Here is a 44,439-nt window from a genome sequence, read left to right as displayed (position 1 = left end):
ATTGCGCCATGATCCATTTCACTGTGATCCATCTTGCTGTGATCCATCTGACTATGATCCATCTTGCTGTGATCCATTTGACTATGATCCATCGCACTGTGGTCCATCTTACTGTGACCCATTTGACTATGATCCATCGCACTATGGTCCATCTTACTGTGACCCATTTGACTATGATCCATCGCACTATGGTCCATCTTGCTGTGGTCCATTCCACTATGATCCATCGCGCTGTGGTCCATCTTACTGTGATCTATTGGTTTATTCGAACCTTTACGTTGCTTAGTACTCATCATTCGCTCCTCCTCAATCTTTTACAAAACAGAAACGGGCCTCTATTTTTATCCATACTTGTTAAATAAGAAGGATCAAAACCGAAGCCCATAAATCGAAACATGCTAGTCTTTTAGACTATGTACTAGCTACACTACCCAACTACTGAATATTTCGTATCTTCCAAAACAGCCATAAAGGCTGTCTTATCAACAACTGACTGACTATTCACAGTAACTTTTTTACTCTCTTGATCTACGGAAACCGATTCTACTCCCTCTATGGATTCAAATCTTGTTTTAACCGTGTTAACACATCCTTGGCACTTCATACCTTCCACAAATACTTCTTGTTGCATAACTTGTTCCCTCTTCTCTCTATTATTTGTTTCTCTACTCTAACCTATCAGAAATACATAACATTTGGAATTATTCTATTCTAAAACCGAATATTTTGTGTTTACTAATGCAGAATCAAGGACTGCAGGATCGATAACGGAACGGGTATCCAAGGTGACTTTCTTACTTGGCAAATCCACTGAAGCCGATTCTACTCCCTTTACGGACTCGAACTTCTCTATTACTGTATTGGCACATCCTTCGCATTTCATACCTTCTACGAATACTTCTTGTTGCATAAAAAACTCCTCTTTTCTGTATTTTTTTATTTAAGTTCTTCCTCTCCATTTTGGAGGGGAAGGTTTAAACCGTGATTCAAATCCTATTGAAAACTAAAATGGAGTTGGGAACAACAGTGACAGTTCTCAGAATCATTGATTTCCCTTAAAAGGTAGGGAGTATCGGACAGAGCTTCTAGAAATCCATCTTTTCCCATTCTCTTTTTTCCCTGAACCAGAGCAACTCTCTTGCTGCTATCAATGGACACACTCTCCACTACAGGGATAACCTTCATTTTTTCTGCTATCAAGTTTAAGCAGTCTAAACAAAATAGCCCTCCTATGGTTAGCTGCATTTTCACATTAACATCCCCATTTTTACTTCATGACAGAAGGTTTGAACCGTTTTAAACGCAATGCGTTCAATAAAACAGAAGTAGAACTAAAGGTCATTGCCGCTGCTGCAATAACAGGGCTGAGCAAGGGGCCGCCAAAGGCATAGACTACACCCATTGCGAAAGGAATTCCTAAGATATTGTAGGCAAATGCCCAGAACAGGTTTTCCTTAATGTTTCGGATGGTGGATTTGCTTAATTCAACAGCGGTCGGTACATCCATCAAGTCGCTCCGCATCAGGACGATATCCGCTGATTCCATCGCCACATCCGTACCAGAACCGATGGCAATTCCGACGTCGGCTTGGGCAAGCGCTGGAGCATCATTGATTCCGTCGCCAACCATCCCAACTTTTTTACCTTCAGCCTGCAGCTTCTTCACTTCGTTAGCTTTGTCTTCGGGCAAGACTTCACTCAATACCCTATCTATACCCACTTGCTTGGCTATCGCCTCTGCGGTCCGTTTGTTGTCTCCAGTGATCATGGCCACTTCCACGCCCATTCTGTGCAGCTTCTCAATGGCCTTTATGCTGCTCTCCTTCACGGTATCAGCAACCGCAATGATTCCGAGGATTTCATTGTCTCTGGCAATGTACATGGGGGTTTTTCCTTGACTGGCCAAGTCATCGGACATCGTTGCCATCTTGCCCAGTTGGACATGTCGCTCGTCCATCAGTTTGCGGTTCCCCAAAGAAAGGGTAGCTCCGTCAATCATTACCTCGATTCCGTGACCCGGGATTGCCTCAAAAGCTTCGGTTTTCTTGAAGGGCAGTCCCTTTTCTTCTGCGTCTCGGACAATGGCTTCCCCAAGGGGGTGTTCGGAACCTTTCTCTCCGGAAGCTGCCAGAATCAACAGCTCCTCTTTTGAGATACCTTCTGCAGTAACGATATCTGTTACTTTCGGTTTTCCTTCTGTGATCGTTCCCGTTTTGTCGAACACAATGGTTTTCAGTTTATGGGTGGTTTCCAATGCTGTCCCACTCTTGATTAACACGCCATGTTCGGCGCCTTTTCCTGTCCCAATCATGATGGCTGTAGGGGTAGCCAACCCGAGTGCACACGGGCACGCAATCACCAATACCGAAATGGCTATGGTTAAAGCAAACACCCCTGTCTGACCGGCAAAGTACCAGGAAACGGCGGAAAGGATAGCAATCGCAATGACGATGGGCACAAAGTAACCGGAAATGATATCTGCCATCTTGGCAATCGGCGCTTTGGAACCTTGCGCATCTTCTACTAGCTTAATAATCTGGGACAGTGCGGTATCTTTCCCAACTTTTGTGGCGCGATAGTGAATCGTCCCGTTCTTGTTGATGCTGGCACCGATAATCGTGTCTCCCACCGATTTTTCCACGGGGATACTCTCGCCTGTCAGCATGGATTCGTCTACCGACGTCAACCCTTCCGTCACGACGCCGTCCACTGGCATTTTCCCGCCTGGTCGCACCACGACAATGTCACCTACTACTACTTCATCAATGGAAATCTCTGTTTCTTTTCCGCCTCGTACTACCAAGGCGGTTTTGGGTGCCAAGCCCATCAGCTTCTTGATGGCTTCAGAAGTTTTTCCTTTGGTCAGGGTTTCGAGGTACTTACCTAGAACAATCAGGGCTAGGATAACGGCTGCCGTCTCGTAATACAATTCGTTAGCAAAAGCTGTTTCTCCCAAGAAAATCATCACGGTTGCAAACACGCCATAAAGGAAGGCGGCACTCGTCCCCAGCGCAATCAGGGAATCCATGTTGGGGTGCCCTTTGAATAATGCCTTGAATCCAGTCTTATAAATCTTTGTATTGACCAAGACAACCGGAATCGTCAGCACGAGTTGAACAATCGCGAAAGCCTCCGGGTTCATCATCGGGTCTATGAAGGCGGGTAGAGGCGCATTGACCAAATGGCCCATCGCAATATAGAGCAAGGGAGTGGTAAAGATAGCAGAAATCACAAATCTCTTCCAAAGGCTCTTGATTTCCCTCTGCTTCTTTTCTTGGTTCAGGTCTACGGTGTCCGCAGTTGCTACCTCTTCATGAGCTTCATACCCAGAATCTGCAACGGCCTTTGTGATGTCCGAAAGGTTCAACATACTCGGATCGTACTCCACAACCATCTTCTCAGTGGCCAAATTGACAGAGGCAAGATTGATTCCCGTCAGTTTCTGGGTCGCCTTTTCGACTGTCTGGGCGCAAGAGGCACAGGTCATGCCCTCAATATTGAAGGTCTTTTTTACTGTATTGGATAGGGCAGTATACCCTACCGCTGAGACTGCTTTTTGGATATCCGCTTCTGATACGGCCCCCTCATCAAACTGGATGTTCATCTTCTCGGTGGCAAGATTCACATTTGCAACCTTCACCCCTGGCAATTTCTGAGCTGCCTTCTCTACTGTCTGGGCACAAGACGCACAAGTCATCCCCTCTATTGCGAACGTTTTATTCTCCATCGTTGTTTTCTCTCCTTATTCTTCCATGGTGGTTTACATTGCATTGACATTGTCCTGGTACGCATCGACAGCTTACCTCTTCCACAGCAGTAGCCTTTTTCTTTTCCAATATTTCTTCCAAATAGCGGATATCGTCGAAACTTAATTCATGAGCCTTTACCATGCCGCCAATGACATGACCTACATCCTTGTTGCAAATGCGGCTGAAGATATCACTTGTGTAGTCACGAACCGTATCGTCCTCTTCCATGGCAGCCGTGTAGATAAATCGTTTCCCATCTCGTTCAGTATCTAAGGCCCCTTTCTCTACCAAACGGCCTAGCAAAGTCTTGATCGTGGGTGCCTTCCAGTTCATCTTATCTTCTAGGATCGAAATAACCTCTTTGCTTGTCACTTGACCATTCGCCCACACTACTCGCATGACTTCCCATTCAGCTTCTGTGATATGGGGGCTTAAAATTTCCATAGCCATTTTTCATCCTCCTTGTTTACAACTGTAAATGTTTCTCTATTACTAATTTACACTTGTAATCGGTATTTGTCAACACTTTTTTACCGGATTATAAAAAATATCAGGAAAATCAAAAAATACTTCGAAAATGGCTCTATCTGTATCTCTGATCAAAAAATTAAAGGAGTAAACCTGAATGGCTCACTCCCCATCCCAACGAATCATCCTGGAAGCCGGATGTCACGAGGATTGCTAGATTAGATGTAAAGGATAGGAAAGATAGGAGAGTAATCCGGTTCTACCTGGTTTATGTCCCCTTAAGAAAAGGAGTTTGAATCTTCCTGTTTCGTTTATCAAAAAAAGAAACGAGCTAGAACAACGACTCCAGTGATAATCGCTGTCCAGTTTATGCCTTTCTTTCGTGAGAATAGGCCAATCACCCCAAGACCGAGTGCGGCTCCTCCCAGCCATACAGGTTGCCAGGAGAAACCCATAACGCCTTAAATAACACCAATCCATCCCAACCATCTTCCTGCAGGATCACTCAATCCATTTTTTATTTTAATTTTTTCCCCTCTTATGGTATGTATCTTTGTTTGTAGCTTCTCTCTTTAAACATGCAGGTTAAGGCTATTCATCTACTCCTTTTTGAGCAATTTCAGAGAAATATTCTACTAGACGAACTAAGTTTGAGGCAAAGCCATACTCACTGTCATACCAAGCCACGGTTTTCACCAATTGATTGCCGTCGTGTTCCATTATCTCTGTCTGTGTGGCATCAAAGATAGAGCCTGCAGAGGTTCCGACCACATCAGAAGAAACAATCGGATCTTCTATATATTCAAAAGAAGCGTTTGAGGCTTCCAACATCGCGTTGTTAACTTGTTCCACAGTAACCTTTTTATCTAGGTTCGTATAAAACTCCACGAGAGCACCACCTAGCAGGGGAACCCTAACCGCTGTTCCATCAATCCTGCCATTCAGTTCTGGAATGACTTTTCCAACAGCTCTCGCTGCACCGGTTGTTGTGGGAACCGCATTCATAGCTCCCGCGCGGCCTCTTCTGAAATCATTGTTTGGACCATCATGGAGCTTTTGGGAAGGAGTATAGGCTTTAATCGTTGACATCATTCCGGTGACAATACCAAAATTATCATGCAACGCCTTAGCAAGGGGGGCTAAGCAATTTGTGGTGCATGAAGCAGCGGAGATAATTTTATCATCTCCAGCCACAATGTCTTCATTGACTCCAAAAACAATCGTTTTTGTGCTGCTGTCGTTTGCCGGTGCTGTAATAATCACTTTATCCGCACCTGCATCAAGGTGGGCTTGAGCTTTTTCTGTCGATGTATAAATACCGGTAGATTCAATGACAATATCCACATCTAAGTCAGACCATGGAAGATTTTTTGCATCTTTCTCATGGAACACTTTGATAGAATAGTTGTTTATGGTAAGAATATCATCTTTGACTTCCACTGTATAAGGCGCTCGTCCATATGCTGTGTCATACTTATATAAATACGCTAAATTGTCTATCTCTGCCAAATCGTTAATGGCCACTACCTCTAAACTTGATTGCGAGTCTATCAGTCTTCTTAAGGCTGTTCTTCCAACACGACCAAATCCGTTAATTGCTATTTTCGTAGTCATTGTACATTCCTCCATTTTTTATGGTAATTGTTAAAAAGTGATTATTTTTTCCTCGGTTACAGCATGGTTATCAATAAGAAGTTTTCTTACCTGCAAGAAGAGTTGTTTTTATCATGTAGGTGTTTTAAATCGTATTTTATCTTTTTCCCATCCTCATTGTGAAGCCATCAAATGGGGCGGCCCTGTTCGTGTGGCCACTTTGACCTCCTTTCTGTTTACAAAGGTAAACGATTGTATATTAACAGTCTACACTTGTGGACAATTCCTGTCAAATGATTCTTCACAATATTTAAAAAGCCGTTGAACAGAATTTATGACATACTCCCTCACTATAAGAAAACGATTTAATTCGGTTCCTATACGGGACAGAAAGATCAAATGAAACATTCTAGTGGTCTGTCTGGGAGGATTCAAGAAAACTGGGCATGTCGCAATCAGTAACCCGGAGGTAGATAACACTTTATGAAGCGTCCATAAAAAACAAGGCAACTGCCCATTTGTTGTTCCATAGTGAGTGACCAAAGATTTCAATTTACAAACATTGCTGTGCGTATTTAAAAGAGCCGGTATGACACAAAACCTATCTCGCATTGCTTTGTGAGTGAAGCGGTTGTGCTTCGCTCGTGAAACATGAGGGAATGCTAAGCGGAAAGGCAGCAAGCTTCGATACGCAAAAAACTGCCCCCACATGATGAGAGCAGTCTGTCTAACTGTTTAAATATTTTACTGTCATATTGACGGATAGCTTACCAGTCCAAGTCGCTCTTCCGCTCATACTACCTTTAAACCTATTCAGCTGAAAGTTCTGAATCTGTTACCCATTTATGATTCTTAACCGTCTCGCCACCAGTGGTAGGTTGGTAGTCAATCATGTATACCGTCGTTTCTTCTGCGGCTTCGATAACAGCAATCGCCCCTTCCATCCCTGCCATATGGTTCGCTTCAACCGTCACTTCGGCTCCTGGTTCTAATACTTCCTCGCCGACATTGCTAATCTCCTCTTGGATCACCCACTTATGGTTCTCTTCGCGCGGTCCGCCATCGGTAGGATCGTAAGATATTTCATAAGCAATCGTATCAAAGGCACCTATAATTTTAGCTTCTGCTCCTTCCATGCCTTCCATGTGCCCTTCCGTAATTGTTACGGTGTCGCCTACTTGATAGGTTGGATTATTCGCTTCTTGCAGACCTGCTGGAATGTCGCCAGAATCATCATGAGCCATGCCGCTCATGTCTTCCATGCTGCTCATGGAAGAGCCATCCTCAACAATAGAACTATCAGAAATGTCATTCGAACCTTGGTTCTCACTTCCCGTTGAACAAGCTGACAAGAATGTAACGGCAGCAAGGCTCATCGCACCTAAAAGCATAGTCTTTTTTTTCATCTAAACATCATCCCCTCATACACTTTTTGTTTACGTTTGTAGATAAACATGAATCTATTCTACAAGAACTAATAAATAAAAATCAATAAATACGCTTCTCACCTTCTGTATTCATGATAGCGGTGCTGACTCATTTAGGGATTTCCTTGGAATCTTTTTCTTGACAGGGCGTAGAATAAAGACAGATTGCAAATGTAAACCATTATAGACTATGAGGAGGAAACTATTTTGAAGCACAATCACAATAAAGATGAGCATGTGCACCATGATCATAAGGGACATGTCGACCATCAAAACCATAATAGTAACCGACACGTCGGCCATGCTTACCATGAAGAGCAGGTAGAGGAGGGCGTGCATGAACACCACAATCACGGAAACTATAAGGAACTCTTCTTAAAGTCCTTGCCATTGGGAATCATTGTCCTGTTGTTATCCCCCATGTTCGGTCTCGAACTTCCGTTCCAGTTTACTTTCCCTTATTCGAATATTAGTCGCGATAGATTCAGCCGATGTAATCTTGACGCAATCTGACCCAGGCGACATTGAATCCTTCATCGAATTAGCACATAAAACAATTCGTAAAATGAAATAAAATCTCATTTGGGGAGCTAGGTATAACTTTTTTGCAATGCCGATCGCAGCTGGTATATTGGCTCCTATTGGTACCACCACAACTCCGGCAATCGCGGCGTCGATGTCAACAGTCGTAGTTGCAATCAATGCTATGTTCCTGAGATTAGATTCTAAGTAAACGAACAATTCGTATCAAAAAAACGGTAGAGAAATTCACTCTCTACCGTTTTTTTCCTTTTTAGTGCTAGCCATGGAAATAAGTAGGCTATTATAGCTACCCCGATGCGAGCTGCACTAACTTTTTATCCATAACAAAAAAATAAATATTGCTAGAAGGAATCCAAACCGTTGAATCAAATCCCCACTCTTTTATTTGATACGCAACAATCAAGGAAATAAGCTTGTTCAGAGCTTGTTTCTTCCATGCACGTAGATAGAAGGACAGCTATTTTGCTGCCCTTCTATCTTTTTATTTAGAGTAGCCCGATTTCTTTGAATGATAACCACTTTGTTGCGGATACGATAAAATGGTCCAGGAGTTCTATTCCTAGGACTTCCCCCGCTTCCATCATCCGTTGAGTGAAAACAAGGTCTGCTTCGGATGGGGTGAGGTCTGAACTGGGGTGGTTATGATAGAGAATGATACGCGCCCCATTGTTTAGAATGGCACTTCTGAAAATTTCTCTCGGGTGGGCGACACTCGCATTTAAGCTGCCGGTGAAAACCCGGTGAATGGCATTGATTTGGTTTTTTGTATTGAGAATCAGGATAAGAACGACTTCCTGCGCTTCGTCACCGATTTCATTCATTCCTAAGCGTCCCGCTCTTTCTGTTGACGTTATACCTTCGGCATAGGCAACAGGCCTTTCCATCACAACTTGCTTGACTCTGACAATTTCCGTAATTGTTTCTTGTTCGGTTAACAGATTTAATTGTTCTAACATGTTACATCCCTCTTCCTCGATTTAGTCCTTCATATATAGACACGTAAAATTTCTCGAAAAGCTTTTTTATTATCCAAAACGGTCATTCAACTTTTAGTCGTTGTCACAAAAATTTCACAAATTCGTATGCTTCCAATCCTTTTATGTCGCTTTGCATGTCATCTATTGTTTGGGCCTCATAATATAACGTATGCGGAAAGCGTCTATCGATATACGTCACCTTGTATATGTTCGGAATCAAGTCATCGCCCTCTTCGTTGTATACATGTATAAAATCATTCACTGCTACTACTGCTTTTTGTTTATTCATTTTTCTCGCTCCTTTTTTGTTTTGAGTCGCATACGCGTGAGCTATAAGCTGAATTTTTTCCGTTTTGTTGGCTAGCCAGTCATCATGAGGAACAAAAGGGAATCAAGAAAAAAGAGCCCCTTGCTGCTTCAGCAGGTAGGGACTCTTTAGACAAAAAGTTTATTTAGACTGACGTGAAATACCATGAAATAAAAGGAGAAAAAAAGTTTTTGCGGTTCTTGATTTTCTTTTCTGTTCTCGGATAAATCCGTGTGGGACCGAAGGGAAGGGCTCCCGCATGGAGATTGCCGCTAAGAACATCCTGAAATGATAAAGCCCTGATCCGGCCCTTTCGGATCGTCCAGGGCGCTTGGCGACACAAAACGAAAAAATGACTTTAATATAGGAGCTCTTATCAAGAGCCTTCCATGCCTTATAATTTCAATTCTTTATTACCTGGACTTTTTTTTCATCTTTTCCTTAAGACCTCGATTTATAAAAAGTCCTTTTATCATTATAATCTTGGCATCTTTAAGGCATACTAGCTTTACAAAGGGGAACATAAGTTCTAAAATAAGGATACAAGAAAGACAGATGAGCGAAGGTCAGAAGAAAGGTGAGATTATCATGACATACTTAAATAACCAGTACCATGATCGTGGCATGAAAAAGTGGGCGGGGTTTTTCTTATCTGAACACACAGCTGCACAGGAAAAAATTCAAAAAGGATTGGCTCACATCAATTCTCCAAAACCCCAAATGTCCGAACAAGAGATTGGCGAGGTCCTTCAGATTGCCAGAATTAAAAATAAGTCTGTCGCTATTCAAATTGAAGCAATTGATAATGAAGGGAACTATTATGATGATGTCATTGGTAAATTAAAGGGAGCCGACTCACTGGGGATTTATGTGGGGAATGAAAAAGTGCACTATGATGAGATTAGAAATGTCGAACCGGTAGATCATGTTAAATGGAGCCAATGATAAAAACTAAATGGTGCCTTATCTTTAATCATACTAAAAGTATACTGCTACGCTATAATAGGGTGTGGTAATAATTATGTATGAAAAAAGGAGAACCTTCAATGTTAAAAAAAGCAATAGCAGAATTAATTGGTACATTCACCCTCGTTCTAATCGGAACAGGTTCTGTCGTCCTAGGTGATGGAAAATCAGGGTTATTAGGAATTGGAATCGCCTTTGGCATGGCCGTAGTAGCGATGGCATACAGTGTGGGAACGATTTCCGGTGCTCACATGAACCCAGCGGTCAGCTTAGCCATGTATATAAACAAGCGTATCAGTTTGCAAGTGCTGTTTATGTATGTGGCAGTTCAGTTAACCGGTGCTTTAGCTGGTTCAATGGTGCTGCGTTTCTTTCTCTCTCAATCTGGCGGTGATACGGCAAACCTCGGGGCTACGGTATTGGCTGCAGGGGTGACCATTCTTGGCGGGTTTATGATTGAACTTGTTTTGACCTTTATCTTTGTCTTGGTTATTCTGGTAACGACTGGAAAAAAAGGCGATTCACATTTAGCAGGACTCATTATCGGTTTGACCTTAGTTGCTCTTATCGTAATGGGTGGAACAACAACGGGTGTATCGTTAAATCCGGCCCGCAGCTTCGGTCCAGCTGTCCTCATGGGAGGAGCCGCCTTATCCCAGCTTTGGTTGTAAATACTATCGACGCTTTTGGGAGGAGCACTGGCTGCTTTGGTGGCCAGGTATGTCCTAGATACTGAAGCCGGTTCCCCAGAAGTGGAGCAGGAGAAAGCGGAACGCATAGCTTAAATGAAAAAATAATTTGCAGCTTCCTCAACGGGATTCTATAAAGTGAGGTGTAAGACCTCCTTTATAGGGTCTTTTTTTCTGGTCTTAAACTTGTATAAGCGAAAAATGAAAGTGTATACTTGACCATGTACCAAGGTACGTGGTTTATAATAATAAAGAGGTGGTTCGCATGAGTTATCGGATTAGTCGCTTCGCTGAAAAATGTGCTGTCAATAAAGAAACGATTCGGTATTACGAACGAAAAAAACTACTGCAAGAGCCGGTCCGGACAACAGGTGGCTATCGGACTTACTCCGAAGAGGATGTAAAGCGGGTCAAGTTCATCAAACGCGCGCAGGAACTGGGCTTTTCGTTAAGTGAAATTTATAAGCTGCTTGGCGTGGTCGACAAAGATCAGACCCGGTGTGAGGACATGTTTGACTTCGTATCCCAAAAAGAAAGAGAAGTTCAGAAACAGATTAAGGATTTGAAGAAAATGGAAAGCATGCTGAAGGATTTGCGAGAAAGGTGCCCTAATGAAAGAGATTTGCATGCATGCCCCATCATTGAGGTATTGAATGGAGAATAGGCCGATACGTTGGCCATAATAGGAGGAACAGGATGGATAAATATAGATTGCCGATCCAGGGAATGACTTGTGCGGGTTGCGAAGAACATGTAGAGGAGGCACTTCAAAGTATTGGGGCTACTAATATCCAGGCCGATTATCGCCGCAGCGAAGCAACTTTTGAGTTTGCAGGCGACCTAGAGGCAGAGGGAACGTTAATCGCCCTGAAAGGTACCAACTACAAACCTGGGAAAATAGAGAAACTATCGGAGCATAGGCGGCTGATAGCAGAGGACAAACGGGATTACGATTTCCTTATCATCGGTTCTGGCAGTGCTGCTTTTTCAGCGGCCATTAAGGCGGTTGAACATGGGGCTAAGGTGGGCATGATTGAGCGGGGGACCGTGGGCGGAACCTGTGTGAATACCGGTTGCGTCCCCTCCAAAACGTTGTTGAGGGCCGGAGAAATCAACCGGATGGCTCACACGAATCCCTTTATCGGGCTCCAAACCACTACCGGAGAAGTCGCGTTGGCTCCTCTCATGGAGCAAAAAAATGAGCTGGTCCGCACGCTGCGGAACCAAAAGTATATCAATCTGATTCAGGAGTATGGCTTTGATTTGATTCAGGGAGAAGCAAGGTTTGTGGACGGAAGCACCGTGGCAGTGAACGGGGAGACCTTTTCCGCCCGGCGCTTTCTGATTGCAACGGGAGCCTCGCCCCTCCTGCCTGCCATCCCAGGGTTGGAAGAAGTCGACTACTTGACCAGCACCTCCCTCCTGGAGCTGGAGGAGGTGCCGAAGCGGCTGACCGTGATCGGATCTGGTTATATTGGCAGGGAGCTGGGACAATTGTTCCATAACTTGGGAACGGAAGTCACCCTGATCCAGAGGAGCGAACGTCTCCTGAAAGAATATGACCAGGAGATATCGGAAGCGATGGAGAAGTCGCTGACCAAGCAGGGCATTCATTTCATCCCAGGCGTGACGTATGAGCGGGTGGAGCAAGACGGGGATGTAATAAAGGTCCACCTCATTGTAGACGGCGAGAAAAGAATCATTGAGTCCGAGCAGTTGCTGGTGAGTGCCGGCAGGAACCCCAATACCGAAAGCTTGAACTTAGGCGCCGCAGGAGTCCTGGTTGGCCCCCGTCACGAAGTCAAAATCAATGAATTTGCGCAGACCAGCAATGAGAGGATTTATGCGGCGGGAGACGTCACCTTGGGACCCCAATTCGTCTATGTGGCCTCCTATGAAGGAGGAATCGCCGCTGATAATGCCCTTGGTGGATTACAGAGAAGGATCGATCTAACAGCGGTTCCCGGAGTCACATTCACCAATCCGGCGTTTGCGACAGTTGGTTTGACCGAGAAGCAAGCAGATGAAAAAGGGTACGAAGTAATGTCCTCGGTCCTACCTCTAGAGGCTGTCCCGCGGGCCCTCGCCAACCATGAAACAACCGGAGTAATCAAACTGGTGGCGGACAGAAACAACCGGAAGATTCTCGGTGTCCATGTGGTGGCGGAACAGGCAGGAGAAGTCATTTATGCGGCAACCTTAGCCGTGAAATTCGGATTGACCGTAGACGACTTGAAAGAAACCCTCGCCCCCTACCTGACCATGGCAGAAGGCCTCAAGCTCGCAGCCTTAGCGTTTGATAAGGATATAGCCAAACTGTCCTGCTGTGCAGGGTAATCAAGGGGAAGCTTACTGAACCACCAAAAAATTAGAAATTACGCTTAATTGTACAGAGAAGAGCCACCAATCATCGATTGGTGGCTCTAGCTTTTCATGAACTACTATCTTGACCTACAATGTATTTCCTCTTTCTAGTGTTACCTCTATTTCTTTCTTTACCATCTCTAGCAAGTTAAATTCTGCTCGGTTAGCAAGCTCGAATCGCCACAATTCGAGACTCTCCCAATCTCCATAGGTATCTTCATCACCGTGGTAAATGGTTAGGACGGCGTCATTCCTCTCTACCTCTACTTGGAGGATAGTCGGAGTGTATACCTCCTTAAAAAGAAGCGCACAATCTGTTAAAGAAAAGACGTCTATCCCTTGGTAGTAATTCTCTTTCTCTACTCCGTTCAAAAAGTTTTGAATGGCCATCGTAGCCATGTAACGCTTTTCGGGATCAATTTTGTCTTCCAGAAAGAGAAGGAGGTGCCCCATCTCTTCCCGATTCACCTTCACTTTTTCCATTCAAAACTCCTTTCCAATGAAGCTTCTTCTTTTCTACGTGTATTTCGCTATTTCTCAATTCAAGATTGGCTTTTCGACAAAAAGATAACGCTTTCTATAGGAAAAGGCGAAAAAAACACCATTGGACTGATTATACTACCTTCTAAAGGATTGGTCGTAAAAAACAAAATAATGCCGTCTACCCGCATTATTGCTTGTCGATTTTTCATGAATTCAAAAAAATACTGCTATGTGAAGTTGGAAGCATCATTTCTATTTCGGAAGGTTGGCTTGCCAAAAAAAGCATGAAAAAATACGAGCCCAAGAGATTTTTCTCAGGCTCGTATCGGCTTCATTAAGAATTCCGATTTGCTGGGGATTTATATAAAGAAACAAAAAGTTCACTATGATGAGATACGAAACATCCAATTTTACACTTAAAAACTGGTTTTATAGCTTGAATAGCGTTCCATTCAAGCGAATACCAGGAGGGTTTATTTCGGATTGGGAAAATCAAAGGCTAGTTTATTATTAACCAACTTCAATTTGGCGTTGAAAGGGGTGCCTTTTTTACTCTTAAATCCTTTTATGAGGCTGGTTTCTTGTTTGAACAACAAATCCTTTATATTCTTCTTCGTGAGGGTCTTCCCACTCCATTTTTTAGGCAGTGTAAAGGTACACCCCTCACGGTAACCCATGCAACCATAGAATTTCCCTTTATCTAGCACATTCTTCTGGCATTGCGGACACACACCTATGACTGTGTCTGTCTCGCTTTTTTCAACATATACCTTTACGCCACTGTTTTCAAATGTCTCAGGGACTTTTTGAATTAAGTGGTGAATAAAGTTTGTAATACTATTCAAGAACGCTTCTTGCGTGCCTTCATGGTTGCGTATTTTTTTAAGGTACTTTTCCCATTTGGCGGTCATAGCGGCATTGGCTATCTCATCGTTTTGAATGACTTCACAAAGCGTTTCGCCTTTGGGCGTAACCAGAATGTCATTTTTCTGAAGCGTGATATAGTCTTGCTTTTTTAAGGTTTCAATCACACTTGCACGTGTCGCTTCCGTCCCAATACCTTCTGTTTCTTTTAAGATGACTTTATTCTCTTCATCTTCGGCGTCGCGCCCCACATTTTTCATAGCTGTAATCAGTGTTCCTTCTGTGTAGTACTTAGGTGGCTGGGTCTTTCCTTCCTGGGCGTAAAAGTGACTCACCACCGAGTCACCTTCTCTTACAGTAGGTAGTGTTTGATTTTCTTCTTTCGTCTTTTTCATTTTTTTCTCGGTTTTGTAAAACTTCCGCCATCCCATCACTTTTTCTACTTTACCTGTCGTCTTGAACAAAACGGCATTGACGGTGGTTTCAATGATTGTTTCATTATATACATAAGGTTTTTCAAATATACTCAACGTACGATACAGGATCAATTCATATATATTTCGTTCTTTTTGAGATAAAGCTTGGAAGTTTGGCAACGTTCGCGTCGGAATAATGGCATAATGTTCTTGGACGTTTGCGCCATTGACATAGCGCTTGTTTTCTTTTAGCTGCGGTTCGTCAATGGTTTCGTTTACCAGATTCAAATAGCTTGGAAGAGCGTTTTTTAAATAGTCAAACTCCGGACTACCAATATAATTCGTATCGGTACGGGGGTAAGAGACCATCTTTTTCTCGTACAGACCTTGCACGATTTTTAGAGTTTCAGAAGCGCCATAATGAAACCGTTTATTCGCTGTTGCTTGTAAATCTGAAAGACTAAAAAGTTTTGGTGCATACTGCTTCTTTTCTTCCGTTTTGACTGATTTAATCTGTCCAGGAGCCGAATCACTTAGCGTATGCTTCTCTTTAAAGGTTTCTAAATCGGCTACACTGTCAAAACGCTCCGCATATTTTCCTTGATAGACCCCTTTTTCGTGACTAAATCTGCCATATAATTCATAAAAAGGTTTGCTGACGAAGGCCGCAATTTCTTTATTCCGCTGGTAAATCAGATACAACGTCGGTGTTTGGACGCGTCCAATGCTAAAAACACCTTTCATCCCGTTTTTTTGCATATAGAGCGTGTAAAGGCGGGAAAGGTTCATGCCCACTAGCCAATCAGCGATTTGCCTGGTTTCGGCTTCTTTATAGCTGGAATAGAAGGCTTCTCCATCACGTAAGTTTCGGAATCCCTTTTTTATTTCTTCTTTTTCCAATGAATTAATCCAGAGGCGTTTGAGTGGCTTATGGTCGTTTCCTGAAAGATTAATGATTAAACGTGCAATCGCTTCGCCCTCTCGATCGCCATCAGTGGCGATAATAATCGTTTCTGCTTCATCTAAATGCTTTTTAACGATGGTGTATTGCTTTTTCTTTCCGTCACTGACTTTAAACTGGTATTCCGTTGGTAAGAGAGGTAGTGTCTGCAGACTCCATTTTTTCCATTCTTTCGTGTAATCTTCTGGAGAAAAAAGAGAAACGAGATGACCAAATCCATACGTGATGACGGCATTCGCAAATTCTTTGTCCGATACCACAAAGTGGCCGTCTTTACGCTCGGAATGGTCAAAAGCGTCTGCATAAGCGGACGCCTGACTGGGTTTTTCGGCTAAAATAACGGTTTTACTCATTCGCTCACTTCTTTCTTTGTTTTCTTGACAATATATCAAGTTTGATATATTGTTTAATTATACAGAACGTGATCGGAGTTTCTATGAAAAAATACGAAATAGAAATTTATGAAGATAAAAAAGGGAAAAGTCAAATCATGGATTGGATCAAAGAATTAGATAGTAATCCAACAAAAGAAAACAAGTCAACTTTAAAAAAGCTCTACTACCAAATGGAACGCCTTGAATATGATGGCACATTTGTAGGAGAACCGCTAGTAAAACAAATTGACGGGAAACTGTGGGAACTACGCCCCATCCCTAATCGGGTCTTTTTCGCAACGCTAGAAGATAATCAGTTGCTTTTATTGCACCAATTTAGAAAAAAAACACAAAAGACGCCCAAAAATGAAATCGAACAAGCGAAACGTGAACTAGCTGATTGGCTAGAACGTAAGAAAGGATAATTAATATGAAATGGACCGATGTAAAGAAAGATATTAGCAGCATTTCGCAAGAAGATAAAAATCTAATTGAATTGACCGCTCTATTAGCTAGCTTGCGTAAAGAAAAAAAAATGACGCAAAAAGAATTAGCTGAAAAGGTGCATGTTTCCCAGGCTCAAATCGCTCGAGTAGAAAATTTTTCTTATACTCCCTCGTTAAAAACCATTACCAAAATTGCAGACGGTTTGAACTTAGAACTGACATTCAGAGACAAAACGACCAAAGAATTGGTGAAAAATTAAATGATGCATTACAGTCTCTCGTTCTAAAATTAAAAGCAGCACTCTCAACACTCTTATTGGGGGGTTGAGAGTGTTGCTTTTAATACCTCTTGAGTAAATAAAAAAGTTCCTAAAACGAAAAATAATCATTTAAGCGACTCAAAACATTTATCTTCTCCGAATCGCAGCATTCGCCAACATCTTAGCACCTGAAATTGTGCTTCTTCCACTCCCAGTCGTGAACCACATGGATTTTGCTACACTCGGACCTTTGATAATGACAAACCCCATCCCAATTAATCCGGCTAGCTTCACCCAATTGAATTCATCTGACATGAGAATCTGCGTAAACAATAACATTGACACGATTTCCAGTAATAAGGTCACAATCTGACTCAAAAATTCTCGCCACCAAATCCCCATATAGTTGTATTCATCATTGATAATGGTTACTGCCGCAAAAACGCTCGTAAGTTCCAAGATCAAGAGTTCCGCATGGACAATGCAGACCTTCACTAAAAACACACCTATGACTACCATAATAAGAATACTAGCTACTAATGTACTAAAGGTAGTATTGAATATCTGTACGAAATTATCACTGGCTTGAAGACTTTCTAAATCCTCAATGGTTAAACCACCTACAGAATTAAACATATAGTCACCTATTGGCTGGACGAATTGATTCATAATGAAGAATAATAAGGCTGGCAAGACGATAACCATGGAGGATGATTTCAATACATTTATAATAATCGACCAAATATCAGCCTCAGCAGATCCTTCCGCTTCACTTAGTTGATAGATTAGAATCTTTACTAGAACCATTACTACTAATAGAATGCCACCAAAAAATACAAATACACCATATAGGTTTGTCGCAAAGCCATTAAGACCATCATATCCAAATATAAACTCTGATAAGATGTTAAAGAGTGTTGTGGTACCATCTTGGACCCACTCCTGGAACATTTCTAATATTCTATTCCCCATCTATGACACCCCTAATCGTCAACGCTAAGGATTTTCCAATTGCCACCTTCTTGAGTCATAGTGATTGATACAGATGAGGAATTAATGCCAAACTCTTTGCTTTCTACAAAAAATTCAACTTGCTCATCTTCAGAATTGATTTCATAATCATTGATCTTGTATTCAACCCACCTAACTTCACTTTCTAACTTACTTAAGAAGTCTAATTCATTAGGGAATGGGTCGAGATGAGTATTTTCAAAAGGAATCTGTTCCACCAATTCTGGAATTTCTTCTTTGAAGTTATCACTAAAGTATTGTGAAATGTCGCCTTCCAAAAAGGCTGTGACGCTTTCTGTCGTATAATCTGCTACGACTTCATCATCTTCATAGCTAGTAAAGAAGGCAGTGAGTTGATCTCTGCTCTCATTCAATGCTGTTTCAGGTTCAAAGCCGCCGCAGGCAGTCAGTAATAAGGTAATCCCTGTTAAAACACTGATTCCTAGTCTCTTCATAGCCAACCATCCCTTCTATTCCGCGAAAAATTCGAGTAACTCTTGCTCCTCTTGCGCTGCTGCTTGTTCTTGTTTCAGGCGTTTCTCTGTTTTGATTGCTTCCCGTTTTTCTTCCTCCACTACAACCGCGGCTTTCCGTTGGTCGGCATACGCTTTCTTTTTCAATTCAAAGTTCAATAGCTGCTCCTCGGTCGGCTTCGAGCGGTAGTGGGTTTGGTTCAACAATTCCTCCGGTTGCGGAAAAATCTTGAACTGGATTGCTTTTTTTACCTTTAAGGGGGGCTTGTTCAAGAATAGGAGTAGCCCCGTGTCATCGGGCAGCTGCTTCACTTCACTCACAGTCATGAGATCCCGGCTCGTATAACTTTCATTGGCACTGACACTGTTCGACGTATTTTCCTTGCCGTGTTGGGTGCTCTCCCCTTCGGTTTCCACCCGGACCGTTGCTTTGCCCAGTTCCTTGACGATATATTCGGCGGTCGTGTTGTTAGACGCGTTGAGGCAATACTTGACAGCACAGTTCCCTAGGATACTTTCTGCTTTTTCTTTGCCGTATTTGTCTTGGAGTTGCGAAATGGTTTGAATAATGGTCGAAACGCCAATCCCATACCCCCGGCAGGTGGCCAGAAACTCTTCATAGCCCTCAATCTTTCCCAGGTTCACAAACTCGTCCAGAATGAAGGTAATCGGTTGTGGCACCTTGGCGTGGTTTTCCTTCCCCAGGGCATACAGCTGCCCAAACAGCTGCGTGAAGAACAAGGCAGTTAAGCCTTCAAACTCATTGTCCATCACCGGCAAGATGAGATAGAGAATCAGCTTCTTTTTGCCAATGTCTTGGAGATTGAAATCCGAAAATCGGGTAAACTGGTTTACTTCCTCGTCCACATAATTCCCCAGTGTCGTGAGGAGCGACATGATAATGCTGCCTTGCATTTCCCCGCGCGCATGCTTGTATCCCAGTTCGTAGGCACGCCGCGCCGGGTGCTTGAAGTCCAGTACCGCGAAGAGATCGTCCAATCCTTTGTCCCCTGCTTCCCCCTCGGAAGGGTTGTAGGCCTGCAAAAGATCCAGAATGCCGCCGATATTCCGTTCATCAGGCGGTAATTCATGGACCGCATAGAGAACCAATGCGGTTAACAAGCGAATCTGGGAGTAGTACCAGACATCTTTTTTCCCGTCCTTGTTGTTCCCGTCCACGATTTTCGTGGCGACCGTGGTCGCTTCCCCGTCCTTGGACACATAATCAAGCGGGTTATAGCGATCACTGGCCACCATGTTGGCGAAGTTCAGGACGCGAACATCATACCCTTGGCGCATCTTCACAGCGGCTGTGTATTCATAGACCTCGCCTTTGGGGTCAGTGACGACCATGCTGTTTTCTGTTTCATTAAAGATATTGGTGATCACATAACTTTGCGTTTTATAGGAACCCGGTCCGCCCAACACCAAGACATTCCGGTTGGGCTTGGATTCGGTCGGCTGGACGACAAATTTATTCTTGTAAATGCCTAATATCGTGCCACTCATAGGAGCCCTCCTCTCTCAATCTTTCAATGATTCCGAAAATGCACTCAAAATCTCGGCCTGACTCTTGGCCACAAAGTTCTGCCCGTCAAAGATTTCCTTCGGCCGTGCCCAACGGGCGGAACCATGGTATTGGTTCTGCTCGTCCACTTCCCACCCCTCTTTCTTCCCACGATAAAAGCGGATCTGCACGTAAATCCCGTAAAGAAGGATCACCACACTTCCCATCAGGAAAAGCGGATTGCGGTCCGCAATCAGTTGCTGCGCGGTTTGAATGGGGTGAAACGCCGTTTCCTGCACGACGCGCCCTAAGTCATCCGTCGTGAAATCAAACTTCAAAGCGGAAAAGGTGACCAACAGCTGCGTCAGGATCAGGAGACAAAGTAAAGATATTAAGACGGTGACGGCATACCACACGAGCCGCTTTCCTATTTTTTTCATACATACCTTCCTTTCCAGCTACTCCCTATCAAAGGGCGCGATACCACCCAGGGAGTCAATGCGGTTGATTCGGTAAGAAGCCCCTTCCTCTTCCAGGGTGGTTTGATAGACCTGCGTGTAGGTTGAATCCACACCCTCACCCACCTGGAGGGAAACCGTCGCAATGACCAAAAATTGGTTCTTGTTGGTCCCATTTGTGTAGACTTCTAAATCATGCAAGGTGTTTTGAACGGGAATAGCGGGATCAATCGTCGCCACCATTCCTTTTAACGCTGCCAGCACCTCGTCCGTCACTTTTCCCTCTACTTCCTCAAAGCGAGAGAGGTAGGTTTTCTCGTTATAAGGCAGAAAGCGTTGAAAGACGCCTGCCACAAAAAGGGCTTTCCCGCTGACAGTTGTTTGTGCCGCTTCTTCTCCAACAGGAGGGAGTCCCTCTTCTTGTACTGCTTCATGGGTCACGTCTTGTGTTTCCGCAACAGCTTTTTTGAGCGCTTGGTTTTCAAGGGTAGTATAAACGAGCGAGCCGCCCATCAGGAGGAAAAGGATTCCCAACAAGACGCCTAACCAGATCCGGTTCAAATTCATAACGATTCGACGCCTCCTTCCTGGTTCAGATACGGGGTTGGATCAACCCGGTTGCCATCGAGCCAGATTTCAAAATGCAGGTGAACGCCGGTTGATTTCCCGGTCGTCCCCATTTGGCCCAGTATATCGCCCGTTTCCACCCGGTCCCCCACGGAAACGTCCAACCGGGACAAATGCGCGTACAACGTTTGAACGCCTTCCCCGTGGTCAATCTTGACATAATTGCCGTAAGAAAAATCAAAGCGTGCTTCGACAATAGTGCCGGCTTTCGTGGCATAAATGGGTGGCGTTCCTCCATTTCTCGGGGCAAAATCAATGCCGTTATGGTGCCGGATTTCCCCGGTTACCGGATCGATCCGCATCCCATAGGCAGAGGTGATCACCAGATCCGCGACCGGATAGGCAACCATCCCCGCATCAACCGCAGACGTCAGGAAGCTAAAAACCAGATCGGCATAATAGAAATTACCACCATTTTTATAGAGGTATTCGCCTCGGTCTTTCGCCAAAGGGTGGGGGTACGGATACGTTTCCCCCTTGGTATTTCCCAAACTTGGCGCGACAACCGTTCTGGAATAGGCTTCTGCCAGCGGCAGGGTATGCTTCCCGCCGTTCTCAGCGACGTGATCCATGTAGGCAGCGCCAAAGTTATAGCTCTGAAGGACGGTTTGGATATCCACGTCCTTTTCGTTCATCTCGTTAACCAGGGACGAAAAGTAGGCCACGCCCACTTCAATGGAATACAAGGGATCGGCAATGGTATTGGGTGGCAACCCTTGGCTCTCGCTGGCCTGCATGATATCGCCGCCGACCCCACCGCTTTCGACCGTAATCAGGGCTAAAATAAGATCGGTATATCCCTCTAATTCGTATGCCTCCAGTTCGGCTTCCACCACCTCCCGGTATGTCCAAACCGTGGCCGGAATCCGGTTGGATAAGCCTGTTGGCACACTAGGAAGGGAGAAGAAGGAGAAGACAATGCTAATAAACAGCAACAGCCCTAAAACAAGCCAGATAATAGTCCTCCAAAACTTGGCTTTCACGCGGTAAACAGCTAGCTGGGCCATGGCGCCTCACCTCTATCCATCCCGATCGCCCACCTTCTTTTCTTGCTTCAATTGGGTCAGCAACGCTTCTTTTCGATTGGTGAGTTCGGTAATCGTGTGCTCTTGGACTTTTTTCTTTTCTTCTTTCTGCTTATCATCGTCTTTTACTTCCGAAAGGGCCTGTTCAGCCTGCGCTAAGTCGGCTTCGGTTTGGCGAATCGCTAGTTCTAATTTCAAGGTAGTAATCGAAAACTTCTCCAGTACCTTCTCCACGCCAGGCAGGTGATTATTCGCCAAAAATGCTTCCCCCATCCGTGTGGCGGTTGCTTCGCTTTCTAAAAACGGCAAAGCGTTCAAGAGGGCCTCCGTGTTGTAGGCTACAATGTGTTTTTCTAACTGCAACAATGCCTGTAAGTCAGCTGCTTCTTCTGGCAGGGTCAAATCGATAACACGGCTTTGTTCGCCGTTGGCATAAAGTGTCTGAATGACAGGTTCCAAGTAGGCAGGGTCCAGATCCAGCGCTTCTTGGTAGAGACCGTTTTGGAAGTACAGGTCGGCCAGAAAAGCTGCTTCTTTTCCGGCTTCTTGATAGAGCTGCACCGCCTGCGAAAAGTCTCCCTTTAATAAATGGTTCTGTGCCTGAATTTCGTTTTCTTGTTGCACGAGGTGGGACTCAATAGCGGCCACAACTTCATTTCGCTCCTGATCAGCCAGGTATTTCGTCACGCCGACCGCGGTCAGGACAAGAACGGCACTCGTCAACATGCCATAAATCGTTTTCTTCTTGAATCCCGTCGTGAAATTGGTCCGGTTTTGAATATAGGCATAGACGACAAAGTTATAGGCATCGTCAATAATTTCGGTCAACTCCAACGGTGTCTGCGCTTCAGCAATGGATTGAATCAAGGCATTGCCTTTGCGACTGACACTCACCGTGTCGGTCAAACAAATCTCGTAACTGACACTTGTCAAAATGGACAGGATCAAGGCTTTATAGCGTTGGACCGTCACCCACTTCCCTTCCCGGGGCATAACCGCATTGGCGCGGTAGGTGTAGCGAACGGTTTGCATCGGGTAGTAAAAGACGGTAGACGGGTGAATACTCACATAGTCGTTCGTTTTTTCTAGGATATTGTCACGCATAACTTGTTGGCAAATCGCTAATTTGACGGCATATTCCTCTTTCTGCAAAGCCCGCATCGGCTTCAAATGTTCCGTCAGTTGATACGTCAAGGTGACATGCGTGTCGTCTTCTTGAACGCCCATCAAATCTAGAAACAGAGGTTGGGATTGTTGAACCTCTGCCAACTCGCTGCTTTTATGATAAGAAAATTGGTCCTTCGAGAGTTCTAAAACCAGTTGATCCGCCTCAAGTTGGCTGCTGCCAAACTCAAAGTTGGAAATTTGAAACGCCTTCTTTTTCAGCACCTCTCATCCCTCCTTTACTCGTATGAGAAGTTGTGGACTTCCGCCAGCTCACTTGGGGTCATGCGGATCCGTTCTTCATAGGCTGGAATTTCGTGTGGGTCCGTTTGGTAACGTTCGGCGTACTGATCGGAATCGATTAAACGTAACTCTTCTTCTGTTAAGGCGACTTTCATGAAGGCACGTTGGGAGCCATGGATCATGAGCGCTTCCCCTTGTTTCCGGCGTGCCAGCAACTTCTTTTCCTTCTCGGAGAAGTTCATCCGCAATTTTTCGGTGATATCTTCCACCCCTTTATCATCGAGGCCAAAGAACACTTTCGTGTAGCTGTTGCCAATAATGGCTTCCCCGACGTTGCGACCGTCGGTCATGGTCCCGTCCAACACATCTTGGATCTGCTGGGTACCGGCAATCGCCCCGGCGTTATACTTCCGGAAACGCTTAAAGGCTTGGTAAAAAAATTGCGCAGCATCCGGGTTCAGGGTCAGAAAATGGAACTCGTCCACGAATAGTTTGATATTTTCGTGCCGGTTCTTGGTGATTTCATCCCACAAAAAGCTGAACGTATTCAAATAGGCAGCGGCTTGGACGTCCGCTTCGCTTTGCAAGGCCTTTAAATCAAAGGAAACCAAATCTGCCGTGATATCGATATTGGTATGCCCATTGAACAAGGTCGTCGAACCGTGGACGTAGCTTTCCAGGATATAGTAAAAATCGCGGACAATACGAAAGCGGTCCGCATCTTCCTGTTTCAAGCGCTCCAGTTGCTGGTAAACGTCCGCTAAAACGGGATAATCCGTTGACGTCAGTTCGTGGGTACTAGGAGCGTCAAACAGCCCAGCCGCTTCATACGTGCGCCTTAACACGGTATCAATGACGGCCTTTTCCACTTGCGTGAGATCCGGTTTCAACACTTGGAAGAAGCCTTTCACGCGCTGGATTTTATCTTTTAAGAGCAATTCCATCGTGACGGGAATATCGTCGTCCATATCGGCAATGTCTTCCGAAAAAATCTCCAACGGATTGATTTTCGTTTGCGCATTGGACGACAAATGGACGACCGTGCCGCCGAGCAGGGAGACAATCGCTGAATATTCATTTTCAGGGTCGACGATAAAGACTTTCACGCCTTTCGCCACATACCGCAGGATCTTTTGGATCATGTAGGTTGTTTTACCGACCCCACTGGTTCCAATGACCACCATATTTTGGTTAAGGGAATGCTTTTTGTCGAGATAATCAATGGCCACCAGGCTATTGGTATCGCGGTTAATGCCTTCTACGTCACTCCGTGGCGAAAGGTTTAAGATTTCGGCGTCATCAAAGGAAAACATGCTGGACGCGATTTCGGTATTCGATTCTTTGTAGGTATAATCTTTGAGTAAATTTTCGGCAATCGGCATGGCGGACCAGAAGGTCTGGAACATGCCTTTAATCGGGGTAATGGCTTTCATCTGCAACTTGATCAGGGTCTTTTGGATACTGTCCGTCAAATCGTCAAGAAGTGCGAGCGTGTGGGCTTGGAGATAGAGGTAGGTGTACTGGTAGATATATCCGGAATGATTTTCCAGGTATTTATCCAATTGACGGTTGGCGGTATCGATTTGCTGTTTGAGTTTCTTCTGTTTGAGAGGGTCATAGGTTTTAAGTAATTCGGCTTCCTTGTTTTTGATTGTGTCATTGTAGTGAGTAATCATCTTGGACGAGGAACTGCCTTCCAGAAACTGGACAATGGTGATATTTCCCTTTTTACGCTTCAATTCGGATAACCAGTTGCCATATTGTACTTTCGGGTAATCGACAATCGCAATGACGCGAATGAAGTTATCGCCACTTTCGATATGATCGGAAAATTCCTCGAATGCGAACGGGTAAACATCATCTAAACTGTTGCGGTCCAGGAAGTCGTCCAGATTACTCAAGTCTTCGGTCGAAACGGGGCGTTCCACTTTTGTTTCTTGTTTCTTCTTAAAGAATCGCATATCGGCACCTCCTTCAATGCTGAGAAAAATTGAAGAGGTGCTTCAAAATCCCTCGGATATCATGGGCGTTGAGTCGTGTCACTTCCATATCGTAACTTTCCAGACTGCTTTCCAGTTCGCGGATAAAATGTTGGCTCTTTTCCGTCAAATGGGCCGCGGCTAATTCCAGGCTGGTCTTGGTTTTGTCGGTCAGCTTTTCTCGTAAAACAATCACGTGGACTTTTGTGCTCATTTCGTTCGTAGACTGCAACGTTTGATAATAGTCCACATAACTGGCAATCAAGGTAATCTTGGCCACGTTAGTCGGTTCTTCTTCCAGGACGTGTAAGTAGCGCTTTTTCCAGAATAGAACGTAGTCGTCAAACGCGACCGGAATCGTCATGTCCAGATACTGGTGCACGTCCGCCTCTTCCAACGTACTCATTAGAAAGGCGTTGAACTCGTTGAAGACATCCTCTTGTTCGCTGGCATTGAGTAAATCAAGGTTGATTCCCGTCCCTTTGAGGAGACAAACCAGATAACCGGTCTTCGTAACTAGAAAATCATAGTATTGTGCCTGGATCAAACTCATCTCATGCAACGTTTCTTTCCCGATTTCCAGTTGTTGCGGCTCATAATCGAATAACGGGTTTAAGTTCGGCTTCGGTTTCGCCTTATTTTTCTTAAAGACCATCATCGTCCATCACCTGCTTTTTGGACCGGACGGATATAAAACAACTTCTGCCGATTCTGGTATTGTTTCTTAAAACTCAGATAGCGGTGCAGGGTAATGTTGCTCCGGTATTTGACTGGACGGGAGACTTTAATGGCAATCGCCCCGACATTAATCAAGAAAAAGAGGAACAATTTGATCCCCATAAAAATAAGCGTATACGGCGGTATGGCCAGTAATAAGAGCGAGAGAATAAAACTTGGTACTAAGCTCACCAAATCCTTCAGGTTTAAGCCAAAAAAAGCACCATAGGACGCGTTCACGTTGTCAGCGAAGATAAATTCTTTGCCTTTTTTTGCCACGTTCTCATCCCCCTTTTTTAAACGAATAGACCATATACCCATGGCAGGATCCATACAACGGCTGCTGCCAATGCGACGAGTCCGGCCACACGGCCCACTGCTTGGTAGACTTCGTTCTTCTCATGGGGATTATCTGCCTGCGGCAGGCGTTTGATGATAATAAAAAGAGCCACGCATACACCCACCAGAACGACCAATCCCGTTAAAATGGATTGCACGACGTTTCCAGCATTTTGTAGCTTGGCTTCAACTTGGGCTGCATTTGCACTAGCAAGAACAGGATTCATAACAAAGAATCCTGCTAAACTTGTACCAATGACAGCCATTCTATTCTTTTTCATAAGGATCATCCTCCCTTTTCCGGGTCAAGGCAATAGACGGGGAATCAGTCGCAACGCGGTTTTTGATTGCCTGCTTCTCTTGAAAGTGACGGAGGGTCTCTTGGGCGGATTCAATCGTTTCTAAATTGGGCGAAAAATAACGGACGTTTCCTTGGGAAATTTTACCGATATAAACAGACCTTTTGCCGGTTTCCATTTCCTCTTCCTCGATAATGCGTAAGCGGCGCTCATAGGCTTCAACAATACCGGCCATCTCAATCCCATAAAATTCAATAAATCCTTGCGCGACGCTCGCACCAATAAACGTTAATTCATTAAAAATGGCTTTCGTGTGCATATGAAATTTTGAAAAATCAATGGTCTTGACCTTTGAAATGGATTCTCGTTCACCGCGATTTTCTAAAAAGCGCTGCAAACGAACTGGGTTAATGGTGACAGTGCGATTGGCTTCCTGTTCCAAAAGAGCTTTGCGTAAGGTCGCAAGTGGCTGTCCTTCTTCTTGTAAGAGTCGTTTTTGTTCCGCATACGATTTTGTTTGGAGCACATGATTGTATAGCAGGCCTTTCTCGTCGTTGCGCAGAATAAGGACCGGTGACGTTGAGTGGGACCATTTCTCGATAATCATCAACTCACCTACTTTTGTTTATATCAATTACGATTGTTTTATCTTTATTGATATAATAAAGGGCACAGGAGTAGAATACAACTAATAACCCCTGGGAAAAATCTTTTTTTGTAAAAAATCCTGGAACCCGATTGAAAGGACTTGATTGGGTTTTTGATTCATCGCGTACGCACGCTCTTTTAGACGGATGTGTGCCCAATCAGTGAGGCGCACACCAAACTGGACTTTCTCCGTGGCTTCACATGGTCGCCCTTCCACATCGAGCGGCGCATAGGCGAGATAATAGGTTGCGATAACGGAGAATTGCAGACCCGTCTGCTGTGAGAATGCCTCTACCTGATTCGCTATTTTCTCGTCTAAGTTAACCGTCGTAGGCGTCCGTTCCAAGAGGAGAGCACTTGTTCGCCATTTACCGGTTGTTTTCGTTAAAACAGCATTTAAAAAACCCGTGAAATAAGCACTTCTGGAAAGGAAATAGGTCTTATGATTTTCATATGTAGCTACAAGCGCGTCTGGTACGAGCACCTGAAGGGTGTTGCGATCTGGTTCAAATACATCTAACTTCACTTGCAAATCATCTTGAGAAAGATCTGAAAATGCCTCTTCATAAAGATACAAGTGTAACAAGATAGCGGCTGTGCGAGAAATACCTAAGAAGTTGGCGCGCTGGACAAGCTCTTGATAGTTTTGGTCCGTAAAAGAAAACTTTATCTTCAAAAGGGGGCTCCTCTCTAACGATTGCCTCTCAGCCCTTTCATCCGATTCTGTTTCTTTTTCCGGAGGGCTTTTTTGTGTTGGCGCTCTTGGTCATGAATCTGTTGTGCCTCTTCATAGGCGATTTGCTTCAGAATTTGTTCCAATCTTTGTGGACGGAAGAGGGTCCGGAAAAGAAGGGATACTTTTTGTGGTTGAAATTCTGGATAGATTGTTTCTTTTTGAAGCGTTTGTACGTAATCTGTCACAATTTGTTCAGCAACCAACCCTTTTTCCAACACTTCATTGCATACCATCGTGCGCAGGCGCGGATCTTGTAATTCTTCGGCCAGAGTCGGATAATCTGCAGCCAATGTTGCCTGAATGGCGCTTCGTTGGCGTGGTTCATTCAAATAGCGTGCCAGTAGTTCATAAGCACTATCATCATACTTGAATAAAGGGTGTTCATGAATGTTCTGCAAGGTCGAAAGCGTTAAACGATCGCCATAATAATCAATCGCATCTCCGTATAAAATGCGCTCGTGAATGGATAATCCTGCCACATCCAGGGTTGGGAAAACGCGGTTGATTTTGGCCTCGTAGTAGCCATCAATCACTTTCAAGGCGAGTTTGGTGCGTTCGAAATCCTTCACAATATACTTCAGTGCCGCCTGTTGTTCGGAAGTAAGACTTTGCAACGTTTCCGGCGTAAAATGAGCAATGTGATAGTTGGTTTTGAAGGTTTCCAGTTGCGTCTGTAAGCGATTATAACGTTTGTTGTATTCATCATACGTTTCCAGCGGTTGTTTCGCAATGATTTTCAGGTATGTGGCCAATTCTTGATTGGTTTCCACCGTTAAAAACTGATTCGTTTCTTCTTTGGTTAGCGGGCGTTCGCGCTGCATCGTTTCTTCTGCTAAACGGTTAATGGCATGTTGGCTGAGTTGATCGACCTGTAATTCAGGATAGTAACGGGCCATCATCCGGTTGCTTTCTTTGGCAATGAGTGTGAAGGCTTCCTCCACTTTTTCATCCTGAGATAGGATGGTTTCGATTCGTGAGGGACCATCGGAAAACAAGACAGCCGTCTTTTCGTTCGTGAGCCAGTTGACCAAAATCCGCTTCTTTTCGACCAGGTTGTCATAGCTGATAAATAGCTTGAGTTCTTTTGACAAAGCTGCAATTTGTTTCTTCTCGTTCGGCGAAAGCAGGCGCTGAATCCCTTCCCTCTCTTCTGTAAACCGCAGGTCTTGTTTCACATCTTGTAAAATTTCTTGAGTGGCATTTTCCTTTTTAATCAAGACATTTATCTGGACGCGATCGCTAATTTTTCCTTTTTTAGTCATCTCACGGGCAACAACGCCCTCGTGGATAGTCGGTTGGTCAACGCGGCCCAAAGCAGCATGTGATTGTTCAGTGATACGTTCGGAAAAGCCATTTTTTTCTAAGTACGTATTTGTTAAATCGGCCCATCCTTTTCGCCACTCATGCATGGTCTCTTTATGATCCCAATCGGTCACATTCTCCTTCCGATTGGCGCGATAGCCGCTCTTCGTATAAAGCGGATTACCTTCTTCATCGTACAAATAAACTTTTCGGGATTTAATGCCCCAATTTCCATTTTCATCAAACGGACGGGTCGTCAGCATCACGTGAAAGTGCGGGTTGTGTGCGTCGTCCAGATGAATTGCTACATCCGCCACCATCCCCCGGTCAACGAAGGCTGTTTGGCAATATTCCTTGGTCAAGGCGACTTGTTGGTCCACGGATAGTTCAACCGACAAGGCCACGTTGAATTCACGTGCGAGCTGCGAATTTTTCGCCTTCTCATGCTTCTCAACTTCATTCCACAAGCGTTCCCGTTCCAAGCACCATTCCGGTGCATGATCCGGTTTGAGAATAAAAGTAATGGGTGCTACTTCCCGTTTATAGAACTTGGTCTGTCCGTACCGTTCATCATATAGTTTTTCCCCGCTGCGGTAAGCAGCACTGGCGACCGCCGACTGGCCTTTGCTGCGGGATATGATCTGTCCGGAAAAATGATAAATAGCCATGGTGAGCGGAACCTCCTTTTCATTTTTTTATCTTGGTTTTTCTACATGAACAGGAGGTGAATTTTAACCCCCACGCTGATTATTGAGCACAATTAGCAACTCTATTTTTATGAAATAAAAGATGGAGTATAAGTGCGCCCTTTACAGGGATTATTGTATCACGTCCTTTTTGTTTCCCATAGTCATTTGGTTGTGGGATACTTACTTTGAAAGCGCATCATAGGAATTTGAAACACTTCCAGTCACTTGTGAGATATAGCAATCGCAACAATTAAAGGGGGAATACGTAATGGATTATGAAAAGTTTGTAACGTATCTCGAGAATAATAATTTGGAATCCGACCATCAGGAATTGTATAATTTTTCGCAACTGAAACTAGCCCGCTATGAACTTAGCAATCTGCTTTCTAAAAATGAATTTAAAAAGGATACCGAAGAAAAATTGAAGCGGATTTTAAGCCACTTAAATAAAATTCATGCTAATCAGACCCATTTAGAAAAGATCGTTCAAGCGGTTTATCAAGATGAATAAATAAAGCTCAATGGAGTGTTTTTAGAAGTGAAAGGAGAACAACCATGGCAAATATAAATAAAAAACTCGAACAACTGGAAAAAATTAAAGAGGAAATTGCATTAGAAAAACAAAAGATTGAACAGGATTTAGGGAAAGAAATAATAGCGGTATTGGATTTGGATTACGACCAGCTAAATAAAAAAGAAATGAAAGCTTTAGCAAGCAAGTTCAAAACATTTTATGACGATTCATACACACAACCCTTCGATAATAATGAAGACGAGTTGAAGAAAAATGCCACAAATTAAAAAATTGGAACAAGAAAAAAATTGTCTTGAACGTTCGCTCCTCCGAGACAGTCAGCTAGAGCGAAAAAAACGAACTCGGCGTTTGATTCAAAAAGGTGCCCTCCTGGAAAAGTATTTTGAGGCTGAGCATTTATCGGTTGAAGAAACCGAAGAATTGTTAAAAATGTTTTCTGAATATGTAAATGGAAATAAAGGTAGTAAATACAAGCTTTAGTATTTACTACCTTTATTTATATTCTTAAAGCACGTTATGAATAAAAATACTATGAAAATTATATTAAAGAAGGCACTTATGTCTATATCTGAAAAAATCCCTTGATTTAAAAAACGGCTAAAATTATTGCTGTTTCTCTTTTAGGCTCTTTACTTGGATTTGCATCCCTTGCTATGTCTTTCAGACATAAATGCGAACAGTAAATTTGACAAAAATTATTTTTAATAGGCAAATGGACCCCTTTTAAAAAAAGAAAAGGGCAACAAACAAGAATAAAATTTCTATATGAATACTAATGCTTACAAAATAGTTAAACGTGATTATTTTGTAAGCATTTCAATTTATTGGTATATAATAATCTTAAAGAGCAAAATATTGAGGAGGTTTGTCATGTTAAAGCAAATTATATTTACTTCTATTACCATACTAGGACTAACTGCATGCACCAATACTGAGAATATGACTTCTGAAAATAATGCTGAGATTCCAGAAGATAGCGTTGCTTTTGAAAAAAATGAAAAAGAAATTATTCCTGTCGATATTGAAAATAGTTGGGCTTTCGATGTTTCACAACCTGAAGAAATATTCAAAGATGCTGAGTTAGCCGTAGCAATTCGCGTGAACAGTGTAAATGAAATGGGATTTTTTATTGATCCAGAATCGGGAACACCAGTAACACCGATTCACGTTGAAATAATTGAAGTATTAGCAGGTAAAATATCAAGTGGTGAAACAGCTATATATCAATGGGGCGGTCTGGTTTCGGCACGTCAAGAAATAGAGATTTCCGATCCTGAGCGTGTTAGAAAGTACGGATGGGATAAACTAACCGATGAAGAATTGGATCAAACATATTTTGATTATAAAGGCGAGGGATATTTTACCTTTATTCCTGGTAATGAATATGTAGTAGCTTTACAACAAGATGAATTTACAGGAGATTTGTACCTTGGTGCTAATGGTTATGATGTTTTTATTCGCCTTGAAAATAATACAACATCCTTTTCAAGCTCAAATGATACGATTTTAACGAATGTCTTAACAGATAATGAAATTACTACATATGAAATAGATAGTTTACAATAAAAAAGGTAAATCCTCCTAGGAATTAAGATTTTTCTCTTATTCCTGGGAGGTTTTTTTATTTTGAAAAAAATTCTCGGAAGAAATTGGCTACTCGATTAGGAACAGACGTGTCTTTCAATCCGCCTTCCTGCTGTTTCTGCAAGCACCACTCGCCTGTCTCTTTGTAAAAGGACTGGATCAATGCCATTTTTTCTTCGGGAACTAGAACCATTCCTGCAGGAATGGCTTGCTCCTGCACCGCAGAGGTGGATTTTCCCTTCTTGACAACTTCGTACTCATTTTTCAGTGTGACTACTGATTTTATGCCGTATGTGTCATAAATGACTTTACCTAATTTGTCCTGTTCCTCTTTGTTGAGCTTCCGCTCCATGCGACGAATGGCATTGCGTTCCTCCTTCTTTTTCTGTGCTAATGCTTCTCGTTCTTTTTTGTATTTGGCCTCCATATCGGCCTTCATTTGGGCGATAACTTCTTCGGGTGTTTGTCCGCTTTTTTCTACCACGTTCTTTTCTCTCCTTCCTTTTTCTATAACTGTTTTATGTGTCTATATAGCTATCATGAATGAGTTTGTACGTTCGGTCAAGATTGTTTACCAAAAAGGGGCGTGGGGAATCCTCACTCTATCTACACCGGAAAATGGAAGGAGAGAGCGAAGCAAACGCATGGAATGGTACCGGTGTAGTCTGCTTACTTCTATACATGTTTCATGTTATTTTGAGTTTACTAAAAAAGAGACGAGTTGATAGAAGAATGGCAGATAAACAGATTAAGTTTTACATGAATACTGCTGAATATAACAAGGCGGAAAAGAACGCAAAAGAAGTCGGTCTAAGTGTGAACCAGTATGCCAAGCGATTAGCGGTAGATGTAACCTCGATTGACAGTAAAGAGGACAGGGAAGTCATGGCTACCATTTCCGAATACATACTGGAGATTCAACGGACAAAAGCGGAGTTGCGGAAAATCGGGAGCAACCTCAACCAAATCGCCCGAGCCAAAAATTTAGAGCTGTATTACGATTCGACTTCCCACGATACCGCTTCTTTTGGCAGGGATCGTAACCCTGACCTTGAAATTGCACTTTTTGTGAAGTCGGGAGAGGAAGCGAAAGCGTTCAACCGCCTTGCGGACGAAATGGGAAAAATCCGCTCCCGTCTGGAGAAGTTTGAAGAAAAAATGGAGAAGGGGGCGCAAGAATGAGTGTTTTTAAGCTGATTGGCGGGTCAACCTCTGCCAAAAACACCCTTGAATACTGCGACAAGAAGGCAGTCATGAAAGAAGGGGTGCATTGCTTTGCCGATACCGCTGAAAAAGATTTTGAGCGTGTCTGTACTGCTTATGGCAAGGAAAAAGGGCGTCAGGCGCTCCATTTCACCTTCTCCTTCGCTCCTGATGAGTTAGACCCTAAGAATCCTTCACACCAACGTAAAGCGCTGAAAATGGGCGTTAAAATGGCACAAGCGATCTCGAAGCATAATCAGTCTGTCTGCTACGTCCATGACGACCAGGGACACCTGCACGTTCACATTGTCATGAACGCTGTCAGCATGGAAGATGGCTCCAAATTCCAAATGGACGTGTCCAAATACCGCTATCAGCAAGGCAAAGAAGCGGATTACAACCACCCGAATCTCTTTGTTTTAAGGGAAAAAGCGGACGAAATCGCACGAGAATACGGACTGGAACCCATGTCACAAGAAAAAATCACGCAAAAAACGGCTTATAACCGCCAAAACCCACAAAACAGTTGGAAAGGGCGCATGGAACGAGAAGTAACCTCTGCTTTGGAAACCACCACCTCATGGGATGACTTTTTAGACACGTTGCAGGAAAACCAGATTGGTGTGGTGGTTCGTGGGCAGACTACCACGTTTGAAGACTTGTCCCGCAAGCTGTTGCGAGATAAAAAATACAAGGTGCGCTCCACTACCCTGATTGACGGATTGACGACAGATAAGATATTCGATCACTTGAGAAGAAATTTTAAGGCTGAATTAGAGCTTTTGCGCTCTCGTAAGGGAAATATACCCAAAAACAAAATAAAAACGTCACAGAGGCGAAATTTGAGCCTGAAAATAGACCTTCTACTCCGTTGCCGTCCATTCAGAGAGTGTTAAACGATGATGTCGAAAAATGGCGTGCCGAGAAAGACTATGAGCGCCTGCGCCAGAAAATTGCTCGAGATCAAGCGCAAAGAGAGCTGTAGCAGGAAAGTCATTGGTGTTGTTGTCATTTTTTTTACGTGTTATAATTACTTTGCGATAACGAAATTAAGTCTCATGGACGACACAAAGCCACGCCTACTACGAATAGGTGTGGCTTTTTTTGCGTCTGCTGCGACGACAGACGTGTGGGTTAGGTGGCAACTTGCTTGTTACCGCTAATCATCTAACCAATGATCAACCAATACTAATATTAGTCCCACAAGAAGTGGTGCGATAACTAACGAAATCAAGTCTTTCATGAACAACACCCCCTTTAGGGGCAAGTTGCCGTTGATTAATATAACACATCCGCCTTTGGGTATATAGGGCTTGCCCTGCACGAACGAAGTGAGCCTGTAACAAAGAAGGTTTTTAGGAAAAAGACGCGGTTAAGAAGTAGGAAGTAGTAGGCTCCTCCGCCCAAAAATCTTTCCTGCCAACGGTTTTGATTTTTTTAATGCTTTTGGAAGCTTGCGGAGCAAGGTTTCCTTAGTCTTACCAAGTAGGACAGAGAGACCAAAAAGTACTTAATCCTATAAAAAAAGAATTAAGTGATATTTTTGAAGATCTAAAAATACAAAAAATAAATCAAAAAAACGTGGCAACAAGGTTTTAGGATATACCTTTACATTTGCTTCAGAACCATACGATTCGAACGATTTCTCGCATGGTATTAAAACAACAAACAAAAGAAGAAAAATCACATTCTCGAAATGAGAAGAAGGTTTCTAGGAAAGAAAAACTGCCAGAATGGGAAAAAGAGGGCTATGTCCCACCTGAAGAAAAACCTCTTGCCGCAGAGGAACAAGCTAAATTTGATCAGCGTTTGGAACAGTTTCGCTCAAAAATGGAAGGCAATAAGACTTAGGTAAAGTGAGGTTTTCGACTTTTTAAACTATCCTATCGAATCAGAAAGCATGATTGTATAGTAAATTTAATAAAAAGCAGACAGGCTATTTATCCCTGTCTGCTTTTTATTAGTTATGTTTTAACGATATGCTAGTTTGCCTTTTAATTTTAAATAATCACATTTATATTAATAAATCCATAATAATCAAGGTATAACTACATTGGAAATTGTTCTTGAAAAGCTGCCGCCTCCTCCCACTATATTTCCTCCATAAACTGTACCTGATGAAGTGATTTGAATTTTATATCCAGAATTAAACTTTAATTCTGTCTCAATATACTTAGCAATAATTCTAGTACTTGTTGTACGTTGTGCTAGTGAATATGCGTATTGAGGTCCTGTATAAGGAGATGTTACATACACTTTAGTCTGTCCCGTCATTTCATAAAACTTTGGTGAAGTAAGCCCTGTAGGATATAGTTCTGTGTAGATATCTAATCCATTACTATCATATGAAGCTACTACTTTACAATTAATAACATCTATTCCAATAGCGTAAGGCTGAATATTTCCGTCTAATATACTCCCATCATGCAAATCAATTGCAAACTCATCAATAACTTGAGGATCAGGTCCTAAAATAATTTCATCCGCATTAAGGTTAATTAATTCATCGGCAAAGACAGGGGTGCTAAAAATTATTAAGAAAAAAGAAAAAAACACGGTCAATAATAGTGCATGCTTTTTCATATTATCTCCTCCTGACTAATATATAAAATATAATTAATTGCTATTGATCTAAGTTGAATCAATTCTTTTTCCTGTATTCCTCTGAATAATAAAATATCTTTAAATAAAGTATCTATTCTCACACTATCTATACCGTCAATCACAAAGTAACCATAGTTATTTTCAAAAAAGATAGCAGTATCGTTATCTATTCTGTAACCTTTAAATTTTACAGACTCCTCGGATAAAGGCGAAAAAGAAGAGGTATCTTTTATATTCTCATAGAATGTTCTTTTATAATGTTTAATAATTGGAGAATCATTAGGAATTTTTTTGGCTTGATAATGACTTACTAAAAATTCTGAAACTTCATCCGTTGAGGTTTTTTTGAATTTAATAGTTTTTTTTAGTTTATCGTATAGGCATCTGTTTTCTTCATCTGTAATATTGAATCCAGGTTGAGATAACAATCTTGCTAAATTACTTTCTAACAATTATATTTTCCTCCTATCCCTTGAATAAACTACTATTTACAGTTCTTTCTTTAATCGATATTTTTTCTATCTCTTCTTTTTGCAACCGATTACAAATCACTATATCATATCTTTCATTTTTAATTAAGTTATTATTTAAATATGAATGTTGCTACATAGATCATTCTCACAAGAAAAATAGTAATTGGAAATGGGGGGGATATCATGACCGACGGTTTAAGCGAACTGGCAAAGATTGCCGAATTAGTTAATTTTTATAACAGTGATTGTTACTATGCAGTAATAAGAGGTATTTGTAGTGAAATAAATGACGTTTGCAATACTTCTACACGTTACCATCGTGCGTGGTGTTCATGGCAAATAGGACATAAATTAGCGTACCATAAACATTGAAAACCGCTCTTCAAACCACTACTTCGTGAGCCAATAACTACGTTTAAGGACTTGACCCGCAAGACCTTACAAAATAAAAAATATAAGGTACGCTCTTGTAAGAGAGAAATAACCCAAAACAAGAAAAAAAACGCCACAGAAGCGAAATTTGAGCCTGAAAACAGCTTTCAGCTCCGCTTCCGTCCATTCAAAGAGTGTTGAACGATGATGTCGAGAAATGGCGTGCCGAAAAAGAATAGCAACTCCTGCAACAAAAAATTGCACGATAACAAGCCCAAAGAGAGCTGTAAATCGTTGGAATTGTTGTTTTTTTTCGCACTTTTGCCAAAAAAATAACCCCCTTTTTTGGCTTCAATTTGCTCACTATTTTGGAGCTGGGAAATAACTAGTTCCAAATAAAAAAACGCAACGGAAACCAGCCCTTTTGGCCGATGGTCTGTTGCGTTTATTTTTTTATAATCACAGTGACATCTCGTTATTCAAATCTTTTTGGCGTGCTGCGACAAAGATAGGTAAAGGTTCAGGGCTTCCTGAAAGAATTTTTTCCAGATTCTTAAATTTCGCTACCCCAGAAGCCACATCTGGGTGCTTTTCGAGGAAGTCTGTGAGTGTGTTTTCTTTTTTCCATTCCAATTTTGTTTTTGATCCCGCCCACTTTTCGCCTATTTCAGACGGTGAGTGATTCGTTAAGATCCGATAATTTTGCACCTCGTTTGTTTCTGACTGCAATTTCAAATCATAAACCGTACTATTACCGATTGAAGCAATCGGTTCAATTGTTTTGATTGCATATAAATGATCCCTAAAATCGTTATTTTTAGCTTCCTGGGCGTTTTCTTTTATTTCTTGGTTATTTATCAATTCATTCTCCAAAATAGCTTCAAGGGCTTCAATTATCGCATACGAAGCCGTTCTGGTTTCCTCTAATGCCTCCGTTAGTTGTGTCACTTCTTTTAAATTCTTGGTCCATTGCGCCGTATATTGCAAAGAATGAACTTCTGTATCCAATCCAAAATGATGGGCCACAATATACGCCGTCATTTCAGCTTGGTATTCGATAACAGGTGTCCGTTGCAAATCCTCCGCTTTTTGAGCCATTTTTTCCTGATTATGCAGAACAGCATGCGCCAATTCATGAATCAACGTATGAATGTTTTCGCTTTCACTGTTGCGATCGCTTAAAACAATCGTGTGTGTGTCGGGACGATAATAGCCTTTGGCCGCACTATTGGTAATCTTTGCCGTCTCGACAGGAATATTCTGGTTACTGGCATAACGCACCAATGTTTGCTTTAAAACGGTCAAATCTTCCCCTGCATAGTGGAAATCATTTTTTCGATTTGGGAATAAGGTCGGGTAATCTTCTGGTTTTGCATTCGTTTGGGTGACGTCGAAGACCGTCCCCAGTTTGAAGCCTAATCGCTTCCGGATTTCAATTTTATCTTGATGTGCCGCTAAATACGCTTGTTCTTCCTTTGTTGCATAACTGATGTTTTTCCAGGTCCCTTGTTTCGTCTTAAATTGCTTAATTTCAACCGGAACAAAGATTTTGATCCCTTTTTCCCCTTTCAAAACAGAGAATCCCCAATCCTTGAATGTCTTAAAAGAAGCCACACCATAGGCGCCTTGAAACTGGGATCGAATCAGTAATTGATTCTTTAGCGAATAATCCCGGAACTGGTCCATGAAAGCCAGAAATGCTTTTAAGTCCGTCAGATTAACGGCGTAGTTCTGTAAGGTTTCGTTCATGTGATCGGTTAGCGTATCAATTTCTATTTTACGTTCTTCCGCTGATTTCTTTTTATATGGATAAGCCATGTCACTTCCCCTTTCGGTTCACTCAGACAACCTGCTTCATCTCGGGATCAATTGTAACAAAATAACTGTCTTCTTCTTCCAGCGCTGCTTTAAACTCCGCAATCAAATCATCACTGACCATAAACCCGACTTCTTTCTTCTCCTCCGGCAGATAAAAACAGGCCATATTTTCTTCTTCAACGTCTAACAATAAGGCTAATACCTGGCTCATTCCCCTTCACCTCTCTAAAAAACGTATTTCAAACAGTCTCTAACAGAATTGCTGTCTCTATTGGACTAAAAAATAAGTTAGAAAGCAACCATTATCCCATCGTTTAGCATTTTGCTTCGTTCAACCTTGCAAAAGCGCAAGAAAAATGGGCGTAACAATACCCTTAACATACAAACTAAAAAAACAGATACAGAAAATATTCAAACAAAACATCTGATTAAGTTTAAACAAATGATTCTAACTCGCTGCCACTAAATAGACACAGCCACTAAAAAAAGAAAGACATTATCAAAGATATATTGTAAAAGGCAATTGGCATCTTTTAATTTTAACCGGTATCGAGCTGTAGCGTTGTCTGAATGAGTGGACGATCATCAGCTGGCAAAAGGTTCTCCCACCAGCTGATGGCGCGATTAAAAAGACGCTTCAGTTGTTCCAAATACTGTTCTTTTTCTTCTTTGTTTTTTACTAAAAGAGCACCCAACAACTGATGAACGCTGGCAACGGTCAAGCCGCCATTCCGTCCTTTTTTAACACGCAGGACAATCTTATTTTCATGGGTTAACTTCTTTAACAAGCGATCGAAGGACCGTAATGGCATCCCAATCTTTTCAGCCAGGTCTTTTTTGGACGCACGCACATACATCTCTGTGTGCGTCTCTTGCAACAGATAGCGCATAAAATCCGCTTCCCACTCTTCTAAATGACTATATTTTCGTTGTTCACGCGGCTTTTTGAACTTCCACCACCCTTTTCTTGAAATGAATAAATCCTTTTCTTGTAGGGATGGTGAAACCCATTCTTTACACAACTCCAAAATAAAATCGCGATGCGCTGCTTGGTAGCGACCAGAATACGCACTTTTTAATACCTTCGTGAATTCATCCGTTTTTAATGGTTCTTGCAGTTGTTCGTTGAATTGTAAAAGGTTAAAATAACAGGTTTCGTAGCTGTATTCGGAAGAATAGTATGCCAAAGCAAGCGTAAACAGCGCATTATTTCGCCCTAATTTACCCTTCCCTCCCACGATATTTGATTTTTTTAACAATAACTCGAACCACGGTTCATCGACCTGACGATACGTTTTTTTATCCGGGTAGATAACTAATTTTGAAGCTTTCTTTGCTTCTAACTCTTGATCGGATGCCATCTTCATGGACCACGCCATCCAATTTTTAAAACTTTTACGGTGTTCCGGAGCATAATACACGATATTTTTTTGATTAGGGAAACGGGCAATGCCGAAATGGTTACATCCTAAATCGATTCCTGGTACGTGTTTAGACAATGTTTCGCGAAGCATTTTAGATATTTTCTTTGCTACCGCGATGACTTTAAATTGCGAATGTTTCGTCACATAAGCAGGTGTTTCCAGTACAAAATAGATTTGGTATCCGTTTGTCGATTCTAAAATGAGCGTAGGAAGGTAACCAATCAAATCCAAGCAGGCTAGAACAAGCTCACCCACCGGAGTCTCCTTAGTATCAATATCAACAATAAATGTGTTTATTTGTGACAGATTTTGCTCCTGATGACCTTTCACGATTAAACGACTAGCATCAGTGTAGGTGCCATAACGATAGACATTGGGCGTCCAATGAGTCAATCTGGATTCATTCTCCAAAACTGCCTCTTCAGAAGTCATGACAAATCCTCTTCCAGCGTTCATAGCTGGTTTGTTGTAAAAACCAAATATGGCGCCGTTTCGACCACTATTTGGTTCTTTCATCAAGCTAACTTTACTATTTTTATACTTATGCTTTTTGATACCTTTTTGCAGTATAAGCGATATTGTCATGACTATTCCTCCCCCCTAAACAAGAAGACATTTATCACCTGACTATCAAGTAATAAATGTCTTCTTGTTTATTTAAAAAATAAAATCCTATATTTTATTATCTGTAACAAATACAAAACCTAACATGTGATTGGTTGTAAACGCCATTCATGGCAGCTAACAACGTGCCTGAGTGGTCTCCTGTCTCTACTTATTGAGGCGGCTAGAGAGTAACCGGTCCCCTTGGTCCCAGTTTTTCATGGCTGCAGCTTGTCCCCTACAGTGTTAAAAAAGTCCCATTATTGCCAACACCAAAAGATGCTGGTATAATAGACACATAAAACCAGTGAAGTTTTGTGTGTCTCGTAGATTGGCGTCTACGGGGCTTTTTTTGTATTCAATTATCTTACCATGTTCTAAAGATAGCGATTAAACAATGGTTTGTAAACGTTTTTCAACCAAAAAAAAAAGATGTGTTAAAGTGGTAAATAACATTTAAACACTTTAACATTTTACCATTCTAACATTTGAACACTTTACCACTCTAACACTCTAACACTTTGGGGGAGACATTTTGTTTTGTTGATTTACCAACCTTTATAATCAAACGAAAAGAAGAAATAACATTGTACCATTTGAACATTTTACCACTTTACCATTCTAACACTTTACCATTTGAACATTTTACCATTCTAACACTTTAACACTTTGGGGGGCTTAATCCTATTTGATAAGGAGTATCCTAATGTTTTTTAACATTTTGGGGCAGGTTTTGTATACTTTTTACCCGACTTCATGTATGATAATGGTAAATAACATTTAGGGGGAGTTCGTTTTATGCAAGCAACCGTTATGAGTTTTGCAAACTTTAAAGGAGGAGTGGGGAAAACATCTACGACAGCATTGGTGGGATACAACTTAGCTAAATTAGGACACAAAGTACTCATTATTGATTTTGATGCGCAAGCAAACCTGACATCCTTACTTTTAAAGACGAAATCGGCTGATAGTGATATTATCACCATCGATAAGTCATTGATGGGAGCAATCAACGATCAAATTCCTTTGAGCGAAATAACGATCGATATTAATGAGAACCTTACCTTGATTCCTAATGCCGTTGATTTTTCTATGTATGCACGGTACCTAGAAAGAAACTTTGACAATGAAATAGATCGTGTATCATTTTTTAAAAAGTTAATTGAACCTTTAAAAGCTAAATATGATTTCATCTTCATAGATGTGCCGCCGACACTGAGTTTGTTGAATGACACGGCTTTCTATGCATGTGATCAAATTATAGTCGTCCTACAAACACAAGAGCGTTCTCTATCAGGGGCAGAAGTATTTATCACTTACCTACAAGAAACATTAATTAATGAATTCCATTCTCCTGTAGATATCTTAGGTATCTTGCCGGTATTAAGTAAGAAGGGCGCACGTGTTGACGAAGAAATTCTTAAAGCAGCACTGGAAAGCTTTGGACCTGACAATGTTTTTGAGAATAAGATATCGATTATGGAACGGATTAAGCGGATGGATATGGAAGGCGTTACCGATAATCCACGAGACATTCATGATCGGAGAGTCCATGAAACATTTACCAACGTAGCTAACGAAATTTTGAGTCGTTTAGAGAAAGTAGGGGTGTAGAATGGCATTATTGAATCATGATCAGATAAAAAACAAAAATAAAAAAACACTAACCCGAGGCCCGAAGATTGAAATAAATAATCAGGTGAGTCGTGTCGATATTGATAAGGATAATTTTACGAAAGAACCTTCAAAAAAAGAAAAAGCGATTGTATCTAGTTTTGTGACGGAACCCGTAAACATTCGCGTAGACAATCATATACGTAATAAGATAGCGGCATTGATTACAATGGGTCATTCAGATAGTCAAAAGGAAATGGTAGAGACTTTTGTGAATCTATATGTTGAGAATTTGAACGAAAGCGACGTAAAACGATTTGAGGATTTGGTCCAAATTTACGAAGATAAAGATGTGAAGAGACATCAAAAGAAAGTAAATAAATAAGCATAAATGTTATATAACATTTTAACATTATACCATTTTAACACTTAGGGGGAGTTTTTTTAATTCCCTTAAGTGTAACTCTAATTAAGTGTAAAAGAAGGGAGAGGGCGAGCACATGAGACATTTTTTAGATACATTCACACAAGATTATCTTGATGATATTCTCGTGCGATTGGCTCACCATTCGGCTGGAATTGAAGGGAATACCATTTCATTACCTGCTACTGTTTCGATCATCTTAAATGGCACCTTACCGACGAGTGGGAAAGCGACTGTTCGTGAGTTCTATGAGATTGAGAACCATAAACAAGCTTTTGAACGTGTGATCCAGCATTTAGTAAATGGGGATTCACTATCCATTGAGATTGTAAAAGAAATCCATGCAGATTTAACCGATCGCTTGCAATATGATCGAGGTCAGTTCAAAAAAAATGAAAATATGATTATCGGGGCTGAATTACAAACTGCTTCTCCGGCAGAAACTCCTTCGCTCATGATCCAACTCATTGATAATTTAGAATACCGTTTAGAGAGTGCAAAATCGGACGAGGAGAAGCTTGCTGCAATTTTAGATACCCATATCCAATTTGAACGCATTCACCCGTTCTCCGATGGTAATGGACGAATAGGGCGCATGGTAATGAACTACTCTTTATTACAATATGGCTTCCCGCCTTTAATTATTGAGAAAGGAACCAAAGCTCAGTATATCGAGTTTTTAGGCAATCAAGATGTAGACGGCTTTGTTCAGTTCGCAAAGGAAATCTTGGAGAAAGAACAGAAACGTATGCAATCTTTCCAAAATATGGAAAAAGAGAAAATTAAGTATAACTAATCAAGGAAGAGTGTGAAATGGAGCTTAATAAGGAGTGTGTAAGAGATATTTTGCTTGTAATCGAGTCTCGAAATGATGAACCTATTTTTCACCAAAAATTTCTCGATTTTCCTGAACTTAGAGAGTGTTCAAACGAAATAAAGACATATACGGCCAATAAATTATTTGAGGCAGGATACATTAATGGAAATTTTGATACCTATTATGATAATAGTATTTATTTAGCGATTAATTCAATTACATGGGACGGGCACATATACTTAGATAATATCCGAGATCCTAGAATATGGGATAAAACTAAAAAAGCCGCCTCTAAAGTAGTGGGAGTTTCATTGCCTCTTTTAGGTGAGCTAGCAAAAGGTATATTATAAAAGAACTTGGAACATAAAAAATTAAAAGTAATCTTTAAATAGACTTATTTGAAGATTTGCCATTTTATAAGGAACTATCTACCAAGTAGTTATTTTTATCAACCTCTGGTTTACGTCTGGGTTTAATTAAGTAGAAAGATGATTACAATGAAATGCTTTTAATCACGGAATAATAAAGTTCTTTTGATTGAACTTGGTTAAATAACGAAAAAATTATGAGCTTAAACTAATTTAAGCGTTTGTCTTTTCAGGTTCTTCTTAACGAAATTATTCCCATAGAAATTCTTTAATAAACGGTTTTAGATGGGGTTTTGGGGGATTATATACGTGAAGAGACACCTGTTTAGTTCAATTTGACAAATCACAATTTAAAAAAGGATTCTACCGTTTTTTATATGAAAACACAAGCTAAAAAAAGCGCAAAAAGTCACTACCCATGGTATCATGTAGGTGTTAAAATTTTAAATTTTTAGAGGGCTCTTGTTCTGTTGCCGCAGACCGAGAGCTTTTTCCT

General features: G+C 42.0%; 47 protein-coding genes and 3 pseudogenes. 18 read left to right on the top strand and 32 right to left on the bottom strand.

Translation table 11 applies throughout. The annotated features are described in order from the left end of the window. The 7 genes and pseudogenes from PVE40_RS04935 to PVE40_RS04905 form a co-directional block, all read right to left on the bottom strand. Positions 1-293: pseudogene (locus PVE40_RS04935) on the bottom strand (copper-translocating P-type ATPase); the annotation flags it as partial. A gap of 134 nt (positions 294-427) precedes the next feature. Next, positions 428-631, bottom strand: a complete 204-nt coding sequence (locus PVE40_RS04930) for a heavy-metal-associated domain-containing protein (protein ID WP_274730777.1) — start codon at positions 629-631, stop codon at positions 428-430. 75 nt (positions 632-706) lie between these two features. Further along, positions 707-910, bottom strand: a complete 204-nt coding sequence (locus PVE40_RS04925; protein ID WP_274730776.1) for a heavy-metal-associated domain-containing protein — start codon at positions 908-910, stop codon at positions 707-709. A 357-nt stretch (positions 911-1,267) separates the two neighbouring features. Next, positions 1,268-3,727, bottom strand: a complete 2,460-nt coding sequence (locus PVE40_RS04920) for a heavy metal translocating P-type ATPase (protein ID WP_274730775.1) — start codon at positions 3,725-3,727, stop codon at positions 1,268-1,270. Continuing rightward, on the bottom strand, positions 3,717-4,199 hold the full coding sequence (locus PVE40_RS04915; protein ID WP_274730774.1) for a CopY/TcrY family copper transport repressor: 483 nt from the start codon (positions 4,197-4,199) through the stop codon (positions 3,717-3,719). Before PVE40_RS04915 ends, PVE40_RS04920 begins: the two co-directional genes overlap by 11 nt. A gap of 609 nt (positions 4,200-4,808) precedes the next feature. Continuing rightward, a complete protein-coding gene (gap, locus tag PVE40_RS04910) occupies positions 4,809-5,831 on the bottom strand; it encodes a type I glyceraldehyde-3-phosphate dehydrogenase (RefSeq protein ID WP_274730773.1) in 1,023 nt (340 codons plus the stop codon). A 788-nt stretch (positions 5,832-6,619) separates the two neighbouring features. Beyond that, complete coding sequence (locus PVE40_RS04905) at positions 6,620-7,216, bottom strand: YdhK family protein (protein WP_274730772.1); 597 nt, start codon at positions 7,214-7,216, stop codon at positions 6,620-6,622. Positions 7,217-7,709: 493 nt separating this feature from the next. On the opposite strand from PVE40_RS04905, the pseudogene PVE40_RS04900 reads away from it, so the two are divergent. Continuing rightward, positions 7,710-7,970 (top strand): annotated as a pseudogene (locus tag PVE40_RS04900) (heavy metal translocating P-type ATPase); the annotation flags it as partial. Positions 7,971-8,265: 295 nt separating this feature from the next. Here the strand turns inward: PVE40_RS04900 and PVE40_RS04895 are convergent. Next, complete coding sequence (locus PVE40_RS04895; protein WP_274730771.1) at positions 8,266-8,736, bottom strand: JAB domain-containing protein; 471 nt, start codon at positions 8,734-8,736, stop codon at positions 8,266-8,268. Between the two features lie 103 nt (positions 8,737-8,839). Continuing rightward, positions 8,840-9,046 carry a hypothetical protein gene (locus tag PVE40_RS04890; protein WP_274730770.1) on the bottom strand — a complete coding sequence of 69 codons (207 nt, stop codon included), beginning with the start codon at positions 9,044-9,046 and terminating at the stop codon, positions 8,840-8,842. A gap of 606 nt (positions 9,047-9,652) precedes the next feature. On the opposite strand from PVE40_RS04890, the gene PVE40_RS04885 reads away from it, so the two are divergent. From PVE40_RS04885 to merA, 4 genes and pseudogenes are all read left to right on the top strand, one after another. Further along, positions 9,653-10,009, top strand: coding sequence for a hypothetical protein (locus tag PVE40_RS04885; RefSeq protein ID WP_274730769.1), 357 nt, complete (start codon positions 9,653-9,655; stop codon positions 10,007-10,009). A 101-nt stretch (positions 10,010-10,110) separates the two neighbouring features. Then, a pseudogene (locus tag PVE40_RS04880) lies at positions 10,111-10,815 on the top strand (MIP/aquaporin family protein). A gap of 169 nt (positions 10,816-10,984) precedes the next feature. Next, the gene (merR, locus tag PVE40_RS04875) at positions 10,985-11,383 is read left to right on the top strand and encodes an Hg(II)-responsive transcriptional regulator (RefSeq protein WP_274730768.1); all 399 of its coding nucleotides are present in this window, start codon (positions 10,985-10,987) and stop codon (positions 11,381-11,383) included. Positions 11,384-11,415: 32 nt separating this feature from the next. Then, on the top strand, positions 11,416-13,056 hold the full coding sequence (merA, locus tag PVE40_RS04870) for a mercury(II) reductase (RefSeq protein ID WP_274730767.1): 1,641 nt from the start codon (positions 11,416-11,418) through the stop codon (positions 13,054-13,056). Between the two features lie 114 nt (positions 13,057-13,170). Here the strand turns inward: merA and PVE40_RS04865 are convergent, their stop codons facing one another. Together PVE40_RS04865 and PVE40_RS04860 are read right to left on the bottom strand one after the other, a co-directional pair. Then, complete coding sequence (locus PVE40_RS04865; protein ID WP_274730766.1) at positions 13,171-13,566, bottom strand: hypothetical protein; 396 nt, start codon at positions 13,564-13,566, stop codon at positions 13,171-13,173. Positions 13,567-14,039: 473 nt separating this feature from the next. Then, the gene (locus PVE40_RS04860) at positions 14,040-16,160 is read right to left on the bottom strand and encodes a type IA DNA topoisomerase (RefSeq protein WP_274730765.1); all 2,121 of its coding nucleotides are present in this window, start codon (positions 16,158-16,160) and stop codon (positions 14,040-14,042) included. An 83-nt stretch (positions 16,161-16,243) separates the two neighbouring features. Here PVE40_RS04860 and PVE40_RS04855 point away from each other — a divergent pair, with 83 nt between their 5' ends. Together PVE40_RS04855 and PVE40_RS04850 are read left to right on the top strand one after the other, a co-directional pair. Further along, the gene (locus PVE40_RS04855; protein ID WP_076767568.1) at positions 16,244-16,606 is read left to right on the top strand and encodes a type II toxin-antitoxin system RelE/ParE family toxin; all 363 of its coding nucleotides are present in this window, start codon (positions 16,244-16,246) and stop codon (positions 16,604-16,606) included. Between the two features lie 5 nt (positions 16,607-16,611). Further along, positions 16,612-16,887, top strand: a complete 276-nt coding sequence (locus PVE40_RS04850; RefSeq protein ID WP_071873862.1) for a helix-turn-helix transcriptional regulator — start codon at positions 16,612-16,614, stop codon at positions 16,885-16,887. Positions 16,888-17,034: 147 nt separating this feature from the next. On the opposite strand, the gene PVE40_RS04845 is transcribed toward PVE40_RS04850, so the two are convergent. The 14 genes from PVE40_RS04845 to mobQ form a co-directional block, all read right to left on the bottom strand. After that, a complete protein-coding gene (locus tag PVE40_RS04845; protein ID WP_274730764.1) occupies positions 17,035-17,859 on the bottom strand; it encodes a conjugal transfer protein TrbL family protein in 825 nt (274 codons plus the stop codon). 11 nt (positions 17,860-17,870) lie between these two features. Then, positions 17,871-18,353, bottom strand: a complete 483-nt coding sequence (locus tag PVE40_RS04840; RefSeq protein WP_274730763.1) for a hypothetical protein — start codon at positions 18,351-18,353, stop codon at positions 17,871-17,873. 15 nt (positions 18,354-18,368) lie between these two features. Beyond that, entirely contained in the window at positions 18,369-19,880 is a 1,512-nt protein-coding gene (locus tag PVE40_RS04835; RefSeq protein ID WP_274730762.1) for a VirD4-like conjugal transfer protein, CD1115 family, read from the bottom strand. A gap of 15 nt (positions 19,881-19,895) precedes the next feature. Next, entirely contained in the window at positions 19,896-20,318 is a 423-nt protein-coding gene (locus tag PVE40_RS04830; RefSeq protein ID WP_274730761.1) for a hypothetical protein, read from the bottom strand. Positions 20,319-20,336: 18 nt separating this feature from the next. After that, the gene (locus PVE40_RS04825; RefSeq protein ID WP_274730760.1) at positions 20,337-20,903 is read right to left on the bottom strand and encodes a hypothetical protein; all 567 of its coding nucleotides are present in this window, start codon (positions 20,901-20,903) and stop codon (positions 20,337-20,339) included. Then, entirely contained in the window at positions 20,900-21,970 is a 1,071-nt protein-coding gene (locus tag PVE40_RS04820; RefSeq protein ID WP_274730759.1) for a lysozyme family protein, read from the bottom strand. The genes PVE40_RS04825 and PVE40_RS04820 overlap by 4 nt, the downstream gene beginning before the upstream one ends. A gap of 12 nt (positions 21,971-21,982) precedes the next feature. Further along, entirely contained in the window at positions 21,983-23,377 is a 1,395-nt protein-coding gene (locus tag PVE40_RS04815; RefSeq protein WP_274730758.1) for a hypothetical protein, read from the bottom strand. Positions 23,378-23,391: 14 nt separating this feature from the next. Beyond that, positions 23,392-25,356: a VirB4 family type IV secretion system protein gene (locus PVE40_RS04810; protein WP_274730757.1), complete on the bottom strand. Its 1,965-nt coding sequence runs from the start codon at positions 25,354-25,356 to the stop codon at positions 23,392-23,394. Between the two features lie 13 nt (positions 25,357-25,369). Beyond that, positions 25,370-26,032: a TrsD/TraD family conjugative transfer protein gene (trsD, locus tag PVE40_RS04805; protein ID WP_274730756.1), complete on the bottom strand. Its 663-nt coding sequence runs from the start codon at positions 26,030-26,032 to the stop codon at positions 25,370-25,372. Then, a complete protein-coding gene (locus tag PVE40_RS04800; RefSeq protein ID WP_274730755.1) occupies positions 26,029-26,370 on the bottom strand; it encodes a conjugal transfer protein in 342 nt (113 codons plus the stop codon). Before PVE40_RS04800 ends, trsD begins: the two co-directional genes overlap by 4 nt. A gap of 17 nt (positions 26,371-26,387) precedes the next feature. Continuing rightward, on the bottom strand, positions 26,388-26,720 hold the full coding sequence (locus PVE40_RS04795; protein ID WP_420828511.1) for a CagC family type IV secretion system protein: 333 nt from the start codon (positions 26,718-26,720) through the stop codon (positions 26,388-26,390). Then, positions 26,698-27,336: a hypothetical protein gene (locus PVE40_RS04790; protein WP_274730753.1), complete on the bottom strand. Its 639-nt coding sequence runs from the start codon at positions 27,334-27,336 to the stop codon at positions 26,698-26,700. Before PVE40_RS04790 ends, PVE40_RS04795 begins: the two co-directional genes overlap by 23 nt. Before the next feature lie 81 nt (positions 27,337-27,417). Further along, complete coding sequence (locus PVE40_RS04785) at positions 27,418-28,053, bottom strand: hypothetical protein (RefSeq protein ID WP_274730752.1); 636 nt, start codon at positions 28,051-28,053, stop codon at positions 27,418-27,420. A gap of 14 nt (positions 28,054-28,067) precedes the next feature. Next, the gene (mobQ, locus tag PVE40_RS04780) at positions 28,068-30,083 is read right to left on the bottom strand and encodes a MobQ family relaxase (protein ID WP_274730751.1); all 2,016 of its coding nucleotides are present in this window, start codon (positions 30,081-30,083) and stop codon (positions 28,068-28,070) included. A gap of 289 nt (positions 30,084-30,372) precedes the next feature. Between mobQ and PVE40_RS04775 the strand changes: the two genes are divergently transcribed. From PVE40_RS04775 to PVE40_RS04760, 4 genes are all read left to right on the top strand, one after another. After that, positions 30,373-30,615: a hypothetical protein gene (locus PVE40_RS04775; protein WP_274730750.1), complete on the top strand. Its 243-nt coding sequence runs from the start codon at positions 30,373-30,375 to the stop codon at positions 30,613-30,615. Between the two features lie 44 nt (positions 30,616-30,659). Continuing rightward, positions 30,660-30,905, top strand: coding sequence for a hypothetical protein (locus PVE40_RS04770; protein WP_274730749.1), 246 nt, complete (start codon positions 30,660-30,662; stop codon positions 30,903-30,905). Beyond that, the gene (locus PVE40_RS04765) at positions 30,892-31,119 is read left to right on the top strand and encodes a hypothetical protein (RefSeq protein WP_274730748.1); all 228 of its coding nucleotides are present in this window, start codon (positions 30,892-30,894) and stop codon (positions 31,117-31,119) included. Before PVE40_RS04770 ends, PVE40_RS04765 begins: the two co-directional genes overlap by 14 nt. 390 nt (positions 31,120-31,509) lie before the next feature. After that, positions 31,510-32,205: a hypothetical protein gene (locus tag PVE40_RS04760; protein ID WP_274730747.1), complete on the top strand. Its 696-nt coding sequence runs from the start codon at positions 31,510-31,512 to the stop codon at positions 32,203-32,205. 55 nt (positions 32,206-32,260) lie between these two features. Here the strand turns inward: PVE40_RS04760 and PVE40_RS04755 are convergent, their stop codons facing one another. Next, on the bottom strand, positions 32,261-32,707 hold the full coding sequence (locus PVE40_RS04755; RefSeq protein WP_274730746.1) for a hypothetical protein: 447 nt from the start codon (positions 32,705-32,707) through the stop codon (positions 32,261-32,263). 248 nt (positions 32,708-32,955) lie between these two features. Here PVE40_RS04755 and PVE40_RS04750 point away from each other — a divergent pair, with 248 nt between their 5' ends. Both PVE40_RS04750 and PVE40_RS04745 read left to right on the top strand, forming a co-directional pair. Next, positions 32,956-33,405 carry a plasmid mobilization protein gene (locus PVE40_RS04750; RefSeq protein ID WP_274730745.1) on the top strand — a complete coding sequence of 150 codons (450 nt, stop codon included), beginning with the start codon at positions 32,956-32,958 and terminating at the stop codon, positions 33,403-33,405. Then, the gene (locus PVE40_RS04745) at positions 33,402-34,322 is read left to right on the top strand and encodes a relaxase/mobilization nuclease domain-containing protein (RefSeq protein ID WP_274730744.1); all 921 of its coding nucleotides are present in this window, start codon (positions 33,402-33,404) and stop codon (positions 34,320-34,322) included. Before PVE40_RS04750 ends, PVE40_RS04745 begins: the two co-directional genes overlap by 4 nt. 263 nt (positions 34,323-34,585) lie before the next feature. Here the strand turns inward: PVE40_RS04745 and PVE40_RS04740 are convergent, their stop codons facing one another. Next, positions 34,586-34,669, bottom strand: a complete 84-nt coding sequence (locus tag PVE40_RS04740) for a type I toxin-antitoxin system Fst family toxin (protein WP_166063830.1) — start codon at positions 34,667-34,669, stop codon at positions 34,586-34,588. A gap of 407 nt (positions 34,670-35,076) precedes the next feature. Between PVE40_RS04740 and PVE40_RS04735 the strand changes: the two genes are divergently transcribed. Continuing rightward, positions 35,077-35,277 carry a hypothetical protein gene (locus PVE40_RS04735; RefSeq protein WP_274730743.1) on the top strand — a complete coding sequence of 67 codons (201 nt, stop codon included), beginning with the start codon at positions 35,077-35,079 and terminating at the stop codon, positions 35,275-35,277. 186 nt (positions 35,278-35,463) lie between these two features. Here the strand turns inward: PVE40_RS04735 and PVE40_RS04730 are convergent, their stop codons facing one another. From PVE40_RS04730 to PVE40_RS04710, 5 genes are all read right to left on the bottom strand, one after another. Then, complete coding sequence (locus tag PVE40_RS04730; protein WP_274730742.1) at positions 35,464-36,009, bottom strand: hypothetical protein; 546 nt, start codon at positions 36,007-36,009, stop codon at positions 35,464-35,466. Then, positions 36,006-36,482, bottom strand: coding sequence for a hypothetical protein (locus PVE40_RS04725; RefSeq protein WP_274730741.1), 477 nt, complete (start codon positions 36,480-36,482; stop codon positions 36,006-36,008). The genes PVE40_RS04730 and PVE40_RS04725 overlap by 4 nt, the downstream gene beginning before the upstream one ends. A gap of 852 nt (positions 36,483-37,334) precedes the next feature. Next, the gene (locus PVE40_RS04720) at positions 37,335-38,693 is read right to left on the bottom strand and encodes an ImmA/IrrE family metallo-endopeptidase (RefSeq protein ID WP_274730740.1); all 1,359 of its coding nucleotides are present in this window, start codon (positions 38,691-38,693) and stop codon (positions 37,335-37,337) included. A gap of 22 nt (positions 38,694-38,715) precedes the next feature. After that, the gene (locus tag PVE40_RS04715) at positions 38,716-38,904 is read right to left on the bottom strand and encodes a hypothetical protein (RefSeq protein ID WP_274730739.1); all 189 of its coding nucleotides are present in this window, start codon (positions 38,902-38,904) and stop codon (positions 38,716-38,718) included. Between the two features lie 328 nt (positions 38,905-39,232). Further along, positions 39,233-40,702, bottom strand: coding sequence for a primase C-terminal domain-containing protein (locus PVE40_RS04710; RefSeq protein ID WP_274730738.1), 1,470 nt, complete (start codon positions 40,700-40,702; stop codon positions 39,233-39,235). A gap of 816 nt (positions 40,703-41,518) precedes the next feature. On the opposite strand from PVE40_RS04710, the gene PVE40_RS04705 reads away from it, so the two are divergent. The 4 genes from PVE40_RS04705 (at position 41,519) to PVE40_RS04690 (ending at position 43,925) form a co-directional block, all read left to right on the top strand. Beyond that, on the top strand, positions 41,519-42,334 hold the full coding sequence (locus PVE40_RS04705) for a ParA family protein (protein WP_274730737.1): 816 nt from the start codon (positions 41,519-41,521) through the stop codon (positions 42,332-42,334). A gap of 1 nt (position 42,335) precedes the next feature. Continuing rightward, positions 42,336-42,719: a DUF5388 domain-containing protein gene (locus PVE40_RS04700; protein WP_274730736.1), complete on the top strand. Its 384-nt coding sequence runs from the start codon at positions 42,336-42,338 to the stop codon at positions 42,717-42,719. 115 nt (positions 42,720-42,834) lie between these two features. Beyond that, positions 42,835-43,554: a Fic family protein gene (locus PVE40_RS04695; RefSeq protein ID WP_274730735.1), complete on the top strand. Its 720-nt coding sequence runs from the start codon at positions 42,835-42,837 to the stop codon at positions 43,552-43,554. A gap of 17 nt (positions 43,555-43,571) precedes the next feature. Next, positions 43,572-43,925, top strand: a complete 354-nt coding sequence (locus PVE40_RS04690) for a DUF2513 domain-containing protein (protein WP_274730734.1) — start codon at positions 43,572-43,574, stop codon at positions 43,923-43,925. The last annotated feature ends 514 nt before the right edge of the window (positions 43,926-44,439 follow it).

It is taken from the genome of Jeotgalibaca caeni (assembly GCF_028863945.1).
Classification (GTDB): Bacteria; Bacillota; Bacilli; order Lactobacillales; family Aerococcaceae; genus Jeotgalibaca; species Jeotgalibaca caeni.
The sequence above is the reverse complement of the archived record's forward strand: the minus strand, read 5'-3'. Positions and strand labels throughout refer to the sequence as shown.

Coding starts and splice junctions, on each gene's coding strand:
- PVE40_RS04930 (WP_274730777.1), bottom strand. CDS start 631: ATGCAACAAGAAGTATTTGTGGAAGGTATGAAGTGCCAAGGATGTGTT.
- PVE40_RS04925 (WP_274730776.1), bottom strand. CDS start 910: ATGCAACAAGAAGTATTCGTAGAAGGTATGAAATGCGAAGGATGTGCC.
- PVE40_RS04920 (WP_274730775.1), bottom strand. CDS start 3,727: ATGGAGAATAAAACGTTCGCAATAGAGGGGATGACTTGTGCGTCTTGT.
- PVE40_RS04915 (WP_274730774.1), bottom strand. CDS start 4,199: ATGGCTATGGAAATTTTAAGCCCCCATATCACAGAAGCTGAATGGGAA.
- gap (WP_274730773.1), bottom strand. CDS start 5,831: ATGACTACGAAAATAGCAATTAACGGATTTGGTCGTGTTGGAAGAACA.
- PVE40_RS04905 (WP_274730772.1), bottom strand. CDS start 7,216: ATGAAAAAAAAGACTATGCTTTTAGGTGCGATGAGCCTTGCTGCCGTT.
- PVE40_RS04895 (WP_274730771.1), bottom strand. CDS start 8,736: ATGTTAGAACAATTAAATCTGTTAACCGAACAAGAAACAATTACGGAA.
- PVE40_RS04890 (WP_274730770.1), bottom strand. CDS start 9,046: ATGAATAAACAAAAAGCAGTAGTAGCAGTGAATGATTTTATACATGTA.
- PVE40_RS04885 (WP_274730769.1), top strand. CDS start 9,653: ATGACATACTTAAATAACCAGTACCATGATCGTGGCATGAAAAAGTGG.
- merR (WP_274730768.1), top strand. CDS start 10,985: ATGAGTTATCGGATTAGTCGCTTCGCTGAAAAATGTGCTGTCAATAAA.
- merA (WP_274730767.1), top strand. CDS start 11,416: ATGGATAAATATAGATTGCCGATCCAGGGAATGACTTGTGCGGGTTGC.
- PVE40_RS04865 (WP_274730766.1), bottom strand. CDS start 13,566: ATGGAAAAAGTGAAGGTGAATCGGGAAGAGATGGGGCACCTCCTTCTC.
- PVE40_RS04860 (WP_274730765.1), bottom strand. CDS start 16,160: ATGAGTAAAACCGTTATTTTAGCCGAAAAACCCAGTCAGGCGTCCGCT.
- PVE40_RS04855 (WP_076767568.1), top strand. CDS start 16,244: ATGAAAAAATACGAAATAGAAATTTATGAAGATAAAAAAGGGAAAAGT.
- PVE40_RS04850 (WP_071873862.1), top strand. CDS start 16,612: ATGAAATGGACCGATGTAAAGAAAGATATTAGCAGCATTTCGCAAGAA.
- PVE40_RS04845 (WP_274730764.1), bottom strand. CDS start 17,859: ATGGGGAATAGAATATTAGAAATGTTCCAGGAGTGGGTCCAAGATGGT.
- PVE40_RS04840 (WP_274730763.1), bottom strand. CDS start 18,353: ATGAAGAGACTAGGAATCAGTGTTTTAACAGGGATTACCTTATTACTG.
- PVE40_RS04835 (WP_274730762.1), bottom strand. CDS start 19,880: ATGAGTGGCACGATATTAGGCATTTACAAGAATAAATTTGTCGTCCAG.
- PVE40_RS04830 (WP_274730761.1), bottom strand. CDS start 20,318: ATGAAAAAAATAGGAAAGCGGCTCGTGTGGTATGCCGTCACCGTCTTA.
- PVE40_RS04825 (WP_274730760.1), bottom strand. CDS start 20,903: ATGAATTTGAACCGGATCTGGTTAGGCGTCTTGTTGGGAATCCTTTTC.
- PVE40_RS04820 (WP_274730759.1), bottom strand. CDS start 21,970: ATGGCCCAGCTAGCTGTTTACCGCGTGAAAGCCAAGTTTTGGAGGACT.
- PVE40_RS04810 (WP_274730757.1), bottom strand. CDS start 25,356: ATGCGATTCTTTAAGAAGAAACAAGAAACAAAAGTGGAACGCCCCGTT.
- trsD (WP_274730756.1), bottom strand. CDS start 26,032: ATGATGGTCTTTAAGAAAAATAAGGCGAAACCGAAGCCGAACTTAAAC.
- PVE40_RS04795 (WP_420828511.1), bottom strand. CDS start 26,720: ATGATCCTTATGAAAAAGAATAGAATGGCTGTCATTGGTACAAGTTTA.
- PVE40_RS04790 (WP_274730753.1), bottom strand. CDS start 27,336: ATGATTATCGAGAAATGGTCCCACTCAACGTCACCGGTCCTTATTCTG.
- mobQ (WP_274730751.1), bottom strand. CDS start 30,083: ATGGCTATTTATCATTTTTCCGGACAGATCATATCCCGCAGCAAAGGC.
- PVE40_RS04775 (WP_274730750.1), top strand. CDS start 30,373: ATGGATTATGAAAAGTTTGTAACGTATCTCGAGAATAATAATTTGGAA.
- PVE40_RS04770 (WP_274730749.1), top strand. CDS start 30,660: ATGGCAAATATAAATAAAAAACTCGAACAACTGGAAAAAATTAAAGAG.
- PVE40_RS04765 (WP_274730748.1), top strand. CDS start 30,892: ATGCCACAAATTAAAAAATTGGAACAAGAAAAAAATTGTCTTGAACGT.
- PVE40_RS04760 (WP_274730747.1), top strand. CDS start 31,510: ATGTTAAAGCAAATTATATTTACTTCTATTACCATACTAGGACTAACT.
- PVE40_RS04750 (WP_274730745.1), top strand. CDS start 32,956: ATGGCAGATAAACAGATTAAGTTTTACATGAATACTGCTGAATATAAC.
- PVE40_RS04745 (WP_274730744.1), top strand. CDS start 33,402: ATGAGTGTTTTTAAGCTGATTGGCGGGTCAACCTCTGCCAAAAACACC.
- PVE40_RS04740 (WP_166063830.1), bottom strand. CDS start 34,669: ATGAAAGACTTGATTTCGTTAGTTATCGCACCACTTCTTGTGGGACTA.
- PVE40_RS04735 (WP_274730743.1), top strand. CDS start 35,077: ATGGTATTAAAACAACAAACAAAAGAAGAAAAATCACATTCTCGAAAT.
- PVE40_RS04730 (WP_274730742.1), bottom strand. CDS start 36,009: ATGAAAAAGCATGCACTATTATTGACCGTGTTTTTTTCTTTTTTCTTA.
- PVE40_RS04720 (WP_274730740.1), bottom strand. CDS start 38,693: ATGGCTTATCCATATAAAAAGAAATCAGCGGAAGAACGTAAAATAGAA.
- PVE40_RS04715 (WP_274730739.1), bottom strand. CDS start 38,904: ATGAGCCAGGTATTAGCCTTATTGTTAGACGTTGAAGAAGAAAATATG.
- PVE40_RS04710 (WP_274730738.1), bottom strand. CDS start 40,702: ATGACAATATCGCTTATACTGCAAAAAGGTATCAAAAAGCATAAGTAT.
- PVE40_RS04705 (WP_274730737.1), top strand. CDS start 41,519: ATGCAAGCAACCGTTATGAGTTTTGCAAACTTTAAAGGAGGAGTGGGG.
- PVE40_RS04700 (WP_274730736.1), top strand. CDS start 42,336: ATGGCATTATTGAATCATGATCAGATAAAAAACAAAAATAAAAAAACA.
- PVE40_RS04695 (WP_274730735.1), top strand. CDS start 42,835: ATGAGACATTTTTTAGATACATTCACACAAGATTATCTTGATGATATT.
- PVE40_RS04690 (WP_274730734.1), top strand. CDS start 43,572: ATGGAGCTTAATAAGGAGTGTGTAAGAGATATTTTGCTTGTAATCGAG.